The organism is Paractinoplanes hotanensis (assembly GCF_023717965.1).
Lineage (GTDB): Bacteria > Actinomycetota > Actinomycetes > Mycobacteriales > Micromonosporaceae > Actinoplanes > Actinoplanes polyasparticus.
The window spans coordinates 56,889-114,559 of record NZ_JAMQOL010000023.1 but is presented as its reverse complement, the minus strand read 5'-3'; the positions used below and the strand labels follow the sequence as shown (position 1 = coordinate 114,559).

The window sequence follows — 57,671 nt, the reverse complement described above, 5'->3', positions numbered from 1 at the left end:
GTGAACAGCACGATCATGGAGGCGGGCCCGCCGGCGACGGTGAACACCGAGGCGACAGCGCAGAACACGGCGAGCGGGATCAACAGCCGCCCCCGGCGCCACCACAGTCCGACGCCGATGACGGTGCCGACGGCGAAGTCGACCCAGACCAGCCACGTGGGCGTGTAGTGCCACTCGGGCACGACGGTGAGGTCGTCGCTCAACAGGTCCCAGGTGGCGAGCACGCAGAAGCCGTAGCCGATCACGAAACAGAGCGCGTCGATCACCCAGTCGCGCGTCGAGCGCCGGGTCGGCGCCGGCGTCTCGAGGGCGGACGGCAACAACCAGCGGTATTCGGGCCTGAGCTTCCCCACGACGCCGACTCTACGGCCGGTCGGCGAGGCCGGATACCTACCAAAGTCGGTGGTCGGACCCGACCAAGGTTCCGGGCCGCCGACCTCCGGCCGACGCGCCCCACCGGTCGCTCCCGGCACGCTGAGAAGCATGATCACGGTCGAACGACTCACGAAACGGTACGGCGCCCACCCCGCGGTCGACGACGTGTCCTTCACCTGCGAGCCCGGCACGGTCACCGGATTCCTCGGCCCGAACGGCGCCGGCAAATCCACCACGATGCGGATGATCTGCGGGCTCACCCCACCCACCACGGGCTCGGCGACGGTCGGCGGAACTCCCTACCGCCGGCTCGGCAATCCCGGCCGCCACGTCGGCGTGCTGCTCGACGCGTCGGCCCAGCACTCCGGGCGTACGGGCCGGGAAGTTCTCGCCCTAGCCGCCCTCACCATGGGCATCGACCGCCGCGAGGTGCCCCGGGCCCTCGACCGGGTGGGGTTGAACGCGACGGCGGGCAAGCGCCGCGTCAAGGCGTACTCGCTCGGCATGCGGCAACGGCTGGGACTGGCCCTGGCCCTGCTGGGCGACCCGGCCGTGCTGATCCTGGACGAGCCGGCCAACGGGCTCGACCCGGAGGGCATCTACTGGATGCGCGGCCTGCTGCGCGACTTCGCCGACCGCGGCGGCACCGTGCTGCTCTCGTCCCATCTGCTGCGCGAGGTCGAGGCGGTGGCCGACCAGCTGGTCGTGATCGGCGCCGGAAAGGTCGTCGCCCAGGGCGGCAAGGCGGAACTGCTGGCCCAGACGGGGACGCTGGTGCGGGCAGCCGATCCGGCCGCGCTCGCCACGGTGCTCGAGCGCGCGGGCCTGACCGGGACCAGGACGACCGACGGGGGCGTCGTGGTGCCGGCGGGTTCCGAGGTGATCGGGCGGGCCGCCGCCGACGCCGGGCTCGTCCTGCTCGAGCTGCGACCGGCCGGTTCCGGCGGTCTCGAGCAGATGTTCCTCACCCTGACCGCCGGCGATTCCGTCAAGGAGGCAGTCCGATGACCGCCGTTCTCGAGAACACCCACACCCCTTCCGTACGGGCGGAGAGCAGCCGCACGGTGCCGCTGAGCCGGCTGACCGTGGTCGAGCTGCGCAAGCTGGCCGACACCCGGGCCGGGCTCTGGCTGCTGATCGTCATCGGCCTGGCCACGGTCGGCACGTCGGCGATCATGCTGGGCTGGTCGCCCGACGCCGAGCAGACCTTCGAGGGCTTCTTCAGCTTCGGCCTGCTGCCCTCGGCGGTGCTGCTGCCCGTGCTGGGGATTCTGTCGATGACCGCCGAATGGTCGCAGCGCACCGCGCTCACCACCTTCACGCTCGTCCCGGCCCGGGAACGGGTGATCGTGGCCAAGCTGGCCGCCGGGGTGATCATCGCGGTCGCCTCGACCGTCGCGACGCTGGTGCTCGCCGCGGCCGCTAACCTGCTCGGCGCGGCGCTGGGCGCCGACGGCGGCTGGGACATCGCCGGCTCGCTGATCTGGCAGGGCCTGGCCGTACAGATCATTTTCGTCCTGATGGGTCTCGGCTTCGGCGCGCTGCTGCTGAACTCGCCGCTGGCCATCGTGGGGTTCTTCGCGCTGCCGATGGTGTGGACCATCCTGGGCTCGACGATCAAGGCGCTGGGCACGGCGGCCGAATGGCTCGACATCAACACCACCACGACGGCGATGAGCGAGGCGGGCATGACCGGCGGCGAGTGGGCCCGGGTCGGCGTCTCGGCCGCCGTCTGGGTGCTGGTGCCGCTCGTGATCGGCGTCTGGCGGGTGCTGCGGCGCGAGGTTTCCTAGGCTGAGGGATGCGGGGGTACCGTCGGGAACATGCCCATCGGTGCCCAGCCTCCCGGCCGGCGCGGCACGGTCGAAGAGCCGTACAGTCCGCTCAATCTGCGGCTGATCCTGGCCGCTTTCGGGTTCGTCGTCTGCACCGTCCTGGCCGTTCTGCTCTTCCGGACCGGCTGGACGGTGCCCGGCTGGTTGCTGCTGGCCTGGGCCGCGGTCGCCGTGGTCGACATCGTCGTGGTGCAGCTGCGGCGACGGGCCCGGCGTCGTGCCGAGGGCGGACGCGACCACTCGCTCTTCGAATAGCGGCATGCCTGCGGCTTTTGGGTAGTAGCGTCCCGTTGCATGAGATTTGTAGCCATTCTGGCGATCGTGCTGGTGGTCGGGTTCCCCGTTCCGGCGCAGGCGCAGGCGGCTGCGACACTCTCCGACGTACGGGAACTCACCCGCACCCACCTCACGCTGGACGAGCCCCGCCCACCGCGGCCGAAAGGCCGGTCGGCGGCCGGGCCGACGCCGCCGGTGGGAACCGTGCGCGAGTGGCTCGGGCTCGACGACACGACGGGCAAGCTCTATCGCAAGAACTACACGCTGAAGGCGGTCGGCCGGCACGTCGAGGTGTGGGTGGCGCAGGACCTCGCGTTCCCGGCCACCGACTGCCGCAAGAACGCGATCGAGGTCACCGACGCCGACATCGCGGCGTTGGTCGACGAGTTCGACACGACGATTCATCCGAAGGAGACGGCCGTCTTCAGCACGCCGCCCGACCGCGACGGCACGCGGGCGACGACCGAGGGCGACTTCACCGGGGACGGCGACAAGACGGTGACGCTGGTCGACAACATCCGTGACGCGAACTACTACACCTTCCCGGAGGCGGTCACCTACATCGCGGGGTTCTTCTCGCAGACGATCAACGAGCTTCTCGACCGCAACGTGCTGACCCTCGACGCGTACGACTGGAAGCACCGGCTCGGCGCGCAACCGGCCGACGACCCCACCGACGACCTGTGCACCAGCCGGCCCGCGCGGCCCCGCACGTACGAAGCGACCTTCGCGCACGAATGGCAGCACCTGCTCGGCTACTACACCGACCCGGCCGAGAGCACCTGGCTCGACGAGGGGCTGGCCGACTTCGCCTCGGCGCTGACCGGCTACACGGACGCCCGCGCCGGCGTGGACCAGCCCGGCAACGACACACACCTGATGTGCTTCCAGGGCCACGGGCCGGTGAAGACCCGGTACAACGCCAACCCACGGGACTGCGGAGGGCCGCAGAACTCGCTGAACCTGTGGGACGAGGGCACACCGAGCGAGGTGCTGGCCGACTACGGCAACGCGTTCCAGTTCGTGCTCTATCTGCGCGACCGGTTCGGGACGGACGTCGTGTCGATGCTGCATCGGGACAAGCTGCGGCAGGGCCTGGCAGCGGTGCAGGCGGCCCTGCCGGCCGGGGTGGCGCTCTATGACGTGCTGCACGACTACCAGCTGATGACGCTGGTCGACGGGGTGGTGGGCGAATCGGGCGGGACGGTCGCGGGCGCGCCGCTCGCTTCCGTGTCGGCGGCCGGCCTGCGGTCGTCGATCAACCTGGACAACAAGTCGGCCTTCGACGCTCCGGGCGCGGCGCCGAACGGCGCGGACTACGTGCCGTTGCCGACACCGCTCACGTCGGTGTCGTTCGCGGGAGCGACGCATCTCGACCCGCTGCCCTTGGGCTGGACGATCGCCGGGAAGACCCTCTATTCCGGCAATCGCAACAACCTCGACTCGTACGCCGTCCGCCCCGTCACCATTCCGGCCGGCCGGCCGGCGCTGACGCTGGAGACGTCGTACGCGACCGAGGAACGTAACGACTTCGGCTACGTGACCATCTCGACCAACGGAGGCCGGACCTTCCACTCGGTGACCGGGGACAGGACGACGCCCGGGCCGCACGGGCCCGGCCTGACCGGCGCCAGCGGGGGTGTCGTGACGGTCAAGTACAACCTCACGCCGTACGCCGGGAAGGACGTGCTGCTGGGACTGCGGTATGTCACCGACGGGGCCGTCTCGAAGGGTGGCTGGCGGATCGGCGCCATGACTCTGGCCGGCCGCACCCTGAGCGACGGCGCCACGCTGACCGGCTGGACGTCGCCGAGCGCGATCGTGCCGACGCCGGTGCACAACTGGCACGTGCGGCTGGTCGGCCTGCGTGACCGTCACGCCGAAGTGGTGACCCTGGACGATGTCACCCGGCTCACCTCCTATCCCCGGGTCGTCGCTGTGGTCTCGCACGACGCTCCGTCCGAGACGGAGACCCGCTCCGCCCCCTACCGCCTGATCGCCAACGGCGCGCTCCAGCCCGGTGGCTCCCCTGCTCCCGCAGGCGAACAGCCATACGCGGGCGCTCAGGCCTCCGCAGGGGCTCGGGGCAGTAAGCCGTAGATCAACGCGGGCGAGCCGGAGCCGGCCCGGTTGATCTGGCCCCCGCACAGGATCCGGGCGCCCGTCGGGGGCAGCGCCTCGAGGTTGGCCAGCACCTCGAGGCTGATGCGGTGGCGCCGGTAGATCAGGCGCGAGACCGCATACGTGGCGTCGGCGCCGACGTCGGGGCTGAAGGCGTCGGTGCCGGTGCCGCCGCGCCGGCCGATACGGCCGGTGTCGACGAGCCAGCGGGCCGCCTCGATGCCGAAGCCGGGATGGTGCAGCGTGCCGTCGGCGCCGGCGTTGGCGAACGCGGCCGTGCCCCACCGGGCGTCCCAGCCTGTCCAGATGACGACCATGGACTCGCCGGGAATGCGGCCGTGCGCCTGCTCCCACCGTTCCAGGTCGGCGATCGTGACGGCATAGTCGGGATCGTGGGCGCACTGCTGCCGTACGTCGATCTTGACCACCCCCAGATGCAGGTCTTCCAGGTCGAGCTCGTCGGCCAGCGGCTCGCCGGCGTTGAAGTGGCCGGGCGCGCCCCAATGGGTGCCGGTGTGCTCGCCCTGCCGGATGTGGCGCAGATAGAAGCCGTCCTTGTCGATCGTGGCGACCGTCTCGAGCTCGAACGGCGGGTCGCCGGGATAGACCGCGGTCGTCGCCGGGTCGTTGACGTGGGAAAGGCTGATCAGTCGCATCGTTCCGCCCACCCTAACTCATTGACAGTGTCACCGTGACAGTGTCACAGTGGTCGGCATGTGGACGCTCGACGAGTTGGTGGAACGGGTGCGCGAGGCTCTCGAGGCCGAATACCCCGGCGCACCGAACGGACGCGTCCGCGATCTGCCCGATCGCCGCGCCATCCGGTGGTATTCGACGATCGGCCTGGTCGACCGGCCACTCGGCATGCGCGGCCGCTCCGCGCTCTACGGTCCCCGCCATCTGGAACAGCTCGTCGCCATCAAACGCCGCCAGGCCGAGGGGCTCACCCTGGCCCAGATCCAGGCCGAGCTCACCGGCCTGTCCCCGTCCGCGCTCACCGACATCGCGCACGTCCCACCCGGCCTGCTGGTCATGGTCGACGTCGAGGCTCCGCCCGACCACTCCCCCCGCCCCCGTTTCTGGGCCTCCCCACCGGCCCCCGCCGCGCCGCCGGCCCCGGCGTCGACCATGCCCCCGGCGCAACCGTTCACCGGCCTCCCGCTCGGCGGCGGCGTTCTGCTGCTCGTTCCCCGCGTCCTCACCGAGGCCGACCGCGACGCCGTCGCCGAGGCCGCCGCACCCCTGCTCGACCTACTCGCCGCCCGAGGCCTGCTCGTCGCCGAAGGCTCGATCGATGGGAGTCCGTCATGACCCTCTCCGTCACCTCGATGGATCCCGGGGAGATCAGCCGCATCAAGATCCTGCCCGACTCCGGCTTCGGCATGCTGCGCACCGACCGCGGGGCGCTGCCGCTCGACCGCCTCGACGTGCGGGCCCGCGTCAGCGGCCTGGTCGCGCACACGGTGCTGCAGACCGACTTCGTCAACGTGCACGACATCGCGCTCGAGGCGACCTACGTCTTCCCGCTGCCCGACCGCGCCGCTGTCACGGGCATGACCATGACGGCCGACGAGCGCACGATCACTGCCGAGCTGCAGGAACGCGGTCAGGCCCGGGAGGCGTACGACCAGGCGATCAGGTCCGGTCAGCGGGCCTCCATCGCCGAGGAGGAGCGGCCCGACGTCTTCACGATGCGGGTCGGCAACATCCTGCCCGGCGAGCGCGTGACCATCGAGCTCAGCCTGGTCGGCCCCCTGCCCTTCGAGGACGGCGAGGCCACCTTCCGGTTCCCGCTGGTCGTGGCCCCGCGCTACCTCCCCGGCACGCCCCTGAGCGGCCCGGCGGTGGGCGACGGCTGGGCTCCCGACACCGACGCCGTGCCCGATGCCTCGCGCATCACGCCGCCGGTGCTGCTGCCCGGCTTCCCCAACCCGCTGCGGCTCAGCATCGCCGTCGAGATCGACCCGGCCGGGCTCGAGCTGGGCGCGGTGCGCTCCAGCCTCCACACCGTCATCGACCGCGACGGCGTGCTGACGATCGGCGTCGACGAGCGGGCCAACCGCGACTTCGTGCTCCGGCTCCCCTACGCCGGCGGCGGCCAGACCGCGATCGCCGTGCCCGACGAGTCCGCCGAGCAGCCCGAGGGCGTCTACCAACTGGTCGTGCTGCCGCCGGCCGAGTCCGCCGCCCCGCGCCCGAAAGACGTCGTCCTGCTGCTCGACCGCTCGGGCAGCATGGGCGGCTGGAAGATGGTGGCCGCCCGGCGGGCCGCGGCCCGTGTCGTCGACACGCTGACCGCCGCCGACCGTTTCGCCGTGCTCACCTTCGACCACCAGGTCGACCGCCCCGGCGACCTGCCCACCGGCCTGGCCGAGGCCACCGACCGGCACCGGTTCCGCGCGGTCGAACACCTGGCCAAAGCCACCGCCCGCGGCGGCACCGAACTGCTCGCTCCGCTCTCCGAGGGGCTGGGGCTGCTGCGCGCGAGCGAGGGCCGCGACCGGGTGCTGGTGCTCGTCACCGACGGCCAGGTCGGCAACGAGGATCAGATCGTCCACGACGTCACCCCGCTGATCGGCACGACCCGCATCCACACGATCGGCATCGACCGGGCGGTCAACGCGGGCTTCCTGGGGCGGCTCGCCGCCCTGGGCGCCGGCCGGGCCGAGTTGGTCGAGAGCGAAGACCGTCTCGACGAGGCGATGGAACACATCCACCGCCGCATCGGCGCGCCGGTCGTCACCGACCTGCGGATCACGGCGTCCGGCGTGCACCTCGTCGACGACGACCGGTCACCCGCCCGCCTGCCCTGCCTGTACCCCGGCGTCCCGCTGGTGGTGAGCGGCCGCTACACCGGCCGGCCCACGGGCGAACTCGTCGTCACCGGCCGCACCCGCGACGACCGCGAGTTCCGCACGTCGGTGCCCGTCCAGCAGCGCAGCGAACCCGCCGTCGCGGCCCAGTGGGCGCGGGCGCGCCTCCGCGACCTCGAGGACGCGTACGCCGCCGGCGACCGCAGCCTCGAGGATCGCATCGTGGCGACGTCCCTGCGCTATGGCGTCCTGTGCCGCTTCACCGCCTACGTCGCGGTCGACAGCCGCGTCGTCAACGAGGGCGGCGAGACCCGCCGCGTGACCCAGCCCGTCGAACTCCCCGACGGCTGGGAGGCGCCCGGCGCCGTCGCGCCCGCGATGATGCGCCTGGCCTCCGCGGCGTCTCCGGCCCCGCCCCCGCTGCCGAGCGGCCCGCCCAGCTTCGCGCCGGCCTCGGCCGACGAGAGCCTCGCCGCGGGCGGCTTCGCCGGTGCTCCCGCCCCCGCGTCCGGCTACGTCAACAGCGCCGGCGCCGCCCGATCCCGCCGCCCCGGCGTCGCGGCAACCTCCGCCTTCCGCGCAGGCAAAGCCATGGCCGCCAACGCGCTCTCCCTCGATGACGTGCGCGCCCTGGCCGCCACCGAGGCCCAGCGCCTGCGCGACGCCACCGCCCAGCCCGAGTGGCACCAGCGCGAACTCCTCGACGACCTGGCCAGCCGCCTGCACGTCCTGATCGGCGCCCAGACCGACTCCGCCTACACCCCCCTGCAAGAGCTGGTGACCAGTCTCCGCTCCGACGCCCCCACGACCGAGCGGTGGGCAACAGCGCTCAAAGTCCTGACCTCGTTCGCAGGCACCACCAACACCGCGCCCTCCTCCACCGAAAACCCCAGTTCGCCCCCGTCCCCCTCCGACCGAAAGTCTTTCTGGAAACGCTGACCACGCTCACCCCGTAGCCCTACCCTTTGTGGTCGTCCCCAGCCCGGAAATGTTCGGTCGCCTGGCCCGGCACGAACCCCGTATTCCGGGGTGTTGTCGCCGGGCCGGGTGCCGCCGACGCACCGATCACAAGGGACGGCACCACGCGCTGTGCTGACGGGCAGCGGGATGTCGGCGCGATCCTCCCGGCAGACGGCGGCCGAATCGCCGTCTGAAAGCGACGTGCCTCCCTGAGCCCATACCTGGTGGATGAGGCCTCATTGGCCGGCAAGGCCGAAACAAAGAAGCCCCGCTCGCCGCTGGCGCGGGGAGCGGGGCTTCGGGTCGGGCGTTGGTCAGCGGACGGGTGGCAGATGCTTCGGGGTGTTCTCGGCGGGGAGGCCGTGGGCGGCGATCTCGGCGGGGGTGGCGGTGTTCAGGTCGAAGGTGTCCTCGGCCAGCTCGTCCGGGTCCTCGCTGAGAACGGTGCGGAAGGGCTGGGCGGTTCCTACGCAGGTCTTGCCCTTGGCGGGCAGGGTGCGGGCGAGCAGGTACCGGTCCATGGCGGTGGTCACGCACGGGGACGTGCCGTACGCGGTGTGGCCCCAGTTGGTGCTGGACAGAAGGCGGCTGTTCGGCAGGAGCTTGGACGACGACACAGCGTCGGCGTAGTTCGTGGCCGGATCCCAGTAGCTCCCTACGACCAGGACCGGGTTCTTGGTCTTGCGGGTGAACGGGCCGGTGTAGGCGTCCTCGTCGCGGACGGTCCACGTGGTGCGGGCGCACGACGCGCTCGACCAGGCCCAGGCACGGCCGAAGTACGGGGCTCGCTTGTCGGCCTTGGCGCCCGCCTTGACCCAGGCGGCGCCGGTGGCGGGGTGGCGGCCGTCGGTGCACAGCACTGCCGTGTAGGCGTCGAACGAGTTGTCGTACGGGAAAGCACGGCCGGCCAGGCGCCGGTGAGCGCGAGCGACGGTTGCCTCGGCGGTGGCCAGTTCCGCCGCGGCCGGCTTCGCGCCGGGGGTGGTCAGGCGCCACACCGCGGCGGCCAGTCCGGTCACGCCGGCGCCGGCCTCCACGTCGTAGAGCGAGCTGAGCACCATGCTGACGAACATCGCGTAGGTGATCTTCTGGCCGTCCACCGACAGGGGCTTGGCCTTCAGGCGGGTGGCGATCACACGGAAACGACGGATCGCCTGGCCGGAGAACTCGCACCTGGTGGCGCCGGCAACGTTGCAGCGGCGGAGGATCTCGTGCAGGGCCTTCCAGGCGCCGTCGGCCGAGCGGAGCCGGTCGTCCTGGACGGCGTTGCTCTTCTTCCCGACCCAGGCCACCGGGTTGATCACGCCGTCGACGGCGATCGCGCGGAAGCGGTCGGGGAACATGTTCGCGTAGTACTGCCCGAGCGCGGTGCCGTAGCTGAAGCCCAGGTAGCTCAGCTTCTCATCGCCCACGGCGCGGCGCATGACGTCCATGTCGCGCGCGACCTCGGCGGTCGACATCGAGCCGGCCAGGTCGCGCCCGGTGGTCGAACAGGCGCGGCCCTGCGCGGCTGCGGCCTTGAGGAAGGCCTTCTCTTCCTTCACCCCGTACGGGAAACCGGTGTTCAGCCTGGCCAGCACCGGCCGCTGGCGCCCGGCGTCGCCGAAGCACGCGACGGGGTCGCTGAAGCCGATGCCCCGCGGGTCCATGCCGACGACGTCGAAACGCTCGAGCAGCGGGTCGCTCAGGAAGTAGGGGGCAGCGAGCGCCATCGCGACGCCCGAGCCGCCGGGGCCGCCCGGGTTCACGAAAAGGCTGCCGATCTTGCGTTTCTGGTCGCGCGCCTTCACCCGCAGCAGGGCGACACTCACCTTGGTGCCGTTCGGGCGGTCGTAGTCGAGCGGTACCTTCGCGGTCGCGCACTGCGCCCACGAATAGCACGAGTACCAGCGCAGTTTCGGCGTGGCCACCGAGTCGACGCGGCGGCGCTCCACCGAACTGGTGCGCGCGTACGCGCCGGCCGCAGCCAGTTCCCCGGAGGAGGAGGCTTCTGGTAACACCGCGGCTGCGGGGCTGGGCACGACGAGCGCTCCGGCCATCAGAAGACCCGTGACACCGGCTGCGAGCAGACGAGAAGTGCGAGGTGGGGACGGCAACGGCATGGGAACCTCTACTGGTCGCCGGTGCCTGAGTCGCGCCCGGATGATCAAGACGGTAGGTTCACGCGAGATCATCTCGGTTCTCCGCTGTGGAGCATGAAGGTTGCCGCACGATCGACTGTCGCCAAGCCGACGGAAGCTGGTCGTTCCCTGCCTGATCGGCCGCAACGGGCGGAAAGTCGGATCTTCGGGGAAAGGCGGGATCGTGATCTCCGCGGGTAACTTGGACCGCCGATCGTCTCTTGGCAGCTCGATGGCGGCGGGTGAATCGTGACGACGGACGGCGACCACGGCGACGAGCGGGATCCCCTGCTCGTGCGGCCCTTCGTGCTGCGCGATCCCGGCGCGCTCGACGACGACTCGGCTCAGACCTGGCCTGCGGCAAACCCTTCCGCCGTACGGGACCAGCAGGGCACCGGCAACGCCGACGCGCCCACCGCGATCCTGCACCTGCCGTTCCGCCGCAAGCACGCCGCCGCGACGACCCCGGCCCGCGGCAACCGCCGCCGCCGGCTGGTCGTCCTGGCCGGAACGGCCGCGCTGGTCGTGCTCGGGGCCGCAGCCGCCGGCTATGCGGCGCTGCGCGACGACGTACGCCCGGCGGTCACCACCGGCCTGCCCGGTGGCCCGCTCCCGGCGGCAACCGCCCCGCTACCGACGAGCGCCGCCGGCTCGCCGATCCCCGGCAAGTCCGTTCCCGCGGCCGGCCGCCCCGGCGCGGGCACCCGGACCGGAAGCCCCACCGGGCCCACGACCTCCCCCACCGGCACGCCTTCGACGTCCGCCGCCACCGCTACGGGCAGCCCGGCGGCCGGCAGCCCGTCCGCCGGCGAGCCGATCTCCCTGATCCCTGGTCCCACCGGCGACACCACCACCTCGCCCAAGGCGCCTCAGGGTGTCGCTCCCGAGCCACCGTCGAGCGACCGCGTGGGCGTGATCCGCGGCCAGAACGGCCTGTGCCTCGACCTGAACGGCGCGATCGCCGTCGACGGCAACCACATCCAGGTCTTCGACTGCAACAACACGGTGGCTCAGACGTGGACGCTGGCCACCGACGGCACCCTGCGGGTCCAGGGCAAGTGCGCCCTGGCCGTGGGCGACAACACCGTCGAGATCGTCAGCTGCGACGGCCGCACCCCGGCCCAGTGGCGGGTCTCCAACCAACGCCTGATCAACGCCGCCACCAACACCTGCCTGACCGACCCCTCAGCCGGCCGCCGCTCCGGCGCCGACGTCACGGTCAGCACCTGCACAGGCTCGGCGAGCCAACGCTGGTCCCTTCCCTGAGCCGTAGACCTGTTCGGCCGGGCGTCAGAGGCTTTGGGACAGGTGGCGGCCCGCGGCTCGGCCGCTGAAGAGGCAACCACCGAGGAAGGTGCCCTCCAGGGCGTTGTAGCCGTGCACGCCGCCGCCACCGAAGCCGGCCACCTCGCCCGCCGCGTACAGGCCGGGGATGGGAGCGCCGTCGGCCGCGAGAGCTCGCGAGTCCAGGTCGGTCTGGATCCCGCCCAGGGTCTTGCGGGTCAGGATGTGCAGCTTGACGCCGATCAGGGGGCCGGCGGTGGGGTCGAGGATCCGGTGGGGCGCCGCTGTCCGGCCGATGCGGTCGCCCAGGTAGCGGCGGGAGTTGTGGATTCCCTGGATCTGGGCGTCCTTGGCGTAGGGGTGCCCGATCTGGCGGTCCCGCGACTCGATCTGCGTGCGCAGGTGGGCCGCGTCCAGCAGGGGCTCATCGGTCAGCTTGTTCATGCCGGCCACCAGGTCGTCCAGCGTGGAGGCGACCACGAAGTCGGCGCCCTTGCGCTTGAAGGCCTCCACCGGGGCGGGAGCTCCCTTGCCCAGGATGCGTTCGCGGAGGAAGGCCCTCTTGTCGTTCGCGGTGATGTCGGGGTTCTGCTCCGAGCCGGAGAGGGCGAACTCCTTCTCGATGATCTTCTGGGTGAGGATGAACCAGCTGTGGTCGTACCGGGCGATGTCCGGGGTCGTGCGCAGGTGGCGCAGCGTGCTCATCGTGTCGTAGCCGGGGAAGCAGGGCGCGGGCAGCCGCCGGCCCAGCGCGTCGAACCACATCGACGACGGCGCGGGCAGGATGCGGATGCCGTGCGCGGGCCAGATCGGGTCCCAGTTCTGGATGCCCTCGGTGTAGTGCCACATCCGGTCGCGGTTGACCAGTCGCGCGCCGGCGTCGGCGGAGATCTGCAGCAGGCGGCCGTCGACGTACTCGGGCACGCCGGTGATCATGTGCCGGGGCGCCGTGCCCAGACTTTCGGGCCAGTACTTTCGTACCAGGTCGTGGTTTCCGCCGATGCCGCCGGAGGCCACCACGACCGCCTGCGCCGTCAGCGAGAAGTCGCCGGTGGTCTCGCGGCTGGACGGCTCGCCGCGTGCTCCGTCCGAGGGCGCCAGGATCTTTCCGCGTACGCCGGTGACCGCGCCGTTCTCGACCACGAGCTCGTCCACCCGGTGGCGGTAGCGGAACGTCACCAGCCCGCGCGCCGCCGCGTCCCGGACCGACCGCACGAACGGCGCGACCACCCCGGTCCCGGTTCCCCACGTGACGTGGAAGCGGGGCACCGAGTTGCCGTGCCCGTCCGCCCGCAGGCTGCCGCGTTCGGCCCAGCCCACAGTCGGCAGCCACGACATGCCGAGCGACGACAGCCAGGCCCGCTTCTCACCGGCGGCGAACTCGACGTACGCCCGCGCCCAGCGCGACCCCCAGGAGTCCTGATCGTCAAGCCGATCGAAGGCGGCGCTGCCCTGCCAGTCGCTCCAGGCCAGGTCGACCGAGTCGGACACACGCATGCGGCGCTGCTCGGGCGTGTCCACCAGGAAGAGGCCGCCGAAGGACCAGAACGCCTGGCCGCCCAGGTTGGCCTCGTTCTCCTGATCGACCAGGATCACCCGCTTGCCGGCCGTGGTGAGCTCGTGGGCGGCGGCCAAGCCGGCCAGGCCGGCTCCGACAACGATGACGTCTGCGTCCATGGCCCGGCAATGTACCGGAAATCCTGAGGAAGTTTCAGCTTCCCATCGACGCGGTCGGCGCCAAGGCCGGCGGGGGTAGGCGCAGCCGGCGCCGACGGCGGGCGCGGTCGGCCTGGTCAATGGGCGCAGTCGGCACGACCGGCACACGGGCGCGGTCGGCTCGGCCGGTCAGGGCTCGATGAGAAACAACTTGGTCGGTTCGATGCTGCGACCTGGCGTCCGGAGCCGGATCCGCCCGATGGGCCGACCGAGTAATAGTTCGTCGGGCCCTTAGGTCGCAGCCGGTGCGCTCGGCGGAACCGATGTGGTTGGCGCAACCTGTAGATCGGCACTACTCATGCGGCCGGCAACATGGCGCGCAGGCCGGCAAAGGCTTCGCGGACGTGATCAACCAGAGGTTTGTCGTCCGTGCCGGATACCCAGCGGGTGAAGGCGACTTTGAATGCGGCCACCCCGGCCTCGGCGGCGAGCGCGGCAACCAGGCCGTCGACGCCGCGGCGGCGCAGCGTGTCGGTCAGGGCGGCGGCGACGCGGTCGAGCTTGGCCAGCTCGCGTTCCTGCAGGGGTGGATTGGCGTCGATCACCCGCTGGCGCTGCCGCGAGTACTCGACCGGCGGGAAATAGTCAGCGGCGGCCGCCTCGAACGCCACGGCGACCGGAGTCAGCGCAGACGGCCACCCAGGGTGAGCCGAGGGAGCCACCCCCGGAGACACGACCACGGAGTCGGGGCCCGGCGATTCGACCCCAGACATGGCGCCGCCAGGCCGAACGGCCCCCGACGCAGAGCCCTCAAGCACGGCGTCCCCCGACGCAGCGCTGACGGACACAGCGGCGGCGGGCGAAATCGCTGCGGGCTCAGCCGCTGCCGGAGCGGTTGGGAGCAGGGGTGACGTGGCCACTGACTCGACGAGCAGTTCGTGCAGGCGTTCGGAGCCGGCGAAGAGGACCTCGCGCTTGTCGGTGAAGTGGCGGAAGAACGTGCGTTCGGTCAGGCCGGCCCGTTCGGCGATCTCGGCCACCGTCGTCTGGTCGAAGCCGCGCTCGGCGTACAGGTCCATGGCCGCCTGGCGGAGGCGGGACTTCGCGTTCGGCTCCCAGCGACCCATGGTCCCCATCGTAGGCGAGGACAGTTCCTGACATCACACGGCCAACTTGATGACAGCGCCTGACATCGGCGTGCTAGCTTCATGACAGCGACTGACATCAAGCGAAAGAAGGCCTGTCATGCGCGTATTCGTCACCGGCGCCTCGGGGTGGATCGGCTCCGCGGTCGTCCCGGAATTACTGAAGAACGGCCACGAGGTCACCGGCCTGGCCCGCTCGGACGACTCGGCTCGGCGCGTCGCCGACGCGGGAGCCGCGGTTCTGCGGGGCGACCTCGACACGCTCGACGTCCTGCAGGAGGGCGCACGTAACAGCGACGCCGTCATCCATCTGGCCTTCGTGCACGACTTCGGCGCGTTCGCCGAGTCACTGCGCAAGGACCGCGCCGCCATCGACGCGATCGGTGACGCCCTGGCGGGCAGCGGGCGGCCGTTCGCGATCGCCTCGGGCACGCTCGGGCTGATTCCGGGGCGGGTCGCCACCGAGCGCGACATCCCCGACCCGGCCACCGCTCACCCGCGTCAGCAGTCGGCCGCTGCCGCCCTGGCCCTGACCGACCGGCAGGTGAAGCCGATCGTCGTGCGCCTGGCCCCGACCGTGCACGGCGAGGGCGATCAGGGCTTCGTCCCCACCTTGATCCACCGCGCCCGCGAGCGCGGCTCGGCCGGCTACATCGGCACCGGCGCGAACCGGTGGACGGCTGTGCACCGGGACGACGCGGCCATCCTGTTCCGTCTGGCCGTCGAGCAGGCCACGGCGGAACCGGCGATCCTGCACGCAGTGGCCGAGGACGCCGTCACCGGCCGCGAGATCGCCGAGGCGATCGGACGCGGTCTGGGCGTCCCCGCCGAGCCGGCCGCCCCGGAGGACCTGGGATGGATCGGCCCGATGTTCGCGGCCGACAGCCCGGCCTCCAACGTTCTGACCCGGGAACGCCTCGGCTGGACACCCACCGGCCCAACCCTGATCGACGACCTCGCTTCCGGTCACTACTTCAAGTAAGCCGTAAAAGAAATCCTTAAGAGACACTTAAGTCGGTCGATCTCGTCTTGACCAGGATCTCCCGGGGTGGGAACTGTTAACTACCTTTCCGGTTCCCCATCCTCACCCCGGGAGATCCCCATGCGCAGACGCGCACTCCGGGCCGCGTTCACGGCATCAGCCGCGGCGACCGCCACCCTCGGCGTTCGCCTGGCCACTGCCGACGCCGCCACCGAAGCGACCACCGACACCGCCGCCGTCAACGCTGCCCCCGCCACGTTCACCCATCCCGGTGTCCTAGTCAGCCGGGGTCAGCTCGACTTCGTCAAGACCAGGATCAGCGAGGACGCGCAGCCCTGGACGGCCGCGTGCAACCAGATGCTGGCCAGCCGGCTCGGGATCGGAATGACCAACAGCCGCACCTACACCGAGTCGCGCCGCCCGCAGGGGACGAACAACCTGTTCGTCGCCGGGGAGACGCTCACCCACGCGAACAACCCGGCCTGAGGCGAGGAAGCATGAAGCGAAGAATCCTGGCCGCCGCGATCGTCGGCCTGGCCACCACCGCCGTGGGGATCATCGGCGTCACCGCGGCGGAAGCGGCGACGACCGGCACGATCACCAGCTCGGCCAACGGCAAGTGCCTGGACGTGACGAACGGCAGCACGGCCAACGGCAACCAGCCCCAGATGTGGACCTGCTCCCCCGGCGCCAACCAGACCTGGACGCTCGGCGACGACGGCTCGCTGCGCGGCCTCGGCAAGTGCCTCGACGTGGCCAACGGCGCCACGACCGACGGCGCGGTCGTACACCTGTGGGACTGCTTCAGCGGGCTGACCAGCCAGCAGTGGACCCTCAACGCGGCCCGGGACCTGGTCAACGTCAAGGCCGGCAAGTGCCTCGACATCACGAACAACAACCTGGCCGACGGCGCGAAGCTGCAGCTGTGGACGTGCGGCGGCGGCGCCAACCAGAAGTGGACCATGAGCGGGACCGGAACCCCTCCGCCGACGACTGTGCCGCCGAACCCGAACAACCCCGATCTCGGGCCCAACGTGACGGTGTTCGACCCGTCGATGTCGTCCGCGACCATCCAGAACCGGCTCAACACCGTCTTCAACCAGCAGGTCGAGAACCAGTTCGGGACGCAGCGGTACGCGCTGCTGTTCAAGCCGGGCAACTACACCAACGACGTCAACGTCGGCTTCTTCACCCAGGTCGCCGGTCTCGGCCTCAACCCCGACCAGGTCACCGTCAACGGGCACGTGCACGCCGAGGCCGACTGGTGGCACGACGGGTCGCAGAACGCCACCCAGAACTTCTGGCGGTCGGCCGAGGGGCTCAGTGTGACCCCGCCGGACGGGCTGGACCGCTGGGCGGTGTCGCAGGCAGCGCCGTACCGCCGGATGCACGTACGCGGGAACCTGGCTCTTTCCGACGGGGGCTGGTCGTCCGGCGGGTTCATCGCCGACTCGCGGATCGACGGGCAGATCCAGTCGGGCACCCAGCAGCAGTTCCTCACCCGCAACACGCAGATGGGCAGCTGGAGCGGATCGAACTGGAACCAGGTCTTCGTCGGCTCGCCCGGCGCACCGGCCCAGAGCTTCCCCGACCCACCGTTCACGACGATCGGCTCGTCGCCGATCGTCGCCGAGAAGCCCTACCTGTACGTCGACCAGGCCGGCGCGTACCAGGTCTTCGTGCCCGCCCTGCGCAGCAACGCGAGCGGCACCACCTGGGCCAACGGCAACCCGGCCGGGGCGAGCCTGCCGATCAGCACGTTCTACGTCGTCAAGCCCGGTGACACCGCCACGACGATCAACGCGGCCCTCGCGTCCGGCAAGAACCTGCTGGTCACCCCCGGTGTCTACAACCTCAACCAGACGCTGAACGTCACCCGGGCCAACACGGTGATCCTGGGTCTGGGCCTGGCCACCTTCGTCCCGACGGGCGGCGTGAACGCGATGCGGATCGCCGACGTCGACGGGGTCCGGCTGGCCGGGGTGCTCTTCGACGCCGGCACGACCAACTCCGACGTCCTGCTCCAGGTGGGACCGGCCGGATCGTCGGCCTCGCACGCGGCCAACCCGACCGTGCTCAGTGACGTGTTCGTGCGGGTCGGCGGGTCGATCGCCGGCAAGGCCACGGTCAGCGTCGAGGTGAACAGCGACAATGTGATCGGCGACCACGCCTGGATCTGGCGGGCCGACCACGGCAACAACGGCACGGTGGGCTGGAACGTCAACACCGGCCGCAACGGGCTGATCGTCAACGGCGACGACGTGACGATGTACGGCCTGTTCGTCGAGCACTACCAGCAGTACCAGACGATCTGGAACGGCAACGGCGGGCGGACGTACTTCTATCAGAACGAGATGCCGTACGACCCGCCGAACCAGGCCGCCTGGATGAACGGCTCCACCCGGGGCTGGGCCGCCTACAAGGTCGCCGACTCGGTGAACACGCACGAGGCGTGGGGGCTGGGCAGCTACTGCTTCTTCAACGTCAACCCGTCGGTCGTGGCGGCGCGGGCGTTCGAGGTGCCGGTCAAGCCGGGCGTGCGCTTCCGGGACATGGTGACGGTCTCGCTCGGCGGCACCGGGACGATCACGAACATCATCAACAGCACCGGGCCGACCGTGAACGGCGCCCGGCAGATGGCCCCGCTCGTCAGCGGCCCGTAACCGGCAAACCCGCTCCGCGGTCCGGCGCCGTCGATGACCATGAGGACATGCGTCCCCTGCTACGCGTGGAATCGACGGTGCCGGCCGCCGGCCTGGTGACCTTTCTGCTGGTCTTCGGGCTTTTCGGCGGCCCGTCCGACCCCGCGCCGGCCGCGCGCTGGGTCGGGCTGGGCGTTCTTCTGGCGCCGGCGGCCATGGTGTACGCCCAGCGGGGCGCAGCGGCCTGGGCCGCGATCCTCGGGGCGGTGCTGTGGACCCCGCTCGCCACCGGTTTCCCCGCCGTCCTCGCCGTCTGGGCGTATGCGGCGGTCGCCGTCCTGGTCGCCCGCCTCGACGCTGCCCCGGCCGCGCTGCCCGTCCCGCACCGGCGCCCGCCACCCCCGTACGCCCTTCCCCACGTCGCCGCCCCGGCTGAGGTCGGCGGCTTCGCGCTGCTCGTCGCCTCGGCAGCCGGGGTGGTCTGGGTGGGTGTCGACGACGCCGCGGTGCCCTGGCTGGCCGTCACCGTCGCCGCCTTCGGGCTCGGGTGCGCGCTGCTGACCCGGGCCGTCCGGGCCCAGGCCGCGCTGCGCCGCCTGTTCACCGCGCCGCAGCCCGTGCATGCGGTGCGGGCTGTCGAGCAGGAGGGCTACGTGCACGTGCTGCTCCCGTCCGAGGACGGGAGCACGGCCCGCGAGTTCGCCTTCGACGTGGCCGAACCGGAGCCGCGGCACGACGAGAACGACGTCCACACCGAGGCCGCGGTCCTCTTCGGCGACCCGCGCGAGGGCTCGTGGTGCGCGCTCGAGGTCGGCGAGCGGCTGCACGTGCCGCTGGGCCCGGTCGGCCCGGTCATCGAGGTGCCGTACGACGTGGTCGAGGGCCTGCCGCGCGAGATCGAGGACGACGAGGAGCAACTGGTCGACCCGGACGCGCTGCGCCCGGCCGACCGCGACGCGGACGCCTTCCAGCCCCGCGAGCACCGCATCTCGCCGCGCCGGGCGTGGACGGCCACCGTCGCCATCGGTCTGGGCGCGGCGCTGGCCGCGGCCGAGGTGTGCCGGTTCGCCGGGCTGCCCCGCACCACGCTGATCGTCGTGGCCGCCCTGGCCGCCGCGGCCGGCTACGAGTACGCGTGGCGCTCTCAGCTTCGGCCCCGGCTGCGCTGGCACGTGGGCGGCGTGGCGTCGGTCGGCTTCCGCGAGCGGACCCGCCAGCCGTGGGCGACCGACAGCGCGATCGTGCACGACGACGAGGGGACCGTGGTGCTGACCGCGGGCGAGGCCGTGCTCAACGTGCCCGTGCCGGCGCCGTGGCCGTCCCGCTCCCACCAGCGCACGGCCGATCAGCTGGTGGCGGCCCTGCGCGACACCCGCATCCGGGCCCTCGAGATCAGCCCGTTGCCGCCTCCGCCGTGGATCGACGCGCCGCGCCGGCCGGCCGCGCTCCTCCTGCTGTGGGCGGCGACCGTCGCAGCAACGACATCGATCGTCAGGTAGCCGAAACACGACGCGCGTAACGTACGGACGTGGACCTGAACACCGTGGCCGAAGTGATCAGCCCAGCTCAGGTGGGCCAGTGGCGGCCGGGCGACGCGTGGCTGGGCGGCGGCACGGCCCTGTTCGGCGAGCCGCGCCCCCATGTGACCCGCCTGCTCGACCTGACGACCGCGGGCTGGCCCGCCCTGACCTGGCTCGACGACGGCCTGGAGGTCGCCGCCACCTGCACCATCGCCGAGCTCGCGGCCAGCGGCCACGACATCGCCGAGAAGTGCTGCCACGCGTTCCTGGCCTCCTTCAAGATCTGGAACGTGGCTACCGTCGGCGGCAACCTGTGCGCCGCGCTGCCGGCCGGGCCGATGATCGCGCTGGGGGCCGCCCTCGACGGCACCGTGCTGCTGCAGGGGCCCGAGGGCGACCGCACGGTGAAGGTGGCCGACTTCGTGACCGGCGAGGGCGCGACCGTGCTGGGCGAGGGCGAGTTGCTGCGCTCGATGCTGCTCCCGGCCGAGGCGTTACGCTCCCGCACCGCGTACAGGCAAGGTTCTCTGCATGCCCACGGCCGCTCGGGGGTGCTGGTGATCGGGCGGGTGACCGGCGACGACGGGCTCGTCGTCACGGTGACCGCGGCGACCAGGCGCCCGTACGTGCTGACCTTCGCCGAGCGCCCGGGGGCCGAGCTGGTGCAGGTGGCGCTGGCCGAGCGGATCCCGGACGACGCCTACGTCGACGACGTGCACGGGCTGCCGGCGTGGCGGCGGCACCTGACCCGGCTCTACGCCGAGCAGGTGCGCGCGGAGCTGGCATCATGATCATCAACGGCGCCGAGCACGACGGCGCGCCCCGGCCCGGCCAGTGCCTGCGCACCTACCTGCGCGAACAAGGCTGCTTCGGGGTCAAGAAGGGGTGCGACACCGGCGACTGCGGCGCGTGCACCGTGCACGTCGACGGCGTGCCGGTGCACTCCTGTGTCTACCCGGCCTTCCGCGCGGCCGGCCGCAGCGTCACCACGATCGAGGGCCTGGCCGGCGACGACGGCCTGCACCCGGTGCAGCAGTCGTTCCTCGACGCGCAGGGCTTCCAGTGCGGCTTCTGTACGGCCGGACTGATCATGACGACGGCCGCGCTCACCGACGACCAGCGCACCGACCTGCCGCGCGCCCTCAAGGGCAACCTCTGCCGATGCACGGGCTACCGCGCGGTCGCCGACGCCCTCGCCGGCCGGGTCAACGTGGCCGAGCCCGCCCCCGGCGCGGCGGTCGGCGCCGACCTGGGCGCGCCGGCCGGCCCCGACGTGGTGACCGGCCACGCCCGCTACACGTTCGACCTGGACGTCCCCAGCGTGCTGCACCTCAAGGTGCTGCGCTCCCCCCACCCGCACGCCCGCATCCTGGCCGTCCGCACCGAGGCCGCCCTGGCGGTGCCCGGCGTCGTGCTGGTGCTGACCCACGCCGACGCGCCGGCCAAGCTGTTCTCGACCGCCCGGCACGAGCACCCGACCGAGGACCCGGCCGACACCCGGGTGCTCGACGACGTGGTGCGCTTCGCCGGTCAGCGGGTGGCCGCGGTGGTCGCCACCAGCGAGGCCGCCGCCGAACAGGGCTGCCGGGCGTTGGCCGTCGAGTACGAGGTGCGGCCCGCCGTCCTCTCCCCGGCCGAGGCGATGGCCGAGGGCGCGCCCCAGCTGCACCCGCTCAGCGAGGGCAACGTCGTCGCCGAACGGCACGCCGAACTGGGCGACGTCGAGGCCGGTTTCGCCGCGGCCGACGAGGTGTACGAGGAGACGTTCCGGACGCCCCGCGTGCAGCACGCCAGCCTCGAGACGCACGGCGCGGTCGGCTGGCTCGACGACGACGGCCGGTTGGTCATCCGCACCAGCACGCAGACACCGTTCCTGACCCGGCGCGCGCTCGCCGTCCTCTACGACCTGCCGGAGGAGAAGGTCCGCGTGATCGCCGGCCGGGTCGGCGGCGGGTTCGGCGGCAAGCAGGAGATGCTGGTCGAGGATCTGGTGGCGCTGGCCGTGCTGCGGCTCGGGCGGCCGGTCCGGCACGAGTACACGCGGGCCGAGCAGTTCACGTCGGCCACCACCCGGCATCCGTTCACCGTCACCGTCAAGGTGGGGGCGCGCGCCGACGGCTCGCTCACCGCGCTCGCGCTGCGCGTGGTCTCGGACACCGGGGCGTACGGCAATCATGGGCCCGCCGTCATGTATCACGCCTGCCACGAGTCGATCGCCGTCTACCGCTGCGCGAACATGCGCACCGACGCGTGGTCCGTCTACACGAACACCGTGCCCTCGGGCGCGTTCCGCGGCTACGGCCTCGGGCAGGTGTCGTTCGCCGTCGAGTCGGCGCTCGACGAGCTGGCCCGCCGGCTCGGGATCGACCCGATCGACCTGCGCGAGCGCAACGTCGTCCGGCCCGGCGACGACCTGACCGCGCCCGGCGACCACGTCGACGACCTGACCATCGCCTCGTACGGCCTCGACCAGTGCCTCGAGCACATCCGTACGGCCGCGAAGTCGCCGGCGGAGCAAGCGCCGGCAGGGTGGCTGGTGGGCGACGGCATGGCGATCACCATGATCGCGGCCGGGCCTCCGGGCGGGCACTACGCGGACGCGACGGCGACGCTGCGGCCCGACGGCGGCTTCGAGATCGCGGTCGGCACGGCCGAGTTCGGCAACGGCAGCACGACCGTGCACGCCCAGATCGCGGCCGACGCGCTCGGCACCACCCCCGGCCGGATCACCGTGCGGCAGTCCGACACCGACCTGGTGCGGCACGACACCGGCGCCTTCGCCTCGACCGGCGTGGTCGTGGCGGGCCGCGCGGTGCTGGACGCCGCCCGCGGCCTGCACGCGCTGCTGGTCGCCGGCGCCAAGGGGGCCGCGCTGACCGAGACGGTGCTCAAGGAGCTGGCGGCGCGGGCCGGTCGGCCGCTGAGCGCGCAGGGGCACTGGGCCGGCAGTCCGCGGTCGGTGGCGTTCAACGCGCAGTGGTTCCGGGTCGCGGTGGATCCCGACACGGGCGAACTGCGGATCCTGCGCAGCGTGCACAGCGCCGACGCGGGCACGGTGATCAACCCGCTGCAGTGCCGAGGTCAGATCGAGGGCGGCGTGGTCCAGGCGCTGGGCGCGACGCTGGCCGAGCACGTCGACATCGGGCCGGACGGCCAGGTCACGACGGTCGGCCTGCGGCAGTACCACCTGCCGACGTACGCCGATGTGCCGCACACCGAGGTGCTCTTCGCGGACACCGACGACGCGATCGGGCCGCTGGGCGCCAAGTCGATGAGCGAGAGCCCGTTCAACCCGGTGGCGCCGGCGCTGGCCAACGCGGTGCGCGACGCTACCGGCGTACGGCTGACCGACCTGCCCCTCACCCGGGACCGGATCTGGTGGGCGCTGCGAGCGTCGGGATCAGCGGCAGAGTCATCGTGAACGTGCTGCCCCGGCCGAGTTCGGAGCGCGCGGTCACCGTGCCGCCGTGGTCGCTGACGATGGTGCGGACGATCGCCAGCCCCAGCCCGTTGCCCTGCACGGCCTGATCCATCGCGTTGGCCGCGCGGTGGAAGGGCGTGAACAACCCGGGCACGTCGTCGGCGGGGATGCCGATGCCGGTGTCGGTCACCGTCACCATGGCGCGCTCGGCGGTGCAGTCGAGACGGCAGTCCAGGCGCCCGCCGGGCGCGGTGAACTTGACGGCGTTGTCGAGCAGACTGCGCAGGGCCCGTTCCAGCTGGACCGCGTCGCCGCGCACCCAGGCCGGCTCGGTGGCCAGCGTGCAGTCCAGCCCCTTGGCCCGCGCCGAGACCTCCAGCGCGGCGTGCACCTCGCCGACCAGCCGGGCCAGGTCGACCGGAACCGAGGCGCCGCCGCGCTCGACGGACCGGTCGAGCAGCAGCAGGTCGGACACGGTGGCTTCGAGCCGGTGCGCGTTGCGCAGGATCGCAGCAACGCCCCGGGCCTGGGCCGGAGTCAGCCCACGGCCGTGTTCCTCGTCCTCGGCCAGCATCTCGCCGTAGCCGAGAATGCTGGTCAGCGGCGTACGCAACTCGTGCGTGACGGTGGCGACGAAGACGTTCTTCTGCTCGTCGAGCACCCGCAGCTCGTTGATCAGCCGGGCCTGGCGCAGCCGCAGCCGCTCCTGATGGGCAGCGTGGTCGATCTCGCGGGCCAGCCCGATGAGCAGCCGCCGATCCTCCTCCGGCCACTCCGGAAGGTCCGGTCGCACCACGCAGATCAGGCCGGGCGGGCAGCCGGCGTCGCCGCTGAGCGGGACGACGAGCGCCCCCGGCAGGCCGGCCGGGCGCACCGAGCCGCCGGGCGCGCACGACCGTGCCTGGTCGACCACCGACTGGTCGAGCGGTTCGGCCCCGGCCGGCCAGTCGACCTCGACCGGAAGCCCGGCCTGGACGGTGATCCGGCTGTGCACGGATGCGGCGTTCAGCGTCGTGCCGATCAGCTCGGCGATCCGAAGGCCGGAGCCCGACGGCTCCAGCGACTCCTGCAGCTCGTGGCTCACCGCCTGGCGCAGCTCGCTGCGGGCGGCACGGGCCTGTTCGGCGCCGCGCAGGCGCTCCGTCTCGGCGGCCAGGTCGTTGAGGGTGCCGGCCACCGCGCGCAACTCGTCCGGGCCGGACGGGACGACGCGGGCCGACAGGTCGCCGTCGGCCAGGTGGCGCACCGTGAGCCGGATGTGCTCGAGCGGCACGAGCAGGTGCCGCTGATGCAGCAGGGCTAGGCCGAAACCGGCCAGCACGACCAGGGTGGCCAGGCCGGCGAAGAACAGGGCGGCCAGCTGGGACCGGGCACGGGCGGCGGCGCCGGCGCGCTGCTCGTAGCTCTCGACCGCGGCGAACACGTCGGCGTTGGCCGTACGGAGGCGGTCGAACAGGTCCTTGCCGCGCAGCGCCCGGGCCCGGTCGGCGTCGGCCACGCCGGCGTTGAGGATCGGGATCGCGTATCCGTACAGCCAGTCCTCGGCGGCCCGGCGCTCGAGCTGCAGCAGCCGGGCCGTCTCGTCGTCGAGCGGGTCCTCGTCGAGCCGCTGGAGCGCGCTGAACGCCCCGGCCCGGCCGCTGATGTAGGGCTCGAGGAAGGCGGTCTCGCCGGTGGTCTGGAAGCCGCGGACGCCCGTCTCGGCGTCGGTCATGTACTGCAGCACGGCCCGGTTGGTGTCCCGGGCGACCTCGACGCGCTGGGTGACCTGCTCGTACCGGACGCGCTGGCGCTCGGTGACGGCGAAATGGGCGACGAGCAGGGTGAGGAACAGCAGGAGCAGCGCGGTGAAGCCACCGGCCACGCGGTACTTGAGCTGGGCGAGAACTCTCATGCCGGCGCGTCGGGCAGCTGGTGCTCGTGCCGAGCGGCCGGTCGTCGCTGCTCAGTGGCGGCGGTCACACGCTTCAGTTCGGCAGGAAACCGCCGCTTCCTGAGCGAATCACCCGCCGTACGCCGTGGTGCTGTCCGGCGGGGTGAAACCGTCGTATCCGGCGCTGCCGACCGCGGCGCGCAACGTTCGCCCGACGGCCGTGACCACGCGCGCCTCGACCCCGCTGCCGACCCGGTCGGCCGGGTTGACCGGGTCGTTGGCGATGCCGGCGGCCGCCACGGTGGGGGTGAAGCCGACGAACGTCTCGGTGCGGTTGTCCTCGGTGCTGCCCGTCTTGCCGGCCACCGCCAGGCCGCCGAACATGCCGGCGACCTGCTCGGCCGTGCCGCCGTCGCATGTGCCGTACGCGCTCTGCTGACCCACCGGGCAGCGGGCGGCATCGGCCGCGGCGCGCGCTGTCTCCGGGTCGAGGACCTGCTTGCAGGTGCTGCTGATCGGCGTCCGCCGGCCGTCCGGCGCGGTTACCGAGGCGACCGGCAGCGGCGCGCAGTAGGCGCCGTCGGCTGCCACCGTCGCGTACGCGGAGGCCAGCTCGAGCGGGGTCGTGTCGATGACGCCGAGGGTGAAAGCGCCCCACGAGTCCGGGCTCTCGGCCAGCTTCGCGTCGGACGGCGCGCTGAAGCTGATGCCCAGCCGCCGCGCCATGGCGACCACGGCTGCCGGGCCGACCTGCTCCTCCAGGTGCACGAAGTACGTGTTGACCGAGCGGCCGAACGCGTCCCACATCGTGCGGTAGCCGTCCATCCAGCCCGGGTTGTCGTTGCCGGGGCAGTACCGGCCCCCGCAGTTGCCGGGCCCGTCGTCCGACCACTCGGTGACCAGCTTCGAGGGCGAGTCGTAGCCGGAGTCGAGGGGCAGGCCGGCTTCGAGCGCGGCCAGCATCGTGAACATCTTGAAGGTCGAGCCGGACGGATAGCCGTTGATGCCGCTGCCCCCGCTGACCAGCGGGTTGACGGTGTTGGTGATCGATTTCGCGGTGCCGAACCGGCGGTTGACGGCGAGCGCGAGGACCTTGCCGGTGCCCGGCTGGACGACGGCGATCGGCAGGGTCTTCCTGTCGTCGAGCCCGTAGACCCGGCGGGACTGCTCGGCCGCGACCTTCTGCACACCGGCGTCGAGCGTGGTGACGACGGTGTAGCCGCCGCGGCGCAGCGCGTTCTCGCGTTCGGCCCTGGTCGCGCCGAACTGGGGCTGGGCGTCCCACCAGCGTTGGAAGTAGTCGCAGAAGAAGCCCCAGCCGTCGGCCCGCCCGGTGGCGTCGACACATCCGTTGGGCTGGGTGGCGCCCGAGTAGGTGAGCTTCTCGGCGGCCGCCTTGTCGTGCTGGGCCCGGGTGATCTGGCCGGCCTTGAGCATCGCGTCGAGCACGTACCCCTGGCGCACCTTGGCCGCGGCCCGGTCGCCGCCGATCGGGTTGTCGGCCTCGGGCGACTGCACGATGCCGGCGATCAGGGCCGCCTGGGCCAGGTCGAGCCGGGCCGGGCTGACGCCGAAGATCCGCCGGGCGGCGGCCTCGATCCCGTACGCGCCGTCGCCGAAGTACACGATGTTCAGGTAGTTCCGCAGGATCTGCTGCTTGGTCAAGTGGCTCTCGAGCTCCACGGCGTACTCGATCTCGCGCAGCTTGCGGCCCGGCGTGTCCTCGGTCGCCTGGGCGCGCTCGGCGGCGGTCAGGCTCGGGTCCTCCTTGAGCACGTTGCGCACCAACTGCATGGTGAGCGTCGAGGCGCCCTGCCCGGCGCGGCCGCTGCGGGCGTCGGAGACCAGCGCGCGGGCCACGCCCTTGAGGTCTACCCCGCCGTGCTCGTAGAAGCGGGTGTCCTCGGCCGCGACGATCGCCTTCTGCATCACCGGAGCGATCTGGGCCAGCGTGACGTCGTGCCGGTCCTCGTCGTAGAACGTGGTGATCAGCGTCCGGCCGTCGTTCGCGTAGACCCGGGTGAGCTGGGCGGCCGACGGCTTCAGCAACGGGGCCGGAAGCTCGGCACGCTGACGACGGCTCCACTGCGCCCCGGCCCGCAGCACGGCCCCGACCGGGATCGCGGACAGCCCGAGCAGGGCTCCGACCAGCACCAACAGGCCGCCGAGGCGGGCCGCTCGCATCATCACCACCAAGTCGTTAACACCGATTTCTGAGAGCACCCTGGATTTCGAGACCCCTGGCCGATCTGCACGGGTGGTGACCCTCACACGCCCGGCCGGTGTTCCGGTCGCCGTGCCGCAGATCGTCGCCCTGGCGCCAACGGCCGGTTCGGTCAGCGGCGTTCCCACCAGGCGGCGACCACGCTGTCGGCGTCGAAGGGCCGGAGCACGACCGGCGGACCGTCCATCAGGCCGACGTTGGCCTTGCCGATCCGCCCGTTGAGGTCGGCGACGTGGTCCCGCACCTCACGCTCGGAGCGCAGGCGGTCGACCGTGTCGTCGAGGTCTTCGGTCTCACGCCGCAGGGCGAGGGTGGCCGGAATGACGGCGGCGGTGGCGCCCTCACGCTCCAGCCAGTCCTTCACCCACCAGTCGTCCTCATACTCTGCGCCGTGCCCACGGAGCGGCTCGCCCTTCCCGGGCAGATCGTCGAACTCCCCGCGCTCAGCCGCCTCCCGCAGCTGCCGGTCGATCGACGACTCGTACCAGTGCGCCATGAGCCAATCGTATTTCGTCGTACCCCTGGCGTAACTTGGCAAGAGTCACACCCCAGCCTTCCGGAGGTCGTCCGCCGTGTGCCGCAACATCCACCAGCTGCACAACTTCGAGCCGCCCGCCACGCGCGACGAGATCCACGCCGCCGCCCTGCAATACGTCCGCAAGGTCGCCGGCAGCACCCGCCCGTCCCAGGCCAACCAGGCCGCCTTCGACCAGGCCGTGGCCACGATCGCCGCCGCCACCGCCGCCCTGCTCGACGAGCTGACCACCGCCGCCCCGCCGAAGAACCGCGAGGTCGAAGCGGCCAAGGCCCGGGCCCGAGCCGAAAAGCGCTACGCCAGCTGACGCGAGGCCGCTGACGCAAGGCGAGCTGACCGATGCGAGCTGGCGCACGGCCAGCTCAAGCAATGCCAGCTGACCGATGCGAGCTGGCGCACGGCCAGTTCAAGCAATGGCAGCTGACCGATGCCGGCTGACGCGCGGCCAACTCAAGCAATGCCAGTGACGCACGGACGGCTGAACCGACGCGCGCTGAGGCAAGGCCGGCTGACCCGGCGGTCGCGGCCCGGTTTCGTTACGCCAGCTGGACCCACTGCATCGAGAGGCCGCTCACTTCGCGCTCGGTGCGGATCTCCATCATGGTGCCGAGGATGGTGGCCCGGTCGACCACCAGCGCCTGGTCGTCGAGGCCGTAGGTGACCCGCTCGGAGAGGAACGCGGGCGTGCCCACGGGCTGGCGCAGCAGTGCGGCGGTGGCCTGGTCGAGCAGGCCGGGCCGCACGGCCTCGCTCGCCCGGTGGACGGCGATGCCGTGCTCGGCCAGGGCGGCGTAGAGCGACACCCCGCTGAGGTCGGCCTTGGCCAGCTCCAGTCCGTAGACCCACGAGACCTGGTGCACGGCGGGGTGACCGGCGAGCAGCCGCAGACGCTCCAGCCGCACGGCGTGGAACGTGTCGCCGAAATGCGCCGCCGCCCACGCGGGCGGCTGGGCCACGGTCTGCTCGAGGATCTGCGTGGCGACCAGGCGCCCCTGGGCGTGCAGGTCTTCGGCGAAACCCCGCAGCGAGTCGAGCCGGTAGGCAGCGCGCGGCTCCGCCACGAAGGTGCCACGACCGGGTTGCTGGGAGAGAAGGCCATCGTCCTCGAGCTGCTGGAGGGCCTGCCGCAGCGTCGCCAGCGTGACGCCGTAGCGCGCGCTCAGCTCCTTCTGCGGGGGCAGCGCCGACCCCGGGGACAATTCCCCGCCCCGGATCTTCGTGCTCAGGTCATCGGCGATCACCCGATACTTCGGCGTACGCGGTGCGGTCAGCGGAAGCCTCCTCGTCTGATGCGTCAAGGGCGCTACGCAACGCTGCCACCTCAGCCCCCAGCTGCTGCGGCGTGGCCCCGTCCAGCACCCTACGCATCAGGGCCGACCCCACGACAACACCATCCCCCACCCGGCCCGCCGCGGCGACCTGCTCCACTCCCGAGATCCCGAACCCCACCAGCACCGGCACCCTCGCGACCCGCTTGATGCGGGCGACCACGGTGGCGGCGGACGAGGCGAGGGAGTCACGCTCGCCGGTGGTGCCCATGTGGCTGATCGCGTAGAGGTAGCCCCGGCTGCGGGCGGCGATCTCGGCGAGCCGGTCGTCGGTCGTGACCGGGGCGACGAGCAGAGTCAGCTCGATCCCGGCGGCGGCCGCGGCCGCCTCGACCTCGCCGGCCTCGTCGAGCGGCAGGTCGGGCACGATCAGGCCGCGGAGCCCCGCCTCGGCGAGCTGCCGGCAGAAGACGGCCGGCCCCGGGCGGAAGACCAGGTTGGAGTAGGTGAAGGCGATCAGCGGGACGCGCACCCGGTGCCGCACGTCGTGCAGCTCGCGCAGGATTCCCGCGACGGTGACGCCCCGGGCGAGGGCACGGTCGGAGCTCTGCTGGACGGTGGCCCCGTCGAGCATCGGATCGGAAAACGGCAGGCCGATCTCGATCGCGTCCGCCCCGGCGTCCTGCAGGGCGAAGAGATACTCGAGCCAGTTCTCAGTCACGCCGGCGGTCAGATACGGCACCAGCAACTTGCGCGGTTGCCGACCAGCGCCGGGCCTCGCCCAGGCCTCCAGCGGATCGGGCGTCTCCGGCCGAACGGAGGCGCCTCCGTCGGGCGCACCGGCGGCCCGCCGGCTGTGAAGGCTCCTTGGCTCCGGCGATTCTGCCGCCGGGCGATCGTCCCCTCGATCCGTTTCGCTCTGCTGCCGGCCGTAGAGGTCGCCCACCGCGGGCCCTCCGTCGAAATCGGGCGACGCCGCGCGCGCGTGAAATCCGCCCACCGCGCGCCCGCCACGAGTGCCGGACGCTTCCCGCAGCGCGGGGGGCGGGGGTTCGGCGAAGGGCCGGTGGTTGGCCGGATGAGCCGGGCCCAGCAGGCTGCGACCTGTGGTGGCGGTCATGCGACTGCTCCCAGGGTGGCCATGTCTTTGTCGCCGCGGCCGGAAAGCGTGAGCACCACGCGGGAACCGGTGGGAAGCAGTGGCGTGCCGGCCTCGCGCAGCACCCAGGCCACCGCGTGGGCCGATTCGAGGGCGCAGATGATGCCCTCGGTCCGGGCCAGGCGCCGGACCGCCGCCACCACCTCGTCGTCCTTCACCGAGTGGTATTCGGCTCGGCCGATGGCGCCGAGGTGGGCGTGCTCGGGGCCGATGCCGGGATAATCGAGGCCGGCGGCTATCGAGGCGGCCTCGGCGACCTGACCCTCGGCATCCTGCAGGACCATCGAGCGGGCGCCGTGGACGACGCCGGGCGCGCCGGACGACATGGCCGCGCCGCCGGCGGCCTCGACGCCGATCAGGCGAGCGGAGGTGTCGGCGAAGCCCGCGAACGTGCCGGCCGCGTTGGAGCCGCCGCCGACGCAGGCCACCACCACGTCGGGCACCCGGGTGACCTGGCGGCGGGCCTCGTCGCCGATGACGCGCTGCAGCTCGCGAACCATCCACGGATAGGGATGGGGGCCGCCGACGGAGCCGAGCAGGAAGTGGGCCTCGTCGACGTCGGCCACCCAGGCGCGCATGGCCTCGTTCGTCGCGTCCTTCAACGTACGGCTGCCGGTGGTGACCGGGACGACGCGCGCGCCCAGTGTGGTCATGCGCAGGACGTTGAGCTGCTGCCGTTCGATGTCGCGCTCACCCATGTAGACGGTGGCCTCGAGACCGAGCAGCGCGGCGGCGGTGGCCGCGGCGACCCCGTGCTGGCCCGCGCCCGTCTCGGCGATGATGCGGCGCTTGCCCATGCGGCGCGCCAGCAGGCCCTGGCCGAGGACGTTGTTGATTTTGTGGCTGCCCGTGTGGGCCAGATCTTCGCGCTTGAGCATCAGCTCGATGCCGACCTCGGCGGAGAGGCGACGGGCCGGGCTCAGCGGTGTCGGGCGGCCGGCGTAGACGGCGAGCAGATCGTCGAGCTCGGACCGGAACAGCGGGTCGGCCCAGGCCGCCCGGAAGGCCGCGGCCAGCGCCCCGCAGGCGGGCACCAGCGACTCGGGAACGAACCGGCCGCCGAAGTCGCCGAAGCGACCGGCGGCCGGCTCATCGATCAGGGTGGACATGCCATCGCCTCCAAAAGTTCTAGAACTCTCGAAGGCAGTGTTGCATAACGCCGACGAGAGTTCTAGAACTATTTGGGGTTGATGACGGTTACTTCTTGGCCGCCGCCGCGTAGAGCGACTCCGGCGCGACCGCACCGGCGAAGACCCGGCCGTCGTCCGTCAGCAGCACGCTGAAGAGCGATCCGCTGAAGATCCGGCCCTTGCCCCACGCGCCGCTGGCCTCCGGCAGCATGCCGAGCAGCCCCTCAGCCTCCGCGGAGGACGAGGACGACGAATCGGCCGGCAGCTTGGCGGTCAGGATCGACGCCCAGCCCTCCCCGATCACCTTCGGCCCGTCGGAGGACGAGGCGGTCGCCGGCGGCATCGCCTTGCCGTGCTCCTTGGCGGCCTTCTCGGCGTCCTTCTCGAGCTGGCCGACGTTCGACTCGGTCACCTTCGCGCCGGGCGGCGGGTTGAAGGCGAACTGCTGCGCGTCCGGCGTCTCGAAGCTGATCTGCGTGAACGCCACCCGGACGGCCGGGCTGGTCGCGTTCTTGGCGTAGACGTCGACCCGCAGCGGGATGTGCTTCTCGGCGTCGATCGCCAGCCGCACCTGCCCGATCAGCGACTCGGTCGCCTTGGGGCTCAGCACCAGCTCGTACGCGTCCCGGTCGGCGACCTTGGCCGCGCCGGTCGTGGTGACCTTGGTGCTGTCGTCAATCGCCGCCAGCGCCGCGTCCGCCGCGTCCTGCGGCGTCGTCGGCACGCCGGTCGGCAGCGCCTGCGGCTTCTTACCCGCCTCGGCCGGCACCTTCAGGTGCGTGGCCTTGTTGCCGTCGCTCTGCCAGAGCCACACGTCGGACCCGTTGCGGATGACGTCGGTCTGGCCCCCGGTGCCGACCAGGGCGAGGCGCGCCTTGTCCTCACCGGCGTACCAGACCCGCGCGGTGTTGCTGCCCGCGATGAGGCTCACGAGACCGGCGTCGGCCGACGCCCCGTCGGTGATCCCCTGGATCTTGGGCAGACCGAGATCGGCACTCTGCACGATGGTGCCGGACAGTCCGTCGACCTTCGCATTCTGCAGGTCGACGAGCAGTTGTGCCGCGCTGCGCTCGGGCAGCGCGGGGTCGGCGCTCGCCACGATCGTCCCCGCCGCGGCGCCGCCGCCGATGACGACCACTGCCGCAGCCGACGGCACGAGCCAGCGCAGTGCCGGCCTTGACCTGAACACGGACACGATGTCCACCTCCCGTTGATCTGCCACAAGAGTGCGTCATCGCCGCTGTGACCGGGCTGAGAGCCGCCCCTAGGGGTTGCCCCTCGCATGCCAAGGTAATGGGGTGCGGTTGCTGGTGGTTGAGGACGAGGCGCGCCTGGCGGCGGCGCTTCAGCGTGGGTTGCAGGCCGAGGGTTTCGCGGTCGACGTGTCGGGCGACGGGCAGGACGGGCTCGAGATGGCCCGGCACGGCGGCTACGACGCCATGATTCTCGACGTGATGCTGCCCCGGCTGAGCGGCTATCGGATAGTGCGGCAGCTGCGGGCCGAGCAGAACTGGGTGCCCGTGCTGATGCTGTCGGCCAAGGACGGGGAGTACGACCAGGCCGACGGCCTCGACTGCGGGGCCGACGACTACCTGACCAAACCCTTCTCGTACGTCGTTCTGCTGGCCCGGCTGCGGGCGCTGCTCCGCCGCGGGGTGCACGAGCGGCCCACGGTGCTGAGCCACGGCGACATCGAGCTCGACCCGGCCGAGCGCCGCGTGACCGTGGCCGGCGCGGAGGTCCAGCTCACGGCGCGCGAGTTCGCGTTGCTCGAATATCTGCTGCGCCGCCCGGGCCAGGTCGTGAGCAAGATCGAGCTGCTCGACCACGTGTGGGACGCGGCCGACGAGACCGCGCCCAACGCCGTCGAGGTGTACGTGGGCTACGTCCGCCGCAAGATCGGCCGGGAACGCCTGGAGACCGTGCGCGGCGCCGGCTACCGGCTGGCAGCGATGCCGTGAAGCGCCCGAGCGAGATCAGCCTGCGGGCCCGGCTCGTCCTGGTCTCGGTGCTCGGGCTGACCGCGGGGCTCGCCCTGGGCGGGGTCGTGCTGGTCGGGGTGCTCAACTTCGCGCTGCTGCGCGCGGTCAACACCGAGGCGCTGGAGACCGCGCGCGGCGTGGCCAAGCTGGTCGACCAGAAGTCGCTGAGCGAGCGCATCGAGGTCAACCCGGCCATGCAGGTGCAGGTCATCGACGCTCAGGGGCGGGTGCTGGCCCTCTCGCCGGGCGCCGACCGGCTGACGCCGATGCTCTATCCGGACGAGTTGCGCGATCTCGCCGACGGCCAGGTACGTGACATCCCGGGCAGCCGGATCGGGCTGGTCGGCGGCGGCGCGCGGGTGGTGATGGTTACCGCGGGGCCGCCCACCGACCCGGTGCGCGTGCTGGTCGCGCGGTCGACCAACGACCTGAACCAGGGCGTGCACATCCTGCGGCTGGCCCTCGTGGTGACGTTCCCGCTGCTGATCGCGCTGCTGGCGGTGGTGCTGTGGCGGGTGCTGGGCGCCGTGCTGCATCCGGTCGACGCGCTGCGGGCGGGGGCCGAAGAGATCACCGGGGGTACGCGGGAGGGACGGCTGCCCGTGCCCGAGTCCCGTGACGAGATCCACCGGCTCGCGGTCACCCTGAACGGCATGCTGCACCGACTCGAGTCGGCCCGGGTGCGGCAGCGCGCGTTCGTCGCCGACGCTGCGCACGAGCTTCGCAGTCCGCTGACCAACATGCGTACGGAACTCGAGGTCTCGCAGCGACTGCCGGACACCGACTGGCAGGCGTTGTCGCACGACCTGCTGACCGACGTCGACCGGCTCAGCCGGCTCGTCGACGACCTGCTGCTGCTGGCCCGCGCGGACGACGGCGGCGGCCGGGCCATCTCGGCGCCGTTCCGCTCGGTCGACCTGGGCTCGCTGGTCGGCGACGTGGCCGACCGCTACCCGTCGGTGACGTACGTGCGGCCGTCGGCGCCCATGGAGGTCACCGGCGAGCCGGACGCGCTGGGCCGCGTGGTCGCCAACCTGCTCGACAACGCCGTGCGGCATGCCAAGTCGCAGGTCCGGGTGACCGTGACGGCACACGGAACGTACCGGCTGATCTCGGTCACCGACGACGGGCCGGGCATCCCGGCGGCCGACCGCGAGCGCGTCTTCGACCGTTTCACCCGGCTCGACGACGCGCGGGCCAGGGACGCGGGCGGCTCCGGGCTGGGCCTGGCGATCGTCCGTGAGCTGGTACGACGGCACGGCGGTACGGTCGGGCTGGCCGGCGCCGACCCGGGGCTGCGGGTCGACGTACGGCTGCCCGCACTTCGGTGAGAATCGCCGGGAACCAATCCGCGGCGGGGAGCGACCAACGTCGAATGCCCTGAATCCCCCTGCGGAAGGTTCGACAAGGATGTCCCTCATCAAGCGCTCGGCACTGGTGGGCGCGGCCGTCGCCGGCCTCACCCTCGCCCTGGCCGCGCCGGCCGCCGCCCACGTCACGGTGAACCCCGACACCGCGGCCGCGGGCGGATACGCCAAGGTCACCTTCCGGGTGCCCAACGAGTCCGACACCGACTCGACCACCAAGGTCGAGGTCAACCTGCCCGCCGACAAGCCGGTCGCCTCGGTGTCGGTCAAGCCGATCACCGGGTGGGACGTGGCCACCACCGTCTCGAAGCCGGCCAAGCCGCTCGAGGCGCACGGCGCGCAGGTCACCGAGGCGGTCTCGAAGATCACCTGGACCGCCAAGGCCGGCTCCGAGGTCAAGCCGGGCCAGTTCCAGGAGTTCGACGTCTCGCTGGGCCCGCTGCCCGAGTCGGGCGAGATGGTCTTCAAGGCGCTGCAGACCTACTCCGACGGCACGATCGTCCGCTGGATCGACGAGCCGACCACCGACGGCACCGAGCCCGAATCGCCCGCGCCGGTGCTCAAGATCGGCGCCGCGGCCGCCGAGGGCAGCGACACGGCCGCCGCCGCGCCCACTGCGACCGCCGTGGCCGACGCCGAGACCGCGGACGTCAAGGGCTCGGACGGCTCGAGCGCGTTCGGCATCGCCGGGCTGGTCGCCGGCGTGCTGGCCCTGATCGTCGCCATGCTGGCCTACGCCCGGTCGGGCCGCCGCCCCGAGGCCGCGGCCACGCCGGAGAAGCCCGCCACCGGCAAGTGATCGACAAGGGGGCGTCATCCGTTGCCGCGGGTGGCGTCCCCGTCTTTCCAGGTGTCGCGCAGGTCCGTCTTGGTCGTGCGCCACCAATCACGCAGCTCGTCGGCCCAGTCGCGCAACGCCTGGCGGCTGCCCGGGTCGTCGAGGCCCGCGCCGAGCAACTCGACCATGCTGAGCAGCCACAACACCGGCGTCGCGGCGAGCGCGAGCACAGGCAGCGGCCACCAGGCGACCCCCGCGTACAGGGCGAGCAGCAGGACGGCCGTGCCGGTGAGCGCGAGACCCGCGATGTCGGCCCGGCGCATCAGCCGCGGCAACAGACGCAGGCAACGCCACGGCAGCCGCCCCGCCGGGATCAGCACCCGGGCCGCGAAGCCGGCCATCACCGCCGCGAGCACCGCCGCCACCAGCCGCGCGAACGTTCCGGCCGGCTCCCACCACCAGGAGCCGATCACCAGCAGCACGCAGACCAGGGCCGCGCTCGCCGCCAGGCCGCGCCGCAGGCCGCTCAGCACGCCGCGGATCGGCCAGGTCATCGACACGATGTCGGCCCGCCCGGGATGGTCGCGGGCCACCTCGCGCAGCGCCCGCATCGAGCGCCGGACCTTCAGCCGCTCGGCGTCCAGCATCGCGGTCAGCCAGCGCCCGTACGCGTTGTCGGGCTCGATCGCCAGGGCCGCCCGCGCCGCCGCCAGGGCCACCTCACGGTTGCCCGCGTCCCGCTCCACGTCGGCTACCGTGAGCAGCCCCTCGACCGACCGCGGATCGAGTGAGCGCCCGTGCGCAGCCGCAACCCGGGCCGCATCGAACTGCCGCCCCGCAGCCAAGGCCCGGGCCAGTACGAAATGTCCGGATGCCGACGACGGTGACAGGCGCACAGCCTCGGTGGCCGCCTGAACCGCGTCCCGGATCCGGACCATCAGGATCAGGTTCTCCGCGCGTTCCCGGTGCGCGTCGGCCAGCGTCGGGTCCGCCGCGATGGCCGCGTCGGCCACGGACAGAGCGCCCGCGTAGTCGCGCCGCAGCCGCAGCACCGACGCGAGAAGCGTGAGCAGCCATGCGTCAGCCGGCGCTGCGGCGAGACCGGCGCGGGTGATCCGCTCGGCCTCGGCGTAGTGCCCGACCTCGGCCAGTTTCTGAGCCCGCCAGTACACGTCTGGCGGCGAGCTCACCGCCGGCGCTTCTTGAGGTAGGCGGCCAGGTCGTCGTACTCCCCGGACTCGTTGGCGAACATCGCCACGTTGCGGGCGGTGACGAACCAGCCGTCGGTGGACGGGCGGATCTCGCGGACCGCGGTCAGCATGTCCTGCTGGTTGATCATGCGTATCTCGCCGCTGGTGATGGAGTCGCGCATGGCGAACTCGGCCGCGGTCTCGCACACGTGGGCCAGGTCGGCGCCCGAGTAGTTCTCGGTGGCGTCGGCCACCCGGCTCAGGTCGACGCCGGCCACCGGGCGGTCGCGCAGGTGGTACTGCAGGATGGCGGCGCGGGCGGGCTTGTCGGGCGGGAGCACCAGCAGCGTACGGTCGAGGCGCCCCGGACGGCGCAGGGCCGAGTCGATGTCCCAGGGGGCGTTCGTCGCGGCCAGCACGAAGACGCCGTCGTTGTTGCCGTCGACGCCGTCGAGCTCGGTCAGCAGCTGGTTGACGACCGTGCGCATCGACGACGAGTTGAGCTGGCTGCGCTTGTGCCCGAGCGCGTCGATCTCGTCGAGGAACAGCACGCACGGCGCGTGCCCGCGGGCCGAGTCGAACAGGTCGTGCAGGTTGCGCTCGGAGCTGCCGATCCACATGTTGAGCACGTCGGTGATCGAGAGCGAGATGAAGGCGGCGCCCATCTCACCGGCCACGGCGCGGGCGAGGAACGTCTTGCCGCAGCCGGGCGGTCCGTACAGCAGCAGGCCGCCGCGCAGGGACTTGCCGAACAACGTCCGCAACTTGGGGTTCTTCAACGGGCCGAGGAACGACACCTCGAGGCGCTTCTTGACCTCCTGCATGCCGCCCACGTCGGCCAGCGTGACCGTGGACCGCTCGACGTCGAACGTACGGTCCTCGTGGCCCTGGACGGGCTCCGGCTCATGCGAGAAACGCGGCGGCACGATGTCGCCGAGGTCCTGTTCCATGGCGGCCCAGTCGACGCCCTGCTGGACCGGGGCGGGCGTGCCCAGAGTCTCCTCAGCCGGGGCGGGCGTGCCGAGAGTCTCCTCAGCCGGGGCGGGCTTACCGAGAGCGGACGTCATGAGCTTCTGCGCGGTGACATTGCCCGGCTCGCGCGCCAGCACCTGGGCCGCATGCCCGATCGCCTCGGCGCCCCGGCCCGCGCCCACCAGCAGCTCGGCCAGATGCAGGCGAAGGGTCAGATCTTCGGGACGGGCCTCGACGGCCGCGGTGAGGCTGTCGATCAGGGGCGAGTCGCTCATGACAGCGAATTATGCCCGCGCCGCCTTTGACGACGAGAGGCCGCCGGGCAGGCGCCCGGCGACCTGTCGCGAAACACAGAACTCAGCCCGGTCGTCGATAACCCGCGATCGGGCCCCGGTCGATCGTCGCCATCCGCACATGGTCGCCCGTGTGCGGCGCGTGCACCACCATGCCGCCGCCGATGTAGAGGGCCACGTGATGGAGGCTGCCCGGGTAATAGAACACCAGGTCACCCGGTTGGAGCTCGTCCTTGGAGACGGGCCGGCCCTGGGTCCACTGGTCCTTCGTGTAGTGGTCCAGGTGCACCCCGACACTCGCCCACGCCTCCTGGGTCAGACCCGAGCAGTCGTACGAGTTGGGACCGGCCGAACCGAAGACGTAGGGCTTGCCGATGAGGTCGCAGGCCTTCTGCGCGGCCCGGCCACCCTTGTCGTTGGTGTAGTCGACGGGGCACGGACCGAGCCGGAACGGCCCGTCGTTGACGTCGGCCGTGCCGTAGGCCTGGATGCGCAGCTTCTGCAACGAGGTGATCTTCGACTCGATGGCGGTCTTGCGCTTGGCCAGGTCGACGTCGCGCGCGGCGACCGACTTGGTGACCACGTCGAGGTCGGCCTTGGTCGCGGTCAGCTTGTCGCGCAGCGCCGCCACATCCGCGACCTGGGCCCGTTGGTGGCGGGCCAGCTGGTCGAGGTAGAGCAGCTTGTCGGTCAGCCCGGTCGGGGACCCGGTGACCAGCAGCGCGTTGACCGCGTTGGGCGCGCCCTGCTTGTAGGCGTCGATCGCCAGCCCGCGCACCTGCTGCATGGCCAGGTCGACCTTCACCTGGAGCGGCGTGATCTGGGCGGCCAGCCTCTTCTGCTGAGCACGGTTCTTGATCAGCTTGCTGTGCACGTCGTTGTACTGCTCGATGACCGGCTCGAGCTGGTTCCACTGCTTGTCGATCTGCGCCTCGACCGTTCCCGGCGAGGGGGTTGCCTGCGCCACGGCGGGGCCGGAGAAGATGACTCCGGCCGCGGCGAGGGCGCAGACCAGGCTGCGCACTACTGCGGCACGACGCACGGAGGTTGGGTGTCCTTTCTTCCCTCGGCCGCCGGTTCGACGATGGGGGGTCGGCGGACCGGGGAACACCGTACTCCCGATCATGCGAAGACTGAAGCCACACCCCGGTGCTCTACGCAGCGTGACTACAAGGGCCACGCTTCGAGGGCCCGGTCGAGCCAGGGCACCACCAGAATCACGGTGGGTAACACCAGCAGACCCACCGCGGACGCCACCACGAGCGTGTTCAGGGCGACGGACGGTTTGTGCGACGCCGACAGCCGGGCCAGCCGGCGACGGCGCGCGTCACCCCTGGGGCCGGGCTTCACGTCCTCCGTCAGGGGGATGGCGTCGGACAACCGCTCGAGCGCGGCCCGCAGCGGACCGGCGCCGACGCGGCGGCGGGCGACGTCGTCGGCGATCATCTCGAGCAGGAGGTGGACGGCGTCGAGCGGCAGCCGGCTGCGCAACGGCCGGGGCACCGCGCGGTAGAACGCGGTGAACGACTCCATGACGACCTCGTGCCGGTGCCGCAGGTGGGTCTGCTCGTGGGCGAGCACGGCGTCGACCTGCTCGCGGTCGAGCACCTGGAGCGCGCCGTGGCTGAGCACCACCCGCGGCTCGCGGCCGGGCACGCAGTACGCCAGCGGCAGCGGCCCGTCGAGCACGCGCAGGTGGTCCGGGCCCAGTTCGCGGTGCTGCTCGGCCCGGTCGAGCAGGTCGACCAGCAGGCGATGCCGGGCACGGCGGGCCCGCGAGCGGCGGCTCACCCCGATCAGCGAGAGCAGCAGCCGCACGATAATCACGGCGGCCACCACAAGCGCGCCGATCACGGCCACCTCAGCCACCGGGCGGCCGGAGCCGGCGGCGCGGGTGACCTCTTCCGGGGCGGCCAGCACGACGCCGAGGGCGGCCAGGACGGCGGTCAGGGTGATCGACTGCCAGAGCACGACGGCGGCCACCGGCGCCCTGTCGGGCCAGCGCGCGTTCGCGAGCAGACCCGGCACGACCAGCGACAGGGTCAGGCCGAGCGCGCCGAGCAAAAGCGCGGTCACCCCGTCCGACCGCCCCGCCCGCCACCCAAAAAAGGAATCATCGTGCCTTTTGCGCTGCTTCGATTGCTGCGGCCAGCGCGTCGGGCGGGAGCTGTCCGACGAAGTACGCCAGCGCAGCGTCCTGATCGGCGCTGGAGGTCAGCGCGTCGAGCATCACGGACGCGGTCATCTCTTCCCGGGTCTGCGCCGGAACGTACCGATAGGCGCGGTCCGCCTTCTGCTGGGTGACCACGCCCTTCTTCGCCAGCCGGTCGAGCACGGTCATCACCGTCGTGTAGGCCAGATCGCGCTGACGGCTCAGGCGCTCGTGCACCTGTCGCACGGTGAGCGGCTCACCGGCGTCCCACAACTGCGTCATGACCTCGCGTTCCAAATCTCCGAGAGCCATGTGACCGAGCATACCGGCCCTACTGCAGGGCGTCGTACTACGCGACGTAGTATCTACTACGAGACGTCGTAGAGAGGCACCCACATGGACGTGCTGGACTGGACACGCCTGCAGTTCGCGGTCGTGACGATCTACCACTACTTCTTCGTGCCGCTGTCGATCAGCCTGGCCGCGAGCGCCGCCGGCCTGCAGATCGCCTGGCTGCGGACGAAGAAGGAGCAGTACCTGCACCTGACCAAGTTCGTCGGCAAGATCCTGATCGTCACGTTCGCCGTCGGCGTGGTCACCGGCCTGGTCCAGGAATTCCAGTTCGGTCTGGGGTGGAGCGCGTTCGCCCGCTTCTACGGCGACGTCTTCGGGCCGACCCTGGCCATCGAGGGGATGCTCGCGTTCTTCCTCGAGGCGACGTTCCTCGCGCTCTGGTACTTCGGCTGGGACAGGCTGCCGCGCGCGATCCACACCGCCTGCATCGTCATCGTGGCGGTCGGCACGCTGCTGTCGGCGTTCATCATCCTGGCCGCCAACTCCTTCATGCAGAACCCCGTCGCGTACGCCCTGGACCCCGTCACCGGACGGGCCCGGCTCACGTCGTTCACCGAGCTGATGCTCAACAAGGTCAACCTGGCCGCCTTCCCGCACACCATCTCGGGGGCGATCATGGTGGGCGGCGCGCTGTTGCTGGCGCTCGGCGTGTGGCGGCTCGCGGCCGACCCGGCGTACCGGACCCTGGCTCGTCTCGGCGCCTGGCTGACCCTGACCGGCGGGGCGTTGACGGCGCTCACCGGCGACCACCTGGGCAAGGTCATCACCGAGGTGCAGCCGATGAAGATGGCCGCGGCCGAGGCGCTCTACGCCACCACCGCCGGCGCGCCGTTCTCGGTGTTCGCCACCGGCAAACCGCTGCCCGAGTTCTCGCTCGAGATCCCCTGGCTGCTCTCCATCCTGGCCAAGGGCAACCCCGGCGCCACCGTGCAGGGCATCGACGACCTGCAGGCCCAGTACGCGGCGGAGTTCGGGCCCGGCTCGTACGTGCCCATGATCCCGGTCGCGTTCTGGACATTCCGCCTGATGATCGGCATCGGCATGCTGGCCGCCGCCGTAGCGGCCTACTACCTCTGGCGTACGCGCAAAGGCCGTAACGCTCCCCGCCGGCTGACCCGCTGGTTGCCGCTCATTCCGCTGCTGCCCGCCGCGGCCAACACCTTCGGCTGGATCTTCACCGAGACCGCGCGGCAGCCGTGGATCGCGTTCGGCATCTCCAAGGTCGCCGACGGCATCTCCCCCGGGCTGACCAGCTCCGAGGTGATCACGTCGCTGGCCGGGTTCACCGTCGTCTACGGGGTGATCGCCGTGGTCTGGCTGCGGCTGGTCCGCCACCTCGCGCGGCAGCCCCTGGCGCCGGCCGCTGCCGCCGCCGACAAGCCCGAGCCCGCACCCGTCTACTGAGGAGCCCTGACGTGATCACCTTCTGGTTCTCGGTCGTCGTGCTGGCCTGGGCGCTGTACTTCGTGCTCGAAGGCTTCGACTTCGGCGTGGGCCTGCTCGGTCCCGTGCTCGGCCGCGACGACCACGAGCGCGGCGCGGCCGTGCGCACCATCGGCCCGTTCTGGGACGGCAACGAGGTGTGGCTGGTAGCGGCGATCGGCGTGACGTTCGCGGCCTTCCCGGCCTGGTACTCCGCGCTGCTGGCGGGCCTGTACCTGCCGATGGTCGTCCTGCTGCTGTTGCTGGCGGTCCGCGGCGTGGCGCTCGAGTTCCGCGGCAAGGGCGACGGCGCCCGCTACCGCCGCCGGGCCGACGTGGCGCTGGCGGCGAGTTCGCTGGGCATCGTGCTGGTGTGGGGCGCCCTGCTGGCGGCGTTCGCCCACGGCCTCGCCATCAACGCCGACGGCGACGTGGTGGGCGGCGGTTTCGACCGTACGTTCGGACCGGTGCTCACTCCGGCGGCCGGCCTCGGCGCCCTGGCCGCCCTCTACGCCGCACTCCTGCTGGGGGCGACGTTCCTGGCGCTGCGGACGAGCGGCCCGCTCCGCCGCCGCGCGGCGAGCCTGTCGCGGTGGCTGGGCACGGGCGGCGCGGTCGCGCTGTTGCTGGCCGGCATCGGCACGGGTTCGGTCATCACCCTGCTGGCGGCCGTGCTCGCCTTCGCCGCCGGCCTGCTCGCCCGCACCGGTCGCGAGGCCCTGGCCTTCGGCGCGACGGCCGCCGCAGTGGCCGGCGCCGTGGTGGCGGTCTTCACCACCCACGGCGCGGTCGTCCTGCCCAGCACGATCGACCCGGCGTACGCCCTGACCCGCGACGCCGCGGCCGCCACCCCCCAGGCCCTGGAGCTGATCACCTGGGCCGGCGTCCTCATCCTCCCCGGAGTCGTCGCCTACCAGGCCTACTCCTACTGGGTCTTCCGCCGCCGCGTAGCCAGCGAACGGGTTCCCTCATGACACCCATCTCCCCCGCACCCACTACAGCCTCGGCTCCTCCCGACGCGCATGTCGCTGCCTCCCCTTCCTCCGACGCGCCTGCCGCTGCCTCCGCCTCTTCCGGCGCGCCTGTCGCTCCCCCCGCGGCGCCGGCCGCACTTTCCCCCTCAGCTGCCGCGGTTTCCGCGCTTCCCTCCTCTCCGGGTCCGGAAGCCGTGGCGTCCCAGCGATCCGCGCCGCCTCGCGGGCCGCTGGACCCCCGGCTGGTGCGGCACGCCCGCACCAGCCGGGGTGGCATCGCCGGCCTGGCGCTGCTCGGCGCGGGCCAGGCCGTCGCCACGCTGCTCGTGGCGGTGGCCCTCGCCCTGCTCGTGACCCGGGGCCCCGGCTGGGCGGCCGTACTGCTGGCCGGTGCGTACGCGACCCGGGCCCTGCTCTCGTGGGGCGAGCAGGTGGTGGCCCGCCGCACGGCCGCCCGCGTCACCGACGAACTGCGCCGCTCGATGCTGACCGCGTTGCCCCGGCGCGGACCGGCCTGGGTGGCGTCGTTCGGCGCGGGCCGGCTGACCGCCGTGCTCACCACCGGCCTGGACGCCCTGAAACCGTGGTTCAGCGGCTACCTGCCCGCCCTGGTGCTGGGCGTGACGCTGCCCCCGCTGGTCATCCTGGCCATGGCCGCGGTCGACCCCGCCTCGGCCGTAGTCGCGCTGGTCACCCTGCCGCTGATCCCCCTCCTGGGCGCCCTGATCGGCTGGGCCACCCAGGCGCGCGCCCGGCAACGCTGGCAGGCCGACGCCCGCCTGGCCGGCCACTTCCTCGACGTGGTCCGCGGACTGCCCACCCTGCGCGTCTTCGGCCGCGCCACCCGCCAGGCCGAGGTCATCGAGAACCTGACCGACCAGCACCGCTCAGCCACCCTGCGGGTGCTGCGCGTCGCCTTCCTCTCGTCCACCGCCCTCGACCTGGTGGCCACCCTCTCCGTGGGCCTGATCGCGGTCGAGGCCGGCCTGCGCGTGGCCGCCGGCAACCTGGCCCTGGGCCCCGCCCTCCTGGTGATCCTGCTGGCGCCCGAGGCCTACCGCCCGCTGCGCGAGATGGCCGCCCGCTACCACGCCTCCACCGACGCCACCGCGGTGATCTCCGACGTGGACGAGATCCTGTCCACCCCGGCACCCCGTGTCGGCACCGTCACCCCGCTACCCACCGACACCGTCACCGGCGCGGCAAGCGCCGACCCGCCCGGCTCCCGTGCCACCACGGACGGCTCCCCCACCGCCGGCGGCATCACAACGCCGATCAACGGCGCCTCGAAGCCCGGAGCCGCTTCTGCCATGCGCTCCCACTTCGGAGACGCGGGAGTCATTGCGCCGCCCGCCAGCGCTCAAGCCCACCCTGCCGGAATCGTCGCGCCCGCCAACTCCCAGGCCGAACCAGGCATCGTCGCGCTGGGCGTCCGTGCCCGCTATCCCGGAACCACCCGCGACGCCGCCGCGCTGGACCACCTCGCCGTGCGCCCCGGCGAAATCGTCGCGCTCAGCGGCCCGTCCGGCGCCGGGAAGACGACGATCCTCCGCGTCCTGGCCGGCCTGCAGGAAGCCCACGCCGGATCCGCCCGAGCAGCGAACCCGCTCTACCTTCCGCAGCGCCCCGCGCTGCCCCACGCCCGAGTCGTAGCCGACCTGTTCCCGACCGGCACCCCCCAAGCCGACGTGACCGCCGCGCTCGCGACCGTCGGTCTGGACACCGCCCTCTCCCCGACCACACCCCTGGGCGAGCGCGGCGCCGGTGTGTCCGCGGGCCAGCGCCACCGTCTGACCTTGGCCGCCCTGCTCCACCAGGCCGGCAGGCCCGGGACGCCCGGGACAGCAGGGACGCCCAGGACGGCCGAGACGGCCGGCACGCTGGGCATACCCGGCACACCTGGCACACCTGGCACACGCGGCACACCCGGCACACCCGGCACACCCGGCACACCCGGCACACCCGGCACACCCGGCACACCCGGCACACCCGGCACACCCGAAGCGTCGGCCCTACAACCCCTAGCCAGCCCACCCGCCCGGGGATGGAGCCACCCTACTTTTTCGCCGACGAACAGGACGGCGTCGTCCACAGGGGGCCCGGTTGTCCACAGCTCCGACGGCCGGCTCGACAAGACGCACTTCGCCCTGCTACTCGACGAACCGACCGCCCACCTCGATGCCACCACGGAAGCGCTGGTCATCGAGCGCCTTCGCGAAGCTGCTCGGTCCGGGTGCGCGGTCCTAGTGGTAGCCCACCGCCCCGCGCTCCTCGCCGCCGCGGACCGAATCGTCCCGGTAGCCTCGCCGCCCGCCATCGCAGACCGAGCCGTCCAAGGCGCCCCGCCAGTCGCCGCGGCGTCACGCGCCGCAGCGCCAGGCGTCACGGCATCAGGCGTCACAGCGCCAGGCATCGCAACGCCAGGCATCGCAACGCCAGGCATCACAGCGCCAGGCATCACAACGCCAGGCATCACCCTGTCCGACTCGAGCTGGTCCCCGCCCGCCGAAGCCCTCGGCCCAAGCCGGCACACTCCCGGCAGCTCGGAATCGACCCCACTTCAGCCCACCAACCCGGACGCAGCCCCACTCCAGCCCACCAGCGCCGCAACGACCCTGCGCCAGCACGGCGGCCAAGACGCGACGCCTCCACCGGCGGCCAACGGGAAACCAGCGGCCCGATGGTGGCGGCGAACCGGCGTCGCGGTCGCGCTCGGCAGCGGCTCGTCGTTGGCCGGAATCGTGTTGACCGGCGCGGCCGCCTGGCTTCTGGTGCGGGCCTCGTTCCTGCCACCCGTGCTGACCCTCTCGACCGCGGTGGTGCTGGTGCGGGGCAGCGCCGTCGCCCGTCCCCTGCTGCGGTATCTGGAGCGCTTGGTCGCGCACGACGTCGCGTTCGCCCGGCTCGGCGCCTGGCGGGCCCGGGTCTTCGCCGATCTGGTCCCGCGGGTGCCCGGCCCGAGGCTGCGCCGCCGCGGCGACCTGCTCAGCAGGGTGGCCGACGACGTCGACGCGCGGGTGGACGGCCTCCTACGGGGCCGGATGCCCGTACTCGTAGCCGCCGTGACCTTCGCCGTGGCCGGCGCCGCCTCGGTTCTCCTGAGCCTGCAAGCCGCGCTTCCGCTGGCCGCCGGCCTCCTGATCGCCGGGATCGTGGCACCCGCCCTGGCCGCCCGCCAGGCCGCGCAGGACGAGGCGGCGACCGGCGAGGCACGGTCCCGGCTGCGCGACGCGATGGTCGAGACGGTCGACGGACTGGAGGATCTGGCGACCGGGGCCGGCCTCACCGACGTGCCGCACCGGCGCAGCCGCGACCTCGCCCGGCTGGAGGCCCGGGCCGCCCACACCGCCGGATGGTCCACCGCGATCGCGCATCTCGGCTGGGGTCTTGCCGTCGTGGGTGTCGCGTTCTCGCTGGGCGGGCTGACCCCCGAGTGGGCCGCGGTGCTGCTGCTGGCCACGGTCGCCCTCGGCGAGAGCGTGCTCGCGCTGCCCGACGCGGCTGTGGCCCGGCAGCGCGCCAGGGCCGCCGAGGGCCGTCTGGCCGCCGAACCGGTCATGGCCACAAGCCTGAGCCGTACGAAAGACATCCGGCTGGAGCGGGTCACGGCCGGCTGGGGCGCCGAACCCGTCCTGCGCGACCTCGACCTCGAGCTTCCGGCCGGCGCCCGGGTGGCGGTGCTGGGCCGCTCCGGTTCGGGCAAGTCGACTCTGGCCGCCGTGCTCGCCGGCTTCCTGAGTGCGCGCGGGGGCGTCGTCTCGCCGGGACGCGGCCGGGTCGTGCTCGTCGGCGACGACACCGACCACGTCTTCGCGTCGACGGTGCGCGAGAACCTCCGGCTGGCCCGGCCGGGTGCTTCGGACGGGGAGCTCCGGGCTGCCCTCACCCGCGTACGGCTGGGAAGCTGGCTCGACGCGTTGCCGCAGGGCCTCGACACGTGGCTCGGCAGTGGTGGCACGACGATGTCGGGCGGTCAGGCCCGGCGGTTCGCCATCGCGCGTGCCCTGCTGGCCGAGCCCGCGCTGCTGATCCTGGACGAGCCGACCGAGGGCCTCGACGCCGAGGTGGCCGAGGACCTCATGGCCGACGTGCTGGGCGCCATCGGCACCACGGTGCTGGTGCTGACCCACCGCCCCGAGGGCCTCGACCGGGTCGACCGGGTGCTGGAGCTCAGCGCGGGGCGAGTGCATCCTGCAGGAACCGCAGTTGCGGCGTGAGCAGGTCGACGTCGGGCGGCATGTGGCTGGCGCCGGCCAGCATCAGCAGGCTGTGCGGCTTTCCGGCGGCGAGCAGGGCCGCGGAGAGCCGCATCGTGTGCGCCGGATAGACGTTGTCGTCGGACAGGCCGTGGATCAGCATCAGCGGGCGTTCCAGGCGCGGGGCGTCGGCGATCAACGACTCCTTCTCGTACGGCGTGGGGTCGACCCGGGGATCGCCGAGGAACCGCTCCTGCCAGTGGGTGTCGTAGAGCCGCTCGTCGGTCACCGGCGCGCCGGCCACCGCGGCGTGGAAGACGTCGGGCCGGCGCAGCACCGCGGCCGCGGCCAGGTAGCCCCCGTCCGACCAGCCGCGCACGCCGACCCGCCCCAGATCGAGTTCGGGATAGAGCGCGGCCACGGTCTCGAGCGCCTCGATCTGGTCGTCGAGCACCTTGCCGATGCGTTCGCCGCGCGCCTCCCGCTCCCAGCGCGGACCCCGCCCGGGTGTGCCCCGGCCGTCGGCCACGATCACCGCGAAGCCCTGGTCGGCGAACCACTGCGAGACGTAGAAGTGCCGCCGGTCGGCGAGCACGATCTGCGCGGCCGGGCCACCGTACGGGTCGAGCAGCACCGGCAGCCGTTCGCCGCGCTGCCACACCGCCGGGAACAGCACGGCCGTGCGCAGTTCGTTCGGGCCCGCGCGCAGCAGCGACACCTTCGGGACCACCGGCGAGCTGAGGGCCAGGCTTTCCACCGTACGGCCGCCGAAGGTCACCGCACTGCCGCTGAGCGTCGACGAGCTGATCACCGTCGCGCCGCCCGACCGCGTGCCGGTGTGCACGCCCGGCTCGGTGCTGAGCTGCCGCAGCCCCTCGGCCGCCGACCAGGACCACAGGTGTGATTCGGTCGGCTCCGACGAGCCGGTGAACAGCACGGTGTCGCCGTCGACCCCGCACAACGAGGCGACTTGGAGCCCGGGCGGCGTCACCGATTCGCCGCCCACCGTCAGGTGCCGGGTCTCGCCGGTGTCCTCGGTCCAGATCAAAGAGCCTTCCGCCGTACGCCGGGGAAAGCCGGGCACGATGGTCGTCCACAGTGGGTCGGTGGTCTCGGCGAGCACGTCCCCGCTGTCGGTGGCGAGCACCCGCATCGCCGTCTGGGGCCTGTTCTGCAGCACGGCGAGCAGGCCGTGCTGGTCCCACACGACGTCGACCAGATATTCGTACGCGTCCCAGCCGAAGTCGATGCCCCGGCGCGCGCCGTCGAGGCCGAGCACGAACAGCTCGACGATCGCGTTGTCCGTGCCCGCCCGCGGGTAGCGCTGCGCGGTCGGCGGCGCGGCCGGGTCGGCCGGGTCGCTCAGATACCAGACCTCGAGCGGCGAGTTGTCGACCCGGGCCACCGCGAGCTGCTGCCCGTCGGGCGCCCACCAGAATCCGCGCGTACGTTCCATCGACTCGGCCGCGACGTGCTCGGCCAGACCGTACGTGATGTCGTCGCCCTCGGGCGTGGCCAGCGCGCGGTCCCCCGTGCCGTCGCTGTTGATCACCCGGAGCGCCCCGTCGTGCACGTAGGCCACGGCGGCGCCGTCCGGGCTGATGGTGGCGTCGGTCAGCGGCGTACGGGCCGGCAGCTCCCGCGCCTCCCCCGTCACCGTGTCGGCGAGGTAGAGCTTCTCGCCCGCCGTGTACGCGACGACGCGCACGCTGCTGTCGGTGCTGTAGTCGGAGATCCCGGCCGACCTGTCCCGGGCTCTTTCCCGCCGCGCCCGCTCGGCCGCCGACATCGGTCCCGCGTCGCCGGGCGCACCCGGATCACCGACCAGCCGCTCCTCGCCCGTGCTGAGGTCGAGCTCCCACAACAGCCGGACCGGGTTCTCGCCGCCGAGGCTGCGCAGGAACAGCAGCCGCTTGCCGTCCGGGGCAACCGTGAACCGATGCGGCCGCCCCAGCCCGAACGACTGCGTCCGGGCCAGCAACGATGGAAACGACACGAGCATGGCTGAGTCCTACTCCGATCACTGGTCACGCCGGGGAACCGGTGTCCGCGATCATGTCGTGTCCCGCCGCCGCGCGCACCACCGGGATTCCGTCATGTCGGCCTTTCCGGACATGAAATCTTCGAAGATGGCCAGACCGGCCCACCCTATGTAGAGTGCATACATGGGTGAGCCACGGATCACCGCCTCGGTGCTGAAGGTGCTGGCCGGGCTGCTCGCCGAGCCCGGGGCACAGCGGTACGGGCTCGAGCTGATGCAGGACACCGGGCTGCCCAGCGGCACGCTCTATCCGATCCTGGCCCGCCTCGAGCGAGCCGGTTGGGTCGAGTCGCGCTGGGAACAGATCGACCCGGCCACCGAGGGCCGCCCGAACCGCCGCTACTACCTGCTGACCGCCGACGGCGCGGTCGCGGCCCGGCGCGAGGTCGCCCTGATGCGCCAGCAGATGTCCCGCGCCGCCGGCCCTCTGGGCGAAGCGCGGGAGGCGTGATGCGCGCAGCCCAGCCGACCGCACCCACCTCCGACTTCCCGCGCGCAGCCCTGCCCGCCGGAAGCGTTATCGACCTCGTGCGCGCAGCCCGGCGAGCCGCGGTCACTTTTGGCTTCACGTGCACAGCCCTGTCAGCCGCGGTCGCGCTCGACTTCCCCCGTTCAGCCCAGCGAGCCGCGGTCGCGCTCGACTTCCCGCGCGCACCTCAGCGAGCCGCGGTCATTTTCGGCTCCACGCGCACAGCCCAGCCAGCCGCGGTCGCGCTCGACTTTCCGCGCGCAGCCCGGCGAGCCGCGGTCACTTTCGGCTCCACGCGCACAGCCCAGCCAGCCGCGGTCGCGCTCGACTTCCCGCGCGCAGCCCAGCGAGCAGCAGTCGTCCTCGATCGCTTGCGGGAGGCTTGATGGGAGTGGTGGATCGGGTGGCGCGAGCGGCGGTCCGGGTCGCGGCCCGGCGCTGGCCGGACGACCTGGCGCCGCTCATGCGGGAGGAATGGCTGGCCGAGCTGGCTTCGATCACCGGCCGTCGGCGGGCCGCCCGGAAGCTCGCCTTCGCGGGATCGCTGGCGGTTTCGCCGGCCGTCGACGAGCCGTCGTGGCGGGACCGCTCAGTCGTCGTCGGACGTCGGGCTGCGACAGCGGCCGGGGTCACGCTACTGGCGGCGGTGGCGACGAATCTGGCGCGCGGGTCCGAGGCCCTGGCCCCCGCGATACTGCTGCTGGGCGTCGCCGCGCTGACCCTGATCGGCCGTCGGGTTCGTGCTTCGATCGTTCTGGTCGCGGCGGCGTTGTTCGCGTTCCTGTTCGTGGGCAATCCGGTGCCGATGATGCCGTTCATGGGCGCGGCCGACATCGCTCCGGCCGTCATCACCTGGGCCGTGGGGGTTGCGCTCGCATTGCGCTGGGCCGCTTCACCGGGCCGGCGGTGGGTCGCCGTGGCCGGTGGCGCGGTTGCGCTCGATCTCGCGACGGCAGCCGGGTCGGCGCATGCGGCGGCCGTTCTCGGCGTGCCCGCGTGGACAGCTCCGGCCTGGTTCCCGCTGGCCCTGTTGCCCGGCGACACCGTCTCGTTCGGCCCCCACTTCAGCGAAGGAGCCGTGGCCCTCGGCGGGCTCCAAGCTTCCGGCCCGGCCTTCCACGCTTCCGAGATCCTGCTGGCCAACGCGGCCGTCTCGGCCGGGCCGATGCTGTTGTGCACCGCTTTCCTTCTCGCCCCGGCGCTCCGTCGCCCGGCCGCCGCGGCCTCCTCGACGCGCAAGCTGACCCACGCACCCACCGGAGCCGGCGCGCACATCGCAACCCAGCACGCCGGCGCACGCAGCGCGGCGGACAAGCTCACAGCAGAAGCACGCGGAGCGGCCGGCCTCGCCGCACGAGTGAGCGGGGCGGCCATCCTCGCTGCACGAGTGCGCAGAGCGAACACCCTCGCCGCACGAATGAGCAAAGCGGCCACCCTCGCTGCACGAGCGAGCGGAACGGTCACCCTCGCTGCACGAGTGCGCAGAGCAAACACCCTCGCCGCACGAGCGAGCAAAGCGGCCACCCTCGCTGCACGAGCGAGCAGAGCAAGCACCCTCGCCGCACGAGCGAGCAGAGCGAACACCCGCACTGTACGAAGGAGCAAAGCAGCCACCCTCGCTGCACGAGCGAGCAGAGCGAACACCCTCGCCGCACGAGCGCGCAAAGCGGCCACTCTTGCTGCACGAGTGAGCGGACCGGTCGGCGCGGCCACTGCGCGAATTGGCATCGGCGGGCGCAGGGTGGCGGTTGGGTTGGCGGCTGCGCTCGGGGCGCTGGCCGTGGCGCCGGCGCTTCCGGTGGCGGGTCGGGACGCTGACGTCGTCCTACCGAAGTTGCTCGACAATTCGGCAGCGTTCGGCTTCGGCTTCGTGGAGCACCCCGTCGGGCTGGGCGCGGTGGCCCTGCTCGCCGCGATCCTCGCCATGCGAGTCGCCGACGCGCGCCTGCCGCACAGCAAAGACCCGCACAGCAAAGACCCGCACAGCGAAGCGCCCGCATAGCGGAGCGCCGTGGCACGGAGCGCCCGCATAACGAACTCGACACTACCTCTTCCGTAACAGCTCAGACCCTATGTAGCGTTTCGAGTATGGGTAAGCGATGGATCTGGGTCGTCACCGTCACGGCCGCTCTGGCCACGGCTGCCGCCGCCTTTGGGAAGCCGGCCGACGCGAGGCTCACCGACCTCTCGGTTTATCTCGGCGCGGTGTCCGGCCTGGCCGACGGCGCGAGCCTCTACGACTTCACCCGCGGCGCCGCGCCGTTCACCTATCCCCCGTTCGCCGCGCTGCTGGTCACTCCGCTGACCTGGCTCCCGGTCGGTGCGGTCCAAGTCGCCTGGACGCTGGCCACCCTGGCCACGGTGGCCGGCCTGGCCGCCCTGGTCACGCGGGATCGCCACTCCACCGTGACAGCGGTCGTGGCGCTCGCGCTGATGCTGTCGGCGCCGGTCTCCTCCGACGTCAAGTACGGCCAGGTCAGCCTCTTCCTGGCCGCCCTGGTCGCAGCCGATTTCCTGGCCCTGCGCCGCACGCCCTGGCACGGCGCCCTGATCGGACTGGCGGCCGCCGTCAAGCTGACGCCCCTGATCTTCATTCCGCTGCTCTGGTTCGCCGGTCGCCGGACAGCCGCCGCCGTGGCCGGCGCCACCTTCGCCGGCTGCGCCGCGATCGGCGCCGCCACCCTGCCCGGCGACTCCTGGGCGTACTGGACCGACAAGATCTTCCAGGTCGACCGGCTCGGCTACATCGGCGGCGTGGGCAACCAGTCCCTCAACGGCGCCCTGCTACGCCTGGGCATCGCTGCCGAAGCCCGCTCCACCCTGGTCGTGGCCATCGGCGGCACGGTCGCCGTCGCCGCCCTGATCCGCGCCGTGCGGCTGGCCCGCCGGCACGACTGGCTCTCGGCCGTCATCGTCGTCGGCGCCGCGAGTGTGGTGCTGAGCCCCGTCTCGTGGACCCATCATCAGATCTGGCTGGTCCTGGCCGTCCTGCTTCCCGTCGCCGGCGCGCAGTCGCTCTGGCGGGCGGCCGTCCTGATCATCATGATCCTGCCGGTGCCGGCGCTGGGCCCGCCCCTGTTCAGCGAGTCCCGCCTGCTGCTGGCGATCGCCGTCGCCGCCCTGCTCCCGATCGCTCAGGCCACGAAGCCGGAGCCCGTCACCCCGCCTGCCCGATCAAGCTTCGCCCCCAGCCCACGATGAACAGCCCCGGACGACGAGGAGCACCACGGCTCACGAAGAACGGCGCCGGGACAAGACGCCGCTGCACGGCCCAAGATGAGCAGCCTTGGGCAACGACGAGCAGCACGGTTCACGGTGAGCAGCCCCAAGACAACAAGAAGCCGCACAGCCCGCGAAAAACAGCCTCGAGCAACAACGAGCAGCACGGTTCACAGCGAACAGCCCCAAGACAACAAGAAGCTACACGGCTCACGAAAAACAGCCTCGGGCAATGACGAGCAGCACGGTTCACGGTGAGCAGCCTCGGGCAACAACAAGCAGCACTGTTCACGGCGAACAGCCCCAGGACAACGACACGCAGCACGGCTCACCATGAGCAGGTCCGGACAAGGACGAGCAGCCCGGCCCGCTATAGGCAGCCCGGATCAGGGACGACGCTGAGCGGGGATCTGCACGCCGGCCACCGCGACCGGCGGGCGCAGGGCGGTCACGGTCGCGTACCCCTCGGCCAGCAGGGCCAGGTCGGTGCCGGGAACGAGCGACTCGCCGGTCCGTTCGATCGTGGTGCGGACGTACCCCTCGCCCGCCTCCGCCACCGCGATGCCGGCCTGGCCGAACGACGCCAGCGTGGCCTCGCGCAGTTCCGGCTCGCGCGCCCGGTCGGGGACGTTGACGTTGAGCACCGTCCCGGCCGGCACCGTGGCCACCGCGTCCATCAGCGAGGCCGCGATCGACGCCGCGGTCGGCCAGTGCAGCACGTCGTCTGAGGGCACGACGAGCGCGTTGCCGCCGGAGGCGGAAGACCCGGAAGCGGAAGACACCGTGGCGTCAGCGTTGAGCACGTCGAGCGACACCGCCATCGCGCGCATCCCGTAGTTGGCCGCGGTGAGCGCGGCCCCGACCGTGCCCGAGTGCAGCACCGCGCGGCCGGCGTTGGCGCCCCGGTTGATGCCGGACAGCACGATGTCGGGCGGCGGGCCGAAAACCCCGAGGGACGCCAGGACCACGATGTACGCCGGGGAGGCCGCCACCCCGTACGCCGTGATCCCGGGCAATTCGAACGGCGCGACCACGATCTGCCCGTCCGACACGACCGCCGTCAGCGCCGCGCTCATGCCGCTCGCCTCGTCCTGCGGCGCCGCCACGACCACGTCGTGCGAGCCGGTGACGGCCGCGGCCAGCGCGAGGATCCCGGGCGCCGACACCCCGTCGTCGTTGGTGATCAGCACCCTCACAGCGGCTCGATCCGCACGCGGCTCATCAGTTCGTGCACCGCTTCGGCCCGGCCCGTTCCCAGCCCGTGCCGGGTCACGTTCAGCGCCCCGGCCGCCGATCCGGTGCGCAACGCCTGTTCCATCAGCGAGGCGACGGGTTCGCCTCGGGCCAGCACCGATGCCACTCCGGCGGTCATCGAGTCGCCCGCGCCGCGGTGCTCGTTGACGCTCAGCGGCGGCGGATGCACCTCGCACTCGGTGTCGGACCAGATGGCCAGCGCCGGCTCCGCGGCCCGGCTGATCAGCACCGCTTCCACGCCCTGACCGCGCAGCTTGCGCCCGGCGGCCAGCAAAGACTCCACGCTGTCGTCGTCGGCCAGCCCGTCGTCCAGCAACTCCTCGTGGCTCACCTTGACGAACGACACGCCACCTTCCAGTACGGCGGTCAGATAGTCACCGGACAGGTCGGCCACCACCCGGACGCCGTTGGCCGTCAGATCCGCCGCCAGGCGCCGATATACCGCGGCGTCGACCACCGACGGCTTGTGCGGTCCACTCAGGACGGCCACCGACGAGCGCAGGCCCTCGGTGAGCGCGACGTTGTGCAGCTCGTCCAGCTCGTGCCGGTCCAGCGCCCGTCCCGCATGTTCGGCCACCGGCTCCCGCTGTCCGTCGCGGCGGTCGTGCACGTACCACCCGCTGGCGGACTGCCGTGTCACCGATCGCACGTCGAAGTCCTCTCCGGCCAGCACCGCTTCGAGCAGGGATCCCGGTTCGCCGCCCAGCGCCGCGCACAGCATCACCGGCACGCCGAGGGCCGAGATCATGCGGGCCTGCCAGACGCCCTGTCCGCCCGGGTGGACGTGCAGGTCCGGCTCTCCGCTCCGCTGCTCGATCGTCACGGTCAGGATCGGCGCGGGGGCAAATACCATCACCCGGTCGGTCATGATGCTGGCTTACCCCTCCGTGGCTGATTCAAGCGACCCGGCTCAGCTTCAGGTAGCGGCGGCCCACCGCGTGCCGGGCGCCGCGCGGTTCGACGCGCAGCCGGACGGTCGCCCCCGGTCCGAGGTGGACGGGCAGGTCGTCGCTGCCTGTCCAGTCGAGGCGGACGCGGACGGTGTGCGGCCCCGGCGGGAGCGCCAGCGACAATTCTCGCCCGCAGCGCACCACGCCCTTGACCGCCCCGTCGACGACGACCTGGTACGCCCGTGCCCGGTCGATCCAGTGACCCGACGGCCGTTCGACGGTGAGCGTGGCGATGACGGTCATGCCGACGATGCTGCCATCAACCCGGCCCGCCCGCAGCGGTGATCATTCGTCGAGCAGCTCGAGGACGGCCTTCTCGCCGGGCTGCTCGACCACCTCGCCCTCCTCGAACGCCTCGACCACACGGGGGTCGACGTACGAGGCGCGCGCCACCGCGGGCGTGTTGCCGAGCAGGTCCGCGACCTCCTTCATCGCGTGGGAGACGGCCTTCTTCCGCTTGCCCGCGGTGGGCTGGGGACCGGCCTCGGCGAGGGCCTCGGCCGCCTTGACCGTGCCGTGCCACGTACGGAAGTCCTTGGCCGTCATCTGCTCGCCGCTGATCTCCCGCAGATACTCGTTGATCTCATCGGCGTGCAGGTCGCGCCAGCGGCGGGCCGCCTTGTCGTAGTACGCGAAGAGCCTGTTCTCGCCCCGGCGGCGGCGCTTGAGGTCCCTGAGCACCTGGCACACCTCGCCGTCGCCGACCGTGCCCGAGTGCTTCACGCCGGACTTGCCGGTGAACTCGAGCAGCACGCAACCGCCCTTGGTGCGTACGTGCTCGGGCCGCAGCGTGGACAACCCGAACGACGGATCGTCCTCGCGGACCGCGTACTGGTCGCTGCCGATGCGGAACATGCCCATGTCGAGCAGCCGCACGACGGCCGCCAGCACCCGCGTCTTGCTCAGCCCGCGCTCGTCCGTGAGGTCGCCGCACAGCCGGTCGCGGATCCTGGGCAGGCGTTCGGCCACCTCCTTGGCGTGGTCGAACTTGGCCTCGTCGCGGGCCGTGCGCCAATCGTCGTGATACCGGTACTGCTTGCGCCCGGCCGCGTCGATCCCCGTCACCTGGATGTGCCCACGCGCGTCGGGCGAGATCCACACGTCCTGCCAGGCCGGCGGGATGACAAGCTTCTTCACCCGCTCGATCTCGGCCGCGTCGGTCAGGGCCGACCCATCGGTGTCCCGGTAGGTGAAGCCTTTGCCTGCCCGCCGCCGGCTGTAGCCGGGCTTGCTCAGATCAGAACGTCGCAGCCGCATCGAGAACCTCACCGGGCTCGACGGCCAGCAGGGCCGGGTGCACGCCCGGCTCCGTGCTGTCGCCGGGTTCGCTGCGGGTGCCGTGCCAGATGGTCCGGTGCTGAGGCCGGGCCGGCGGTCCCCAGCGCTCCGGCGACATCGGCCCGAAGAGCACGACCGACGGCGTGCCGTACGCCGTGGCGAGATGGGCGATGCCGGTGTCCCCACTGATCACGACGCGGGCCCGCGCCACCAGCGCGGCCAGCTCCCCCAGGCTGGTGCCGGGCACGGCCGCGCCGCTCAGACCGGCGCGCTCGGCCACCCGTACGGCCAGGTCGTGCTCGGCCGCGGAACCGGTGATCAGCACGCGGTGGCCGGCCGAGCTCAGCCTGCGCGCGACGGCCGCGTAGCGGTCGGCCGGCCAGCGACGCGACGGTGACTTGGCGCCCGGATGGATGATCGTCGCACCGGCGACCGGGGTGTCACCCGGCGCCGCGAGGGTGAGATCCGCTTCGTCGCAGGCGACACCGTAGTGGCGGACGAGCCGGCACCAGCGCCGCACCTCGTGCTCCTCTGCTTGCCAGGGCGGACCGTCCAGATGCCCGGCCTCGACGTTCGCAAACGCCCACAGCTTGGCCGGCTGGGCCGCCTGCAGCAGGCGGTGCGACTGGGGGCCGCTGCCGTGCAGGTTCACCGCGATCTCGGCCGCCGGCAGGGGCGTCGTCGGCTGCAAGGACGCGACCGGCACGATCCGGTCGACGTCGCCGATCAGCTCGATCAGCGGGGTCAGCCAGTCCGGCGCGGCGAGGGTGAGCCGGTGCTCCGGAAACGCGCCGCGGAGCCCGCGCAGGGCGGGCACCGCGGTCAACAGGTCACCTACGCCGAGCGCCCGCAGGGCGAGGATCACGGGTACGAGCTCTCCTGCTCGGCCGCGATGACCAGCTCCCGCACGGCGCAGCCCCGCGGCTGGCCGAGCGCGAACATGATCGCCGAGGCGACGTTCGCCGGGTCGTTGAGGATCGCGTCCGGCCCCGGCTTGTACTGCGCGTCGCGGTCGTCGAAGAACTTCGTCCGCATCCCGCCCGGGATGACCAGGGTGACGTTGACCTGCCCGGCCAGCTCGGCCGAGAGCGCCCGGGTGAACCCGACCACGCCGAACTTGGCGGCGCAGTAGGCGGTGGCGTCGCTGACCGCCTTGACGCCGAGAGTGGAGGCGACCGTGACGACGCCGCCGTGCGACTGCTTGAGGGCCGGGATCGCGGCCCGGATGACAGCCGCCGTGGAGAGCAGGTCGACGGTGACGATCCGGTCCCAGGTCTCGCCCGGGACGTCGGCCAGCGCGCCCGGCACGTCCATGCCGGCCGCGGTGACGACGCCGTCGATGCCGCCGCCGGCCTGCTCGATCGCCTGCCGGGTGGCGGCCTCGGCGGCGCGGGTGTCGGCCAGGTCGCACTCGATCCAGGCCACGCCGTCGGCGGGCGCC

At 72.2% G+C, this 57,671-nt stretch carries 48 protein-coding genes (2 of these 48 cut by a window edge); 24 read left to right on the top strand and 24 right to left on the bottom strand.

What is annotated here, in order from left to right:
- Positions 1-353 carry the start of a sensor histidine kinase gene (locus tag LXN57_RS18835; protein WP_251799482.1) on the bottom strand. It extends 916 nt beyond the left edge of the window, so only the first 353 of its 1,269 coding nucleotides appear in the window; it begins with the start codon at positions 351-353; its stop codon lies beyond the left edge, outside the window.
- 130 nt (positions 354-483) lie between these two features.
- Here LXN57_RS18835 and LXN57_RS18830 point away from each other — a divergent pair, with 130 nt between their 5' ends.
- The 4 genes from LXN57_RS18830 to LXN57_RS18815 are packed head-to-tail and all read left to right on the top strand — an operon-like array spanning position 484 to position 4,586.
- A complete protein-coding gene (locus LXN57_RS18830; RefSeq protein ID WP_251799481.1) occupies positions 484-1,383 on the top strand; it encodes an ABC transporter ATP-binding protein in 900 nt (299 codons plus the stop codon).
- A complete protein-coding gene (locus tag LXN57_RS18825) occupies positions 1,380-2,168 on the top strand; it encodes an ABC transporter permease (RefSeq protein ID WP_251799480.1) in 789 nt (262 codons plus the stop codon). The genes LXN57_RS18830 and LXN57_RS18825 overlap by 4 nt, the downstream gene beginning before the upstream one ends.
- Before the next feature lie 30 nt (positions 2,169-2,198).
- On the top strand, positions 2,199-2,465 hold the full coding sequence (locus LXN57_RS18820; protein ID WP_251799479.1) for a hypothetical protein: 267 nt from the start codon (positions 2,199-2,201) through the stop codon (positions 2,463-2,465).
- A gap of 39 nt (positions 2,466-2,504) precedes the next feature.
- A complete protein-coding gene (locus LXN57_RS18815) occupies positions 2,505-4,586 on the top strand; it encodes an immune inhibitor A domain-containing protein (RefSeq protein ID WP_251799478.1) in 2,082 nt (693 codons plus the stop codon).
- Here the strand turns inward: LXN57_RS18815 and LXN57_RS18810 are convergent.
- Positions 4,550-5,263, bottom strand: a complete 714-nt coding sequence (locus LXN57_RS18810; protein ID WP_251799477.1) for a cyclase family protein — start codon at positions 5,261-5,263, stop codon at positions 4,550-4,552. The two genes, LXN57_RS18815 and LXN57_RS18810, sit on opposite strands and share 37 nt — an antisense overlap.
- Positions 5,264-5,321: 58 nt before the next feature.
- Here LXN57_RS18810 and LXN57_RS18805 point away from each other — a divergent pair, with 58 nt between their 5' ends.
- Together LXN57_RS18805 and LXN57_RS18800 are read left to right on the top strand one after the other, a co-directional pair.
- The gene (locus LXN57_RS18805; RefSeq protein ID WP_251799476.1) at positions 5,322-5,918 is read left to right on the top strand and encodes a MerR family transcriptional regulator; all 597 of its coding nucleotides are present in this window, start codon (positions 5,322-5,324) and stop codon (positions 5,916-5,918) included.
- Positions 5,915-8,359 carry a VIT domain-containing protein gene (locus LXN57_RS18800; RefSeq protein WP_251799475.1) on the top strand — a complete coding sequence of 815 codons (2,445 nt, stop codon included), beginning with the start codon at positions 5,915-5,917 and terminating at the stop codon, positions 8,357-8,359. Before LXN57_RS18805 ends, LXN57_RS18800 begins: the two co-directional genes overlap by 4 nt.
- Before the next feature lie 335 nt (positions 8,360-8,694).
- Here the strand turns inward: LXN57_RS18800 and LXN57_RS18795 are convergent, their stop codons facing one another.
- Positions 8,695-10,419: an alpha/beta hydrolase gene (locus tag LXN57_RS18795; protein WP_251799474.1), complete on the bottom strand. Its 1,725-nt coding sequence runs from the start codon at positions 10,417-10,419 to the stop codon at positions 8,695-8,697.
- A 330-nt stretch (positions 10,420-10,749) separates the two neighbouring features.
- On the opposite strand from LXN57_RS18795, the gene LXN57_RS18790 reads away from it, so the two are divergent.
- Positions 10,750-11,766 (top strand): ricin-type beta-trefoil lectin domain protein, encoded by a 1,017-nt coding sequence (locus LXN57_RS18790; RefSeq protein ID WP_251799473.1) that lies wholly within the window; start codon positions 10,750-10,752, stop codon positions 11,764-11,766.
- A gap of 24 nt (positions 11,767-11,790) precedes the next feature.
- Here LXN57_RS18790 and LXN57_RS18785 read toward each other — a convergent pair whose 3' ends face one another.
- Positions 11,791-13,461: an FAD-binding dehydrogenase gene (locus LXN57_RS18785; protein WP_251799472.1), complete on the bottom strand. Its 1,671-nt coding sequence runs from the start codon at positions 13,459-13,461 to the stop codon at positions 11,791-11,793.
- 335 nt (positions 13,462-13,796) lie between these two features.
- Positions 13,797-14,567 carry a helix-turn-helix domain-containing protein gene (locus LXN57_RS48185; protein ID WP_308206635.1) on the bottom strand — a complete coding sequence of 257 codons (771 nt, stop codon included), beginning with the start codon at positions 14,565-14,567 and terminating at the stop codon, positions 13,797-13,799.
- 118 nt (positions 14,568-14,685) lie between these two features.
- Here LXN57_RS48185 and LXN57_RS18770 point away from each other — a divergent pair, with 118 nt between their 5' ends.
- The 6 genes from LXN57_RS18770 to LXN57_RS18745 all read left to right on the top strand — a co-directional run bounded on the left by LXN57_RS18770 (position 14,686) and on the right by LXN57_RS18745 (position 23,150).
- The gene (locus tag LXN57_RS18770; protein ID WP_251799471.1) at positions 14,686-15,567 is read left to right on the top strand and encodes an SDR family oxidoreductase; all 882 of its coding nucleotides are present in this window, start codon (positions 14,686-14,688) and stop codon (positions 15,565-15,567) included.
- A 120-nt stretch (positions 15,568-15,687) separates the two neighbouring features.
- The gene (locus tag LXN57_RS18765; RefSeq protein ID WP_251799470.1) at positions 15,688-16,053 is read left to right on the top strand and encodes a hypothetical protein; all 366 of its coding nucleotides are present in this window, start codon (positions 15,688-15,690) and stop codon (positions 16,051-16,053) included.
- A gap of 11 nt (positions 16,054-16,064) precedes the next feature.
- Complete coding sequence (locus LXN57_RS18760) at positions 16,065-18,230, top strand: pectate lyase-like domain-containing protein (protein ID WP_251799469.1); 2,166 nt, start codon at positions 16,065-16,067, stop codon at positions 18,228-18,230.
- A 47-nt stretch (positions 18,231-18,277) separates the two neighbouring features.
- A complete protein-coding gene (locus LXN57_RS18755; protein ID WP_251799468.1) occupies positions 18,278-19,708 on the top strand; it encodes a hypothetical protein in 1,431 nt (476 codons plus the stop codon).
- 29 nt (positions 19,709-19,737) lie between these two features.
- Positions 19,738-20,520: an FAD binding domain-containing protein gene (locus LXN57_RS18750; RefSeq protein ID WP_251799467.1), complete on the top strand. Its 783-nt coding sequence runs from the start codon at positions 19,738-19,740 to the stop codon at positions 20,518-20,520.
- Positions 20,517-23,150 (top strand): molybdopterin-dependent oxidoreductase, encoded by a 2,634-nt coding sequence (locus tag LXN57_RS18745; protein ID WP_251799466.1) that lies wholly within the window; start codon positions 20,517-20,519, stop codon positions 23,148-23,150. The genes LXN57_RS18750 and LXN57_RS18745 overlap by 4 nt, the downstream gene beginning before the upstream one ends.
- On the opposite strand, the gene LXN57_RS18740 is transcribed toward LXN57_RS18745, so the two are convergent.
- The 3 genes from LXN57_RS18740 to LXN57_RS18730 form a co-directional block, all read right to left on the bottom strand.
- On the bottom strand, positions 23,089-25,044 hold the full coding sequence (locus LXN57_RS18740) for an ATP-binding protein (RefSeq protein WP_251799465.1): 1,956 nt from the start codon (positions 25,042-25,044) through the stop codon (positions 23,089-23,091). The two genes, LXN57_RS18745 and LXN57_RS18740, sit on opposite strands and share 62 nt — an antisense overlap.
- A 108-nt stretch (positions 25,045-25,152) precedes the next feature.
- The gene (locus LXN57_RS18735; RefSeq protein ID WP_251799464.1) at positions 25,153-27,207 is read right to left on the bottom strand and encodes a transglycosylase domain-containing protein; all 2,055 of its coding nucleotides are present in this window, start codon (positions 27,205-27,207) and stop codon (positions 25,153-25,155) included.
- Between the two features lie 152 nt (positions 27,208-27,359).
- Positions 27,360-27,743: a DnaJ family domain-containing protein gene (locus LXN57_RS18730; protein WP_251799463.1), complete on the bottom strand. Its 384-nt coding sequence runs from the start codon at positions 27,741-27,743 to the stop codon at positions 27,360-27,362.
- A gap of 76 nt (positions 27,744-27,819) precedes the next feature.
- Between LXN57_RS18730 and LXN57_RS18725 the strand changes: the two genes are divergently transcribed.
- A complete protein-coding gene (locus LXN57_RS18725; protein WP_251799462.1) occupies positions 27,820-28,089 on the top strand; it encodes a DUF2277 domain-containing protein in 270 nt (89 codons plus the stop codon).
- Positions 28,090-28,318: 229 nt separating this feature from the next.
- Here LXN57_RS18725 and LXN57_RS18720 read toward each other — a convergent pair whose 3' ends face one another.
- The 4 genes from LXN57_RS18720 to LXN57_RS18705 all read right to left on the bottom strand — a co-directional run bounded on the left by LXN57_RS18720 (position 28,319) and on the right by LXN57_RS18705 (position 32,534).
- Complete coding sequence (locus LXN57_RS18720) at positions 28,319-29,023, bottom strand: GntR family transcriptional regulator (RefSeq protein ID WP_251799461.1); 705 nt, start codon at positions 29,021-29,023, stop codon at positions 28,319-28,321.
- On the bottom strand, positions 29,010-29,798 hold the full coding sequence (gene trpA, locus LXN57_RS18715) for a tryptophan synthase subunit alpha (RefSeq protein ID WP_308206636.1): 789 nt from the start codon (positions 29,796-29,798) through the stop codon (positions 29,010-29,012). Before trpA ends, LXN57_RS18720 begins: the two co-directional genes overlap by 14 nt.
- A 368-nt stretch (positions 29,799-30,166) precedes the next feature.
- Complete coding sequence (trpB, locus tag LXN57_RS18710) at positions 30,167-31,318, bottom strand: tryptophan synthase subunit beta (protein ID WP_251799459.1); 1,152 nt, start codon at positions 31,316-31,318, stop codon at positions 30,167-30,169.
- An 88-nt stretch (positions 31,319-31,406) separates the two neighbouring features.
- Positions 31,407-32,534, bottom strand: coding sequence for a LolA family protein (locus tag LXN57_RS18705; protein ID WP_251799458.1), 1,128 nt, complete (start codon positions 32,532-32,534; stop codon positions 31,407-31,409).
- A 103-nt stretch (positions 32,535-32,637) separates the two neighbouring features.
- Here LXN57_RS18705 and LXN57_RS18700 point away from each other — a divergent pair, with 103 nt between their 5' ends.
- The 3 genes from LXN57_RS18700 to LXN57_RS18690 all read left to right on the top strand — a co-directional run bounded on the left by LXN57_RS18700 (position 32,638) and on the right by LXN57_RS18690 (position 35,487).
- A complete protein-coding gene (locus LXN57_RS18700; RefSeq protein WP_221381328.1) occupies positions 32,638-33,300 on the top strand; it encodes a response regulator transcription factor in 663 nt (220 codons plus the stop codon).
- On the top strand, positions 33,297-34,652 hold the full coding sequence (locus LXN57_RS18695) for a sensor histidine kinase (protein ID WP_251799457.1): 1,356 nt from the start codon (positions 33,297-33,299) through the stop codon (positions 34,650-34,652). Before LXN57_RS18700 ends, LXN57_RS18695 begins: the two co-directional genes overlap by 4 nt.
- Positions 34,653-34,731: 79 nt before the next feature.
- Positions 34,732-35,487, top strand: coding sequence for a YcnI family protein (locus LXN57_RS18690; RefSeq protein WP_251799456.1), 756 nt, complete (start codon positions 34,732-34,734; stop codon positions 35,485-35,487).
- Between the two features lie 14 nt (positions 35,488-35,501).
- On the opposite strand, the gene LXN57_RS18685 is transcribed toward LXN57_RS18690, so the two are convergent.
- From LXN57_RS18685 to LXN57_RS18665, 5 genes are all read right to left on the bottom strand, one after another.
- Positions 35,502-36,656, bottom strand: a complete 1,155-nt coding sequence (locus LXN57_RS18685; RefSeq protein ID WP_251799455.1) for a tetratricopeptide repeat protein — start codon at positions 36,654-36,656, stop codon at positions 35,502-35,504.
- Positions 36,653-37,903: an AAA family ATPase gene (locus tag LXN57_RS18680; RefSeq protein ID WP_251799454.1), complete on the bottom strand. Its 1,251-nt coding sequence runs from the start codon at positions 37,901-37,903 to the stop codon at positions 36,653-36,655. Before LXN57_RS18680 ends, LXN57_RS18685 begins: the two co-directional genes overlap by 4 nt.
- Before the next feature lie 82 nt (positions 37,904-37,985).
- Positions 37,986-38,963, bottom strand: coding sequence for a C40 family peptidase (locus tag LXN57_RS18675; RefSeq protein WP_251799453.1), 978 nt, complete (start codon positions 38,961-38,963; stop codon positions 37,986-37,988).
- A 125-nt stretch (positions 38,964-39,088) separates the two neighbouring features.
- Positions 39,089-39,997, bottom strand: a complete 909-nt coding sequence (locus LXN57_RS18670) for a M56 family metallopeptidase (protein ID WP_251799452.1) — start codon at positions 39,995-39,997, stop codon at positions 39,089-39,091.
- A 37-nt stretch (positions 39,998-40,034) separates the two neighbouring features.
- A complete protein-coding gene (locus LXN57_RS18665; protein ID WP_251799451.1) occupies positions 40,035-40,385 on the bottom strand; it encodes a BlaI/MecI/CopY family transcriptional regulator in 351 nt (116 codons plus the stop codon).
- 84 nt (positions 40,386-40,469) lie between these two features.
- Between LXN57_RS18665 and LXN57_RS18660 the strand changes: the two genes are divergently transcribed.
- From LXN57_RS18660 to cydC, 3 genes are all read left to right on the top strand, one after another.
- Positions 40,470-41,831 (top strand): cytochrome ubiquinol oxidase subunit I, encoded by a 1,362-nt coding sequence (locus LXN57_RS18660; protein ID WP_251799450.1) that lies wholly within the window; start codon positions 40,470-40,472, stop codon positions 41,829-41,831.
- A gap of 11 nt (positions 41,832-41,842) precedes the next feature.
- Positions 41,843-42,823, top strand: coding sequence for a cytochrome d ubiquinol oxidase subunit II (gene cydB, locus LXN57_RS18655; protein ID WP_251799449.1), 981 nt, complete (start codon positions 41,843-41,845; stop codon positions 42,821-42,823).
- A gap of 194 nt (positions 42,824-43,017) precedes the next feature.
- Positions 43,018-47,040, top strand: a complete 4,023-nt coding sequence (gene cydC / locus LXN57_RS18650) for a thiol reductant ABC exporter subunit CydC (protein ID WP_251799448.1) — start codon at positions 43,018-43,020, stop codon at positions 47,038-47,040.
- Here cydC and LXN57_RS18645 read toward each other — a convergent pair.
- Complete coding sequence (locus LXN57_RS18645) at positions 46,994-49,021, bottom strand: S9 family peptidase (protein ID WP_251799447.1); 2,028 nt, start codon at positions 49,019-49,021, stop codon at positions 46,994-46,996. The genes cydC and LXN57_RS18645 overlap by 47 nt on opposite strands.
- Positions 49,022-49,184: 163 nt before the next feature.
- Here LXN57_RS18645 and LXN57_RS18640 point away from each other — a divergent pair, with 163 nt between their 5' ends.
- From LXN57_RS18640 to LXN57_RS18625, 4 genes are all read left to right on the top strand, one after another.
- Positions 49,185-49,511 (top strand): PadR family transcriptional regulator, encoded by a 327-nt coding sequence (locus tag LXN57_RS18640; RefSeq protein ID WP_251799446.1) that lies wholly within the window; start codon positions 49,185-49,187, stop codon positions 49,509-49,511.
- On the top strand, positions 49,511-49,915 hold the full coding sequence (locus tag LXN57_RS18635) for a hypothetical protein (protein ID WP_251799445.1): 405 nt from the start codon (positions 49,511-49,513) through the stop codon (positions 49,913-49,915). The genes LXN57_RS18640 and LXN57_RS18635 overlap by 1 nt, the downstream gene beginning before the upstream one ends.
- Positions 49,915-51,531 carry a hypothetical protein gene (locus LXN57_RS18630; protein ID WP_251799444.1) on the top strand — a complete coding sequence of 539 codons (1,617 nt, stop codon included), beginning with the start codon at positions 49,915-49,917 and terminating at the stop codon, positions 51,529-51,531. The genes LXN57_RS18635 and LXN57_RS18630 overlap by 1 nt, the downstream gene beginning before the upstream one ends.
- Positions 51,532-51,617: 86 nt before the next feature.
- A complete protein-coding gene (locus LXN57_RS18625) occupies positions 51,618-52,730 on the top strand; it encodes a glycosyltransferase 87 family protein (protein ID WP_251799443.1) in 1,113 nt (370 codons plus the stop codon).
- A gap of 404 nt (positions 52,731-53,134) precedes the next feature.
- Here the strand turns inward: LXN57_RS18625 and surE are convergent, their stop codons facing one another.
- The 6 genes in view from surE to LXN57_RS18595 are tightly spaced (at most 42 nt apart) and all read right to left on the bottom strand, a layout consistent with a single transcriptional unit that may run on beyond the window.
- Entirely contained in the window at positions 53,135-53,944 is an 810-nt protein-coding gene (gene surE, locus LXN57_RS18620; RefSeq protein WP_251799442.1) for a 5'/3'-nucleotidase SurE, read from the bottom strand.
- Complete coding sequence (locus LXN57_RS18615) at positions 53,941-54,870, bottom strand: 1-phosphofructokinase family hexose kinase (RefSeq protein ID WP_251799441.1); 930 nt, start codon at positions 54,868-54,870, stop codon at positions 53,941-53,943. The genes surE and LXN57_RS18615 overlap by 4 nt, the downstream gene beginning before the upstream one ends.
- Before the next feature lie 28 nt (positions 54,871-54,898).
- On the bottom strand, positions 54,899-55,195 hold the full coding sequence (locus LXN57_RS18610) for a hypothetical protein (protein WP_251799440.1): 297 nt from the start codon (positions 55,193-55,195) through the stop codon (positions 54,899-54,901).
- Between the two features lie 42 nt (positions 55,196-55,237).
- Complete coding sequence (locus LXN57_RS18605) at positions 55,238-56,209, bottom strand: DNA topoisomerase IB (protein WP_251799439.1); 972 nt, start codon at positions 56,207-56,209, stop codon at positions 55,238-55,240.
- Positions 56,190-57,095 (bottom strand): glycosyltransferase family 9 protein, encoded by a 906-nt coding sequence (locus LXN57_RS18600; RefSeq protein WP_251799438.1) that lies wholly within the window; start codon positions 57,093-57,095, stop codon positions 56,190-56,192. The genes LXN57_RS18605 and LXN57_RS18600 overlap by 20 nt, the downstream gene beginning before the upstream one ends.
- On the bottom strand, positions 57,092-57,671 hold the 3' portion of the coding sequence (locus tag LXN57_RS18595) for an SDR family oxidoreductase (protein WP_251799437.1). Its footprint extends 101 nt past the window's final position; 580 of the gene's 681 nt are visible here — the last part of the coding sequence; its start codon lies beyond the right edge, outside the window; its stop codon occupies positions 57,092-57,094. The genes LXN57_RS18600 and LXN57_RS18595 overlap by 4 nt, the downstream gene beginning before the upstream one ends.

Bases quoted from the DNA above. Each gene is read 5' to 3' on its own strand.
- LXN57_RS18830 (WP_251799481.1), top strand. From the start codon at position 484: ATGATCACGGTCGAACGACTCACGAAACGGTACGGCGCCCACCCCGCG.
- LXN57_RS18825 (WP_251799480.1), top strand. From the start codon at position 1,380: ATGACCGCCGTTCTCGAGAACACCCACACCCCTTCCGTACGGGCGGAG.
- LXN57_RS18820 (WP_251799479.1), top strand. From the start codon at position 2,199: ATGCCCATCGGTGCCCAGCCTCCCGGCCGGCGCGGCACGGTCGAAGAG.
- LXN57_RS18815 (WP_251799478.1), top strand. From the start codon at position 2,505: ATGAGATTTGTAGCCATTCTGGCGATCGTGCTGGTGGTCGGGTTCCCC.
- LXN57_RS18810 (WP_251799477.1), bottom strand. From the start codon at position 5,263: ATGCGACTGATCAGCCTTTCCCACGTCAACGACCCGGCGACGACCGCG.
- LXN57_RS18805 (WP_251799476.1), top strand. From the start codon at position 5,322: ATGTGGACGCTCGACGAGTTGGTGGAACGGGTGCGCGAGGCTCTCGAG.
- LXN57_RS18800 (WP_251799475.1), top strand. From the start codon at position 5,915: ATGACCCTCTCCGTCACCTCGATGGATCCCGGGGAGATCAGCCGCATC.
- LXN57_RS18795 (WP_251799474.1), bottom strand. From the start codon at position 10,419: ATGGCCGGAGCGCTCGTCGTGCCCAGCCCCGCAGCCGCGGTGTTACCA.
- LXN57_RS18785 (WP_251799472.1), bottom strand. From the start codon at position 13,461: ATGGACGCAGACGTCATCGTTGTCGGAGCCGGCCTGGCCGGCTTGGCC.
- LXN57_RS48185 (WP_308206635.1), bottom strand. From the start codon at position 14,567: ATGGGTCGCTGGGAGCCGAACGCGAAGTCCCGCCTCCGCCAGGCGGCC.
- LXN57_RS18770 (WP_251799471.1), top strand. From the start codon at position 14,686: ATGCGCGTATTCGTCACCGGCGCCTCGGGGTGGATCGGCTCCGCGGTC.
- LXN57_RS18765 (WP_251799470.1), top strand. From the start codon at position 15,688: ATGCGCAGACGCGCACTCCGGGCCGCGTTCACGGCATCAGCCGCGGCG.
- LXN57_RS18760 (WP_251799469.1), top strand. From the start codon at position 16,065: ATGAAGCGAAGAATCCTGGCCGCCGCGATCGTCGGCCTGGCCACCACC.
- LXN57_RS18755 (WP_251799468.1), top strand. From the start codon at position 18,278: ATGCGTCCCCTGCTACGCGTGGAATCGACGGTGCCGGCCGCCGGCCTG.
- LXN57_RS18745 (WP_251799466.1), top strand. From the start codon at position 20,517: ATGATCATCAACGGCGCCGAGCACGACGGCGCGCCCCGGCCCGGCCAG.
- LXN57_RS18740 (WP_251799465.1), bottom strand. From the start codon at position 25,044: ATGAGAGTTCTCGCCCAGCTCAAGTACCGCGTGGCCGGTGGCTTCACC.
- LXN57_RS18735 (WP_251799464.1), bottom strand. From the start codon at position 27,207: ATGCGAGCGGCCCGCCTCGGCGGCCTGTTGGTGCTGGTCGGAGCCCTG.
- LXN57_RS18730 (WP_251799463.1), bottom strand. From the start codon at position 27,743: ATGGCGCACTGGTACGAGTCGTCGATCGACCGGCAGCTGCGGGAGGCG.
- trpB (WP_251799459.1), bottom strand. From the start codon at position 31,318: ATGTCCACCCTGATCGATGAGCCGGCCGCCGGTCGCTTCGGCGACTTC.
- LXN57_RS18690 (WP_251799456.1), top strand. From the start codon at position 34,732: ATGTCCCTCATCAAGCGCTCGGCACTGGTGGGCGCGGCCGTCGCCGGC.
- LXN57_RS18680 (WP_251799454.1), bottom strand. From the start codon at position 37,903: ATGAGCGACTCGCCCCTGATCGACAGCCTCACCGCGGCCGTCGAGGCC.
- LXN57_RS18665 (WP_251799451.1), bottom strand. From the start codon at position 40,385: ATGGCTCTCGGAGATTTGGAACGCGAGGTCATGACGCAGTTGTGGGAC.
- LXN57_RS18660 (WP_251799450.1), top strand. From the start codon at position 40,470: ATGGACGTGCTGGACTGGACACGCCTGCAGTTCGCGGTCGTGACGATC.
- LXN57_RS18645 (WP_251799447.1), bottom strand. From the start codon at position 49,021: ATGCTCGTGTCGTTTCCATCGTTGCTGGCCCGGACGCAGTCGTTCGGG.
- LXN57_RS18640 (WP_251799446.1), top strand. From the start codon at position 49,185: ATGGGTGAGCCACGGATCACCGCCTCGGTGCTGAAGGTGCTGGCCGGG.
- LXN57_RS18635 (WP_251799445.1), top strand. From the start codon at position 49,511: ATGCGCGCAGCCCAGCCGACCGCACCCACCTCCGACTTCCCGCGCGCA.
- LXN57_RS18630 (WP_251799444.1), top strand. From the start codon at position 49,915: ATGGGAGTGGTGGATCGGGTGGCGCGAGCGGCGGTCCGGGTCGCGGCC.
- LXN57_RS18625 (WP_251799443.1), top strand. From the start codon at position 51,618: ATGGGTAAGCGATGGATCTGGGTCGTCACCGTCACGGCCGCTCTGGCC.
- LXN57_RS18615 (WP_251799441.1), bottom strand. From the start codon at position 54,870: ATGACCGACCGGGTGATGGTATTTGCCCCCGCGCCGATCCTGACCGTG.
- LXN57_RS18610 (WP_251799440.1), bottom strand. From the start codon at position 55,195: ATGACCGTCATCGCCACGCTCACCGTCGAACGGCCGTCGGGTCACTGG.
- LXN57_RS18605 (WP_251799439.1), bottom strand. From the start codon at position 56,209: ATGCGGCTGCGACGTTCTGATCTGAGCAAGCCCGGCTACAGCCGGCGG.